Consider the following 57,671-nt stretch of genomic DNA (forward strand, 5'->3'; position numbering starts at 1 on the left):
CCGAAAGACCTCATGAGGCACTAAATAATATGACGCCGATTGAGTATAAAACACTAAAACAAGTAGCATGATTTTCTACGTCTGTTTTGTACTAACTATGGGGTATTTACAATCTGGTTGTTCGCGTCCAGTTCGCTGTTGCCAAACGCATCGCTATTGATTTTCCAGCTCTGTTCTCCCTGGCTGTTTAGCGCCAGTTGCGGGGTGCCCAGATGGTCGTTTATTAGGTAGTGATAGCTGGCATTTTTCAGGGTCTGACCTTCGCTCAGGTTGGCCTGCCATAAGGGGCTGGTACCCCAGTCGCTGTCTGGCTTCCAGCCATACGCTACGCGCATTTTGCCATTCTGATCCAGTTCGGCTAGCAGACCTTCGCTGCTGTAGATATAGTAGGTGGTCTCGCCGTTTACGGTTTTGCTGATACGCCGCCCAAACGGGTCGTATTGGTAGCTGGCTATTTCTCTTGTGTCGTTGCTGACTTTACTCAAGCGTTCGACTGCATTTTAGCTTTTATTCAAAATAAATTAATTTTTGAAATTATCAATTATTTCAATTTGTTTCCAAAGAATAATTAATTCAATAAAATATAAATATAATATATATTTATATTAATTTTAATAGAATTTTTAACAAAAATCCCAACTTAAAAGCTGGGATTTCGTATTGACTAAAATTTTTTAATATCTATAGCATTTTTTAAATAACAATAAGATTATATTTAATTAATATATATCTGTATCTGTATCTATTTCTATAGTTAATTTAGCATCTAAAAGAGATATAAAATCTAAAGTATTTCTTTTTAGGTAAATATCTGATTCAATATCATTATAGATATAAGCAACTATAATAAACATATAATATAAATTATATTCTTTCTTTAATTTGAGTAATATTTCAGTTTTATCTTTAAGTTCATTAATTATTTGACATAATTGCTGATCTAAATCATTTATTGAATTTTCATAATTACGCAGACACCAAGTTGTTTCTATAGCTGGATGGTATTGTGCGTCTGTCATACTTCCTTTAATTCTAGTTTTTGTGGGCAAAATTCCTAGCAATTTTGTTACCTCATCAGGATTAAATTCTTCTCCGCACATAGCGAATTCTACCATTACTGTCGTTTGTTCCATTTCAAACTCCTATAAATAATAACCAGTTGGAATACCTTTTCCAGCGCCACCCTTCCTAAATATCCATAACTCTTTAGTATCTTTATTAATATATATCCCACTTAGACAGATCCTTTTTACCTACATTGTCTGCCTTAAATTCATGTGGATCATGCCTTTTTTCTTCAAATAGCTATTCTTTACTTTTTGTAAATTTCTAGGTTTATCTTTCCCATTATCTTGATCATCAGTATCAGGCGGATTTGGTGCTCCTCCTATATTTACATCATCTATTTCAACATAGTAGCAATCAATTGTCCCACTTTTTTTTAAAAAGTGGGACAATTGATTTACTAATTTGTGAAATGCATATTTTTATCAGTATATATTAAAATCTATATCAGCATTGATACTTGCTATGAATTTCAATACATCTGGTTTTAACCGCATTACAGGATATTCATCATTTTCTAAACGAATAACTACATCAAAAAGCATATCTATATTTAGCTCAGACCTTATTCGATTTAGAATATCTTCTTTACCTTGTATTAAACCAATTATTTTTTTTAATTGAATATTAATATCGTCTGATTTTTCATAGCCAGTGTCTATACGCCATTTTGTCTCTACTGCCGGCCAATTTTTTCCTTCAGGAACAATCCCCTTGATTATTGTACTATTTGGAAGAACATTTAAAAGATCAGTTATAGCACTCGGTTGAAAATGTTCACCATAAATGTCAAAAGCAACTTCCACGGATGTCGTTTCCATATTTAAATACCTTTATAAAATATAACCTGTAGGGATGCCACTTTCTTTACTTCCTTTATTTCCTTTTTTTCTCAAAATCCACATCTTCCCAGATTTTTTATCGACATATATATCATAGCGTTTAACCTCTGCTCTGTCTCCTAAAAATTCATGTTTTATCTTATGAGCATCATGACCTCTTTGCTTCAGATACCTGTCATCAACTTTTTTTAAGTCTTTAGGTTTATCCTCTCCATCATCATCATCAGGATCATCAGGATCATCATCATCAGGGAAATTTGGTGCCCCTCCTATATTTGCATCACTTATTTCAACATCTTTAGTCTTACATTTCCCACCATCCGGTATTTTATTGTCACTAAGCGTAGGTACTGTTGGTAAAGTTGTAAGCCAACCTATAATACCCAATTTTATTGCTTCTGTTGCCAGTTTGTTGCAAGTAGGATTTAAAGCACAGAATCGTATGCCAGCTATTCCAACCCTCACTGCTGCAGCAAGTGCTGGAACGAGCACTGGAGCAATCTCCCCAGTCGGATCACTATATACCAGTGGATTTCCACCTACATAACCATAGGTGTTTATTCCTCCCGCCAACCCTATCGGATCACTCTGGATATACCGCCCAGTCTTGGCATCGTAATCACGGAAGTAGTTATATGACAGTCCGGTCTCTGCATCGTAGTACTGTCCCGGAAACCGCAGGTTCATGGTGATCTGGTTGTTCGCCTCCAGTTCACTGTTGCCAAATGCATCGCTATTGATTTTCCAGCTCTGTTCTCCGGCGCTGTTTATGGCCAGTTGCGGGGTGCCCAGATGGTCGCTTATCAGGTAATGATAGCTGGCATTTTTCAGGGTCTGACCTTCGTTTAGGTTGGCCTGCCATAAGGGGCTGGTACCCCAGTCGCTGTCTGGCTTCCAACCATACGCTACGCGCATTTTGCCATTTTGATCCAGTTCGGCTAGCAGGCCTGCGCTGCTGTAGATATAGTAGGTGGTCTCGCCGTTTACGGTTTTGCTGATACGCCGGCCAAACGGGTCGTATTGGTAGCTGGCTATTTCTCTTGTGTCGTTGCTGACTCTGCTCAGACGTTCGGCTGCGTTGTAGCTGTAGCTGAGTTTTTTATTGGCGCTTTCTTCTGTGGACAGTTGACCGTTGGCGGTATAGGTTAAGCTGGTCTGCTGTTTGCCTTCTCCCCATTTGATTAGCTGGTTGAGGTCGTTGTACTGCCACTCGCCTGCCTGCTGGGCGCTGCCTATGCGATTTCCGATGGCATCGTAGCTGTAGGATTCGGCACGCTGCTCTGTGGTTTCGCTATCCGGTTTGACTTGGGTTAGTCTGTCCAGTGGGTCATACTGGTAGCTGCTGCTGCCTTTTTCGGTCTGGATACGGCTGATGTTGCTTACTTTGTCGTAGCTGTAGTTGCGTTCGAGTAAGGTCTGGCCTTTGCTGCTTAGTTTTATTTGTACTGGCCGCTGTAAGGCATCATAGCTGTTGGTTTGTTCTGCCTGTGGATAGGTGATGCTGCGGGGTTGGTTCCACTGGTAGTTACGCCAGTTGATTTCTTCTCCGTTGGGCAGTACGGTTTTTTGTAGTTGGTCGTTGGCATAGCTGTAGGTTACGGTGCTGTTATCTGGATAGGTGATGCTGGCCAGATTGCCATCGGTATTGTAGCTGTATTTGAGGGTTTGCTTGAGGTTGCCATAGCTGATGGTTTCCTGCACTACTCGGCCTAATGCATCGCGCTGATAGGTGAAGTGGCTGTTGGTGCTGCCACTCTGCTGTACGTCTATCAGTTGGTTGTTGGCGTTATATTGATAGCGGACTGTCTGTTCGGCATTGTCTTGTCCAGCGGCAATGTAGTTTTGCTGGCTGATGTTGCCGGCGGCATCGTATTGATACTGTATACGATTGCCATTGGTCTGTTTCTGTTCTATGAGCTGGTTGGCTTGGTTGTAGCTGTATTCGACATTATTGCCCAGTGTTTTGGTTTCTTTGATCAGGTTGTTGTTCTGATCATAGGTGAAGTGATACTGGTTGCCATTGGGGTCGGTAAGGCCGGTGAGGTTGCTGAACAGGTCGTACTGGTACTGGGTTTTGCCTGCCAGTGCGTCTATGTTTGCGCTAAGCTGACCTAGGGCGTTGTATTCGCTCTGACCGGTACGGTTGGCGGCATCAGTCTGGCTGATGAGCTGTCCCAGCTGGTCGTAGCTGCTATGGCTGCTCAGTTGGGTGTTGTTGTCCAGCTGCTGGGTTACGCTGATGGTGTTACCCATGTTGTCGTAGGTATAGCTTTCGCTATAGGTCGGGTAGTTGATTTTGGTCAACAGGCCGGCCTGGCTGGTACCGGGGGTGCCATATTCGTATGCTAGCTGGTTGCCGTTGTGGTCTTTATATTGGGTTAATCTGCTCCTATTGTCATAGCTCTGCTCGCTTATCAGTCCGGATGGGCTGATGGTTTTGATGAGCCGGTTAAGCTGGTCATACTGGAGGGTGGTGATTTGATTCAGGGCGTTGCTGGCTTTTACTTCGCGTCCTTTGGCTGTGTCGCGATAGCTGTAGCTGGTGCTGTTGCCTTGGGCATCTGTTATGGCTACTACGCGACCCAATGCATCGGTTTGGATGCTGGTGCTATGGTTGAGCGGGTCGGTGATTTTGCTAGGGTAGCCGGCCGGGTTATAGTTCAGTTGCCATTTCTGCTGTAATGGGTTCTGTATTTCGGTTGGCTTCCCCTGGATGTTATAGCTGTAGTGGTACTGCTGCCCTTTGCCGTCGGTATAGCTGGCTATGTTGCCGTAGCGGTCGAAGCTTTGTTGCAGGCTGATGCTTTGTTTGCCGCTGGCTATGGTGGCTTTGGTCTGCTGCCCCAGACTGTCGTACTCGAAGTTGACTACGCGCTGTTCGGGTTTGCCGGCGGCATAGGTGATTTTGGTGGGCTGGTTGGCCGCGTTGTATTCAAAGGTGATGCTGTCGCCTTTGGCGTTGGTCTGTTTTATCGGTTTGTTGGCCTGGTTGTACTGATATTCTTCGGTGGCACCATTTGGATAGGTGATTTTAATCGGGTAGTCGGCCTGGTTATACTGGGTGGTGGTCACTAGGCCACGTTCGTCGGTGTATTTGACGATGTTGTTGGCACTATCGCGCTGATAGCTGGCAGTGAGGCTGCCATTAATGCTTTCGCTCAGTACGCGCCCGTTGCTGTCAAATACGGTGACGGTTTTTTGGCCTGCCGGATCGTTTACGGTGATGGTGTACTGTTTGTTTACGCGGTTATATTCGGTGTTGTAGACGGTTACAGCTCCGGTTTTGCTGGTGATTTTACCTACCCGCGCCAGTTTGTTCTCATGATCGGCTGCGCCGGTGCTGACTACGGCACTTTGCGATACAACGCCACCACTTTTGCCGCTGCCCATGGCTATTCTGCGGGTGGGTACGGAGAGGACGTAATCAATTTTGATAACGCCGCCATCGGGATCGGTGCGGCTGGTGAGCTGGCCGTTGTTGTCGTAACCATACTTCCACACGTTACCCATGACGTCGGTAACTTGGGTTAGGCGATCTCCTGACCAGTTATAGCTCACGCTACGCCCGCTGCGGTCGGTGGCTTTGATCAGGTGTTCTTGGTTATCATAATCCAGGCTGTATACCAGTTCGCCGTTGTGGTCTTTGATGGCGCTGCGCCGGCCATCTTTGTCCAGTTCAAAGCTGACTTGTATGTTGCTGGCATTGCCATAGGCTAATGGCCGCCCTTTGCTGTCGTAGTTTATCCAGTTGCCTTGCGGATCTGTCCAGCGCCAGCCGTTGTCGGTTTTTTTGATTGTGACTTGTTTGTAGGTATATAAGTCGGCGTCGCCGCTACGCTGGTACAGGGTACCGGCGCGGTCGATGGTTTTGATACTGCTATCGAGTGGATCGAGTACGAAGCGTAGTTCTGCCCATGCCGGATTAAGGTACCAGCGTCCGTTTTCCCAGGTACGGTTGAGTTTAACTTCGCCACCTAATACCTTCACTCGCATGTCTATGGTGTTTTCGGTGTACTCGGTATTCGGTAATCTGACGCTGGCATTGCTTACGCCGGATATTTTTTGGCTATTATCTGTTATGCGGGCATAAGCCATTTGTGGCAGTGCCATGACCAGCATAAGGATATAGCTGATTACCCGGAACAGCCGGTCTTTTAAGCTGTTCCTGGGTCGTATGGTATTTTTTGTTTTCATGTTATGACCCTTGTATTTAGTTGGTTTTTAGTTGTTAGTTATCTGGATCCGCTACTAAAGCTGCTGTCTCCTCCAGCCCAGTCCCAGCCAGTATTTGCAGTAAAGATACGGATATATATAATTATTTTATATGCATAAGAATAATAAATAGATTATATTAATTTTTTATTTAATATAAAAAATATTATCAATTTATTTGCTGATAAAATAATTTAGTACAATATAAAACATTGACACGGTATTTTTATTCACTATTTTTCCAAATATAGAAAATCAGTTAGAAGAATATATCTTCCTATATGTTTTTTAATATTATGTTGTAGTGGTTAAATTTGTTATGTTATATGATTTTTTAAAAGATAAACCTCTAGCAAGAATAAATTATATATATTAATGTACCCTGCTAAAGTTTTATAAAAATTTCTGGTTATAGATAGATTAATTCTAGGCATTGATCTTTATTAATAACAAATAGTGATACTCGGAATTCTATGCCGTAGTTCTTGAAGCTTGGGATATCCTCTCGTTTCATTTTTTTCTTAATTGCCTTTTCAAACATGAATTAAAAAATACATCTTCTATTTTATTCAAAATTCTTTAAACCTAAATAAATTAATTTTTGAATTCTTTTTTAGATTTAAAATGCTCTAGCTCTATATTATATTTTCCATAATAATCTTTAAATCTTTCTCTATCATAGAGTCGTTTATAAAGATATTCTCGTCCATATATGGCATTATTTATATCTTTATGAGCGAATCCCTCTTTTTCCCAGTCACGAAGTATAAATAACTGTTTCTTTTCTTCATCTGATAGCATATTGAGTTTTTTGATCAATATATTTTCCTGAGAACGAGTATCCATATTATAATGCCATATATATATACTTTTTATTTCATTATCAATTTCCTTACTATGAGTTAAATTTTCACGGAAATTATTGTCAGCCAAAACCTGTCTGGCATAGCGAGCCAAGCAAAAGCGATGGGGTCTTTTCCAGTCTTCTGGTTTCTCCAACTGAGTAATAAACTTCTCGGCCAGCTCAAACCATTGCTTACGCTCTATATCGGAGTCTAAAATTTGGAAACTGAAAGATTTATAAGACTCCCATGTATCTTTCCTTTTCACGATTACATGTAGATAAAGATTGTCTCCGGCTTTATTAAGGTAACAAACAATGGCTGCGAAATAATTATTTTGCGCCAGACACAGTCCTGTAAACTTATCTTGTTTATTGTCCATGGCATACCAACCAATTCTAAATAATATTTAATTAAAATAACTTATCTTTTCTTTTAAAATCTTCCAGTTCTTTCATATATTTCTCATAATCTTTTTTTACTATTTCTTTATTATATAAGAAATAGTAAAAACTTTCACGACCACAAACAGCATAAAACACATCCTCACAAGCGAATGCTTCTTTTTCCCAATCACGAAGTATGAATAACTGTTTTTTTTCTTCATCTGGTAACAAATTTAGTTTTTTGATTAATGCGGTTTCTTTTAACCGCGAAATGATGGTATAGCGATAGATATATTCATCATCAATATCCTTATTATAAACTAAATCTTCCCGAAAATTGTCATCTTCCAAAATCTTTCTGGCATAACGCGCCAGACAAAAACGATGCGGTCTTTGCCAATCTTCCGGTTTATCTAACTGGTTAATAAAGTTCTCGGCTTGTTCAGACCATTGTGCGCAATCCACATCCGAGATAATATCCCGCCATCTGATAAAATCCGCCTGTCCAACTAAATTTTCACAAAATCCATAAGATTCCCATGTATCTCTTCTATACACTTTTCCAGAGGTAGAAACAGCAAAATAATTATTTTTCGCCAGATACTTTGTTTGCAACTCATTTACCCTATCATTCATGGTATATCAACCAATTTTAAATATTGTTTATTTTTACCATTTTTTTTTGGAGTCTTCAACTTCTGGTGTTTATTGTGTATGTTTCTTCATCCATTATATGCGAATTATTCTTGTATTAGATTATTTATATCTTTATATTTTATTCTTTAATCATAACTATGAGTACATCCGCTTTGCTGTATATTTATTCGTTGGTTAGTGTCATTATTATGAATATAGAATGATCTATTCACACTCGTCACCTACAGAAATATAATTTTATTATTTATAAACTTTTTTCTTATATATATTACTTATAATTTGAATTAATTTAAAATAAAAATTTAATATAATAGACAATAAGAATAGCGTATAAAATACGCTATTCTTACAAAAGAAGCGGAAAGGTCTTTTTTAGCTTTCAGGCTTATCTAGCCGCATTAGATACTCTTTAGTTCTCTGATAATATTGCTTCGCTCTGTACCTGAAACCAAACCGCAGAAGCTTAACGATTATACAATAGACATTTTAGTCTTCCATACTCTAAACTCCATTAAAAAAACTCAAATTTTTAATTAATTTAACTGGATTAAAATTATTCATCTTCATCAAGTTTTCCAAAGACACTTTCTATTTTTTCCCAATATTTCTTATAATAAGTCTCATATTTTTCTTTATCATATAATCTTTTATATAGATATTCACGTCCATAAATAGCATAATGAACATCTTCTCCTATACTACCCTTGATTTCCCAATCCTTTAGGATAAATAATTGAATTTTCTCATCTATAGATAGTTGATTTAATTTTTTAATTAATACAGTTTCTTTTAATCTGGAGATAAGCATATAACGGTAGATTTCTGAATCACTTAATAAATTATATTTTAATTTTCGTATAAAATCATCATCATTCAGAACCTGACGAGCACAACGAGCTAAACAATACCTATGTGGTTTTTTCCAGTCAATCGGTACATCTAATTTACTAATAACTTTACTCGCTTCTAAAATCCAAGATTTTTTATCTGTACCATCCATACTAAAAGAAATATATTGTTCAAAAGTATCTAATCTATAGATGATAATATATACACCTGCATCATCAATATAAGCAACTATAGCTTTAAAGTAATTATTTTTAACCAAACAAGTGTTTAACATATCAATTCCTTCAAAAAAACGAAATCTAATTGTATTTTTTTGCAATATCTTTGGGAACTTTCATTTTTTCTGCTATTTCTTGTTTTGATGATTTTAATATTTTATCTGCCTGAGGGTCATATTCACAACCCCAAAGTTTAGCCTCAGCTACTAGTTTTTTCAAGGCATTTAAAATCCGATTATACCTTTTCTTATGTCCCCAGTCCCCTCCTTGATGTTCCATTAACTCGCCAGCTCTTATTCTTACTCTCATCGATAAATAAAATATTGCATTTCTTAGTTTTCGACATCGATCGTTTGGGTCAAAGGGGTCATGCCCTAACCCTTTATTATTTTCACACTTGTCAAGTAAATTATCTTCTCCTGGATGCCTTGCATTAAGATATGGTAATTCATCAACTCCTCCAAAAATTCCACTACCTATATTGGGAAATTGCACATTTGGCAATGATTTATTACATACAGGAGATACTATACATGCTGCTACAACGAATGCAGCAGCTACTGCCACAGGTATCATTACCTGAGCGGATCACTGTATACCAGCGGATTCCCACCTACATAACCATAGGTGTTTATTCCTCCCGCCAACCCTATCGGATCACTCTGGATATACCGCCCAGTCTTCGCATCGTAATCACGGAAGTAGTTATATGACAGTCCGGTCTCTGCATCGTAGTATTGTCCCGGAAACCGCAGGTTCATGGTGATCTGGTTGTTTGCCTCCAGTTCACTGTTGCCAAACGCATCGCTATTGATTTTCCAGCTCTGTTCTCCAGCGCTGTTTATGGCCAGTTGCGGGGTGCCCAGATGATCGCTTATCAGGTAGTGATAGCTGGCATTTTTCAGGGTCTGACCTTCGTTCAGGTTGGCCTGCCATAAGGGGCTGGTACCCCAGCCACTGTCTGGTTGCCAACCGTACGCTACGCGTATTTTGCCATTCTGTTCCAGTTCGGCTAGCAGGCCTTCGCTGCTATAGATGTAGTAGGTGGCCTCGCCGTTTACGGTTTTGCTGATACGGCAGCCAAACGGGTCGTACTGGTAACAGGCTATTTCTCCGCTGGCGTTTTCTTTTGTCGCCAGCTGACTATTGGTGGTGTAAATCAGGCTGGTCTAGTCTGTTCTTTTCCTCCCCCCATTTCATCAGTTGATTCTGCTGATTATATTGCCATTTTCCTGCCTATCAGGCACTGCCAGTTTGGTTGCCAATGGCATCATAGCTTTAAGATTTGGCACGCTGCTCCAGGGTTTCCTGTTCTGGCTTTACCAGAGTTAAGCGATCCAGTTGGTCAACCTGCTAAACTTTTTTAACATCAGCTTTTGTCTAGAGATAAATGATTTCTTGACAAAAATCTTTATCGATTATAAACACCTCTATTCTGAAACCTTTAGGATAATCTTTAAAGCCTAAAACATTTTCTCGTTTCTTTTTTTCCTCAAGTGCTCTTTCTAAAGTGGAAAAAGTTCCAATTTCGAATTCTGTTAAACCATTCTGTTTTGTTTCCTTAGCATGAACTAAAGTATATACTTTGTTTTCAGTCATATTTAACACCATTTAAAATTTCTATTACCAGATTATATAGTGACAAATCCACCACGCCACCAATCCTCATCTAAAACAGTTTCATAAATTTCTAGTCTTTTCAAATTACTTAGATAATAACTTTTTGAAAAATTTTTTTTCCTTTCCAAAGCTATATCATAAGTACTATAAACCCCTAATACTTGGCCTATTTCAGCATCAAAATCTTCTGAATCAGGAGATTCTAATGCTATATCCTTATTACCATGATAAGAGTAGGTTACATAACATAACTGAAATACTATTGTCATTATAAATATCCTTATTAAATTGATTTATATCTATCATAATACTTTTAATGTCTGAATTATATAACTCTTTTCAAGATTAAGTCTATTTGTAACCTCTCCATAATTTTTTAATCCGACTAAACTCTGATCCTGAACCTTTTTATATCAAAAGCATTTTTTTAATAAATCAAAAAGCATAACAATTTATGAAAAAAGCTTTAACAAAAAATCATTGTTAAAGCTCCTAATCGAATTTCGATAGATATATTTGCAAACAAAGCTAAGTTTTATTCTTCAATAAGTATATTTTTGTATTTATCTACAATATCTATAACAACATCCAAACAAATAATTGTACCATTAATTGAACCACTTTCTAGACTAATTTCATAACCACTTACTTGCTCTGGATTATAATATATATTATTTTTAAAAGGCTCTTCCATTAAAATGTTATCCAGATTTTTAATTAATATAGATGAAATGTAGCAACTTTCAAATCCTTCACCTTTCTCAAGATCATCATTGTAGATGGAAAAAATCTTAACATCTTCACATATTATTTTTCCCATAAATTCGCCTTGATTATATACACTGAGTAATTCTAAAGAAAAATCACAACCATATTCGATAAACTCAGCCGCACGTAGACCAATATCATTAATTTTTTTCATATTTCTTAGAGCCTATATTTAACTTATAAAATGCTCTGTGGAATACATCACTACTTGGTTTTATCCCGGCTTTTGCATTACATATTATTTTATATGGAGATAAGATCCTGCTTTACTAGATTTAATACATCAAGAAATTCCTCTAAAGGAAATTTAAATATAGTTTCTTCTTCTAGCAACCGGGAATCATAAAAGAACTCTATTTCAATATTATCAACTCCTTTATCTTTATTTAATTGACATAGAAGTTGTCCTTTGAAAGAAATTTCAATAGTTAAATACTCGTATTTACTATCACTGAAATAATCAATTTGAAAATTTGATTTCATAGAATATTACTCCCATTTTGGATCTAATACACCAGAAAATGAACCATCTTTATTATAGCGAACTCCTTTAATCGCGCCACATAGATACCTGAAGCCGGCATTACACAACAGTTTAAACATTGCTCAAACCTTATTTATAATCTGTTCAAAAGGTATCAAAAAATGCGCAATTTTTGCCTAAAATGGTACAAAAGCTAAATTCCAAATTTTCGCCCCTTTCCCCTCCCAGAATCCCCGTGTTTCCTATATCTCAGCCTTTTGTGTGTGTGTTGCAGAAAGGTGCAAAAGAAAGCACTACCACACATTTGACTAATACTTTTTTTAAAAATAATCCCAGCCTTTAGACTGGGATTTCATATTACTTTTTATTATTTGAATTTATAATAAAATATATTTACTTTAATTACCATTCACCACTTAAAAAATCATCTACAGCATCTTCTAACGATGGAAACCATTTTAAAAAAGGATTTTTAATTTCTTCTTCAACTTGTTCAAAATAAATGTTTACTTGTTGATGATGAATATTTTCCTTAGGATGAATTTCTTTTTCTAAATCATATTTATATAACGTATCTAATGAAATTACAGCAAACAAATTTCTACCCATCTTTTCTATGCAGTTTATACGACATAATTTTTCATTATATTCAACTAAAATATTATGTGCTTTAAACATTTTCAATCTTCCCATTTTCTAACCCACTTTCCTGTTCGTATTCTCATATTCGTATTAGCACGAGTGTTTGTCCATTGTGTTACATGCTCTCCTTTAGATGTTTCAATTACTACCCGATTTCCTGATATATAAACATTATTTCCTGTTTTACTATCACGATATAATTTTCCTTCCCTTTTAATTCTATTTATATCCCCAACTTGTCTGTGTTTATCAGTACGAGCTTGCTCTTTTCTCATTTTACCATGCTTTGTATATTTATTTGAATTTTTTGACTTATTATTTTTATCAGGATCATCTGGTGGTGGTGGAACTGCTCCTGTGCCACTAGAATTATTTGGATTATTTACTTCAACAGTACTATCTTCACACTTCTCTCCGTTACTAATATCTTCACTTAGTGAAGGAAACTGAAGTTCTGGTACATTAAATCTGCTATTTATGTTTGGATATAAGCCAAATTGCGCATTTGGCAATGATTTATTACATACAGGAGTCAGTATACATACTGCTACAACGAATGCAGCAGCTACTGCCACAGGTACCATTACCTGAGCAAATTCCCCAGTCGGATCACTGTATACCAGCGGATTCCCACCTACATAACCATAGGTGTTTATTCCTCCCGCCAACCCTATCGGATCACTCTGGATATACCGCCCAGTCTTCGCATCGTAATCACGGAAGTAGTTATATGACAGTCCGGTCTCTGCATCGTAGTATTGTCCCGGAAACCGCAGGTTCATGGTGATCTGGTTGTTTGCCTCCAGTTCACTGTTGCCAAACGCATCGCTATTGATTTTCCAGCTCTGTTCTCCAGCGCTGTTTATGGCCAGTTGCGGGGTGCCCAGATGATCGCTTATCAGGTAGTGATAGCTGGCATTTTTCAGGGTCTGACCTTCGTTCAGGTTGGCCTGCCATAAGGGGCTGGTACCCCAGTCGCTGTCTGGTTGCCAACCGTACGCTACGCGCATTTTGCCATTCTGATCCAGTTCGGCTAACAGGCCTGCGCTGCTGTAGATATAGTAGGTGGTTTCGCCGTTTACGGTTTTGCTGATACGCCGGCCAAACGGGTCGTATTGGTAGCTGGCTATTTCTCTTGTGTCGTTGCTGACTTTGCTCAGACGTTCGGCTGCGTTGTAGCTGTAGCTGAGTTTTTTATTGCCACTTTCTTCTGTGGACAGTTGGCCGTTGGCGGTATAGGTTAAGCTGGTCTGCTGTTTGCCTTCTCCCCATTTGATTAGTTGGTTGAGGTTGTTGTACTGCCACTCGCCTGCCTGCTGGGCGCTGCCTATGCGGTTTCCGATGGCATCGTAGCTGTAGGATTCGGCACGCTGCTCTGTGGTTTCGCTATCCGGTTTGACTTGGGTTAGTCTGTCCAGTGGGTCATACTGGTAGCTGCTGCTGCCTTTTTCGGTCTGGATACGGCTGATATTGCTTACTTTGTCGTAGCTGTAGTTACGTTCCAGTAAGGTCTGGCCTTTGCTGCTTAGTTTTATTTGTACTGGCCGCTGTAAGGCATCGTAGCTGTTGGTTTGTTCTGCCTGTGGATAGGTGATGCTGCGAGGCTGGTTTCACTGGTAGTTACGCCAGTTGATTTCTTCTCCGTTAGGCAGTACGGTTTTTTGGCCTGCCGGATCGTTTACGGTGATGGTGTACTGTTTGTTTACGCGGTTGTATTCGGTGTTGTAGACGGTTACAGCTCCGGTTTTGCTGGTGATTTTGCCTACCCGCGCCAGTTTGTTCTCATGATCGGCTGCTCCGGTGCTGACTACGGCACTTTGCGAGACAACGCCACCACTTTTGCCACTGCCCATGGCTATTCTGCGGGTGGTACGGAGAGGACGTAATCAATTTTGATAACGCCGCCATCGGGATCGGTGCGGCTGGTGAGCTGGCCGTTGTTGTCGTAACCATACTTCCACACGTTACCCATGACGTCGGTAACTTGGGTTAGGCGATCTCCTGACCAGTTATAGCTAATTTAAATCCTCTGTTGGTTAATAAGAGAATTTTCTACTTTTATACAGTACTATTTTAGGGGATAGGGCTAATATATAAGTTACAAATCATTTATTATTCAAACTAAAATCCCAGTACTTAAGTACTGGGATTTTAAAACTACTAATTTTTATGTTTCTTTTATATAACGATCAAGATCACAAGATCCTGGAGATTCTTCAATATATAATCTTTCACAAGATGGACATTTATAGACTTCAAAACTCTTACTGTTAAAAGCACTTAAAAAATCTTCTGATGTAAATTTCTCATTCTCAGACCATGTATCAATTATATTCCATAAATCATTATCAGAAATTAAATCATAAACGAAATCTTCCTCCAACGTATGAATACGCATAATAAATCCACATCTACACTGAACTTTTGGCATATACTAATCCTCATCCTTTAAGACTCATATCAATTTATAAACTAGGCCATTATTGTTCATTAGAGTTTTTCATGATAAAATCTCATATAAAGTTCTGTGACAATAATTTTAAATAGCTTATATCATATTAATCCCAGTTTTAAACTGGGATATGCATAAAACATGTATTAAGATTTAATTTATTAATAACTCTGATTTCATTCTATTTGTGATATAGTAAGTGCTCCTGGTTGAATTGTTGCTGGCAGTTTATGTATTATATGTCTCACATCCATTGGCAATTCTAACAATGTTAATGGAGTAATCGGTTTCGCTACTAAAAAATAAGTATTTGTTTCAAAATCAATATCATAGCTAAATAAACCTTTCGATGCAGCTTCAACATACGAATGCAAACAAGCTTTTTTTCTTTCTTCTATATTTTTAAGTAAAAATGCACCAGGTTCAGTAAAATCAGGTAAATGACTTTCTATAATATCAACTTTACAATGATTATCTAAATTATCGAAATAATCGAATAATTTATCATAATTAATTTTAGATTTTCTTATTTTTTTAGGAACTGCACATGTACCTCCTGAAGTAAAATGGGCTAAATAGTTGTTATTAAATACAGCATACCAATCTAAATCCCATATATCCCATCCATCCCATCCATCAACAGAATTTTCTATAATTTTCATATTCATAACTCAGGCCCAAACATAGCTCCACAATTATCACAACGTTTTACATGCTTCCGACCCCTAGGGCGCAAAGCCCCAGAAATATCAATGTCCTTTGCTTTAAGCCGAGGGTTTTTTAGCATTAAATCATTAGCAGCACGAAATTCGGCGCAACGCCCTACTATGTTACCACATTTAGTTTTTGTTCCCAATCCTCCCAATTTACCCGCCATGTCTTTTAATTCGGGAGCTACTTTTTCTGGGATATTGCCATTTGTATTCAAAGCATATTTTCCTGTATTTTTATCCACGGCTACAACTACTGCTGCAGGCTTTTCTTTAGTATTCTTTACATGTAAATACCCCAAAGTTAGTACGAGATTCAAGTAGAAAATCATGCTGCCTGTTTTAGTGTTTTATACTCAATTGGCGTCATATTATTTAGTGCTTCATGAGGTCTTTCGCTGTTATAAATGGTTAGCCATTCTTCAGTTACCTTGCTTGCTCTAGATTATTAAAAAGATATAAATCCAGTACCTCAGTACGATACCAACGATTAAATTGTTTAATATAGCCATTTTGATATGAGCTGCCTGGTTGAATATAATCTATGGTTATACCATGTGACTTTGCCCAGTTAGTAAACGTATTTCCAGTGAATTCCGTTCCATTATCTACTCGTATTTTTAGTGGATAACCATGATATTCGGCCAGTTTATCCAGATAACGGGTAATCCTGCCAGCCGGCAAGCTGACTGCAATATCAATGCCTAGTGCCTCACGATTAAAGTCATCTATCACATTGAAAGTTCTAAAGCGCCGTTGATTGCGACTGCTGTCACTCATGAAATCCATTGACCAGCATTCACCTTGTTTATTGGGGACTGATAGCCTTTCCGGGCTTCGTGGAGGAATGCGGTGTTTACGCTTTACCCTAAGATTAAGCTTTAATTCACAATACACCCGGTAAACACGTTTATGATTCCATTTATAGCCAAGCTTTCTGATGCGATGAAAACACTTGGGAAAGCCCCAGCGTAAATGCTTATCGGTAATAGCATTTAGTACAGACATAATCACTGAATCATCCGGTAACTTGGGTTGATAATAGTAAGCGCAGCGGCTTAAGCCAATAATTGCGCAGCTCATGGCAATAGTGACAAGAATGACGTTCTTGCAATTGCACAGCCCAAGCTTTACGTGCCTTGATAGGCACTATAGCTTTTTTATGATTTCTTCCTGAAGCTGGGATTTTAAACTGAGCTCGGCAAACATTTGCTTAAGCTTGCGGTTTTCAGCTTCCAGTTCCTTTAAGCGTTTGATATCTGAGGTTTCCATACCACCGTATTTATCACACCATTTATAGAAAGTTGAATTACCCATACCATATTTACGACAAAGCTCTTTGACAGGAATACCGGCTTCAGCTTCTTTTAAAATAGATACGATTTGATGTTCAGTCATTTTTTCATGTTTGAATCCTCTGTGGGTTAATGGAGAGAATTTTCTACTTCAAGGCTGTTCTATTTTAGGGGGTAGTTACAATTCAATAATATATATTTTAGATATATAATAATTTTAGTTTGCTATAACAAAAAAGCCCAGTATTAAACTGGGCTTTTGGTTTAACTATACATTCTAGGAAAATACTCGCTGATTTTATCATTATCGAATAATCTATCTTTTGTAAAATCAACTGTATCAGATACAGCAATTGCTGGCCGCAATTCTTTTATAAAATCTTCGATAGAGGCATAGACTGTGGGGATTAAAAACCTGAAATAATCCCCCATTTTGGTTTTTCCCTTATAGCCGACTACAAAATCCTCACCAGGCGTGCAACCTTCTACTGCGTAATAGACAAACAAACCTTTTTGAGCAGGTAAACCCTCATCAGAAATAACATTCTCACGTTTAGACTCTTCAAATAATTGTTTCTCAATCTATTTTCTATTCTTATATTCCCTATACTTAAGACCTGAATATAAATCCAATATAGTTTCGCCATGTTTCTTATATGAATACTGACTATATATGTCCAAACCTTCGAATATATGTTCCATAAAAGGATCTAATAATGATATTGAATGAGGATTAGATAGTAGAGCCTTAGGCAAATCTCCCCAGCAGTTATTCACCATTACTGCAATTTTTCCAAATTTATCCATTGCTGGCCAGAGAAATATTGTTCCAAATTCTGGTTTCCAATTTGCATTTAAATCTTCATAACTCATTTAAAATTTTCCTCTGGCCATGTTGCTTTACAGTTATTACAAGTATCAGCTTATGCTTCTTTATCGTATTTTTTATTATATATATTTCTTGTATTCAATGTTTAAGTAAATTTAATCATTAATATTGTAAATAACTTATGAGGAACTAAATAATATGACGCCAATTGAATATAAAACCCTAGAACAAGTAGCATAATTTTCTACATCAGTTTTGTACTAACTATGAGGTATTTACAAATCTTTTTCATTTAATTTGACTCTGTTTATGTAAAAAGCCCCGAATCATGATTCGAGGCTTTTAAGTTAACTCACTATATTTTGGTCAATATCTCCTGTCAGATAAAACTCATTAAAAGCTTTTCTGACTAGAGTAAAATTTTCGCTTATAGTTCTATTATCCCATAAGTCACCTTGTAAACTTATCAATCCAGGGGAGCGTGTATCATCCCAAAAGGTTCTTACTTCTACACCATCATCAACTTCCGGATTTGATTTTCCAAACATAACCAGATATTTTTGTTTTTCTGCATAAAGCGTTAGCCTAAAAGGAATATTACCTTCCTCTTCATTTTGTTCTAAATAAAGAACACCACTATTTGATACAAATAAATCCAGAGAATTATTTATATCTTCTATTGTCGGATTAAGGTTAACAATACCTGTGTCATTATCATATACCTCACCGTAAAGGCGTCCATTGAATTTAAATCTATTTACCATTTTGGAGTCTCCGTTATCTTAAATCTTGCCATACCAGCTTCCCATTCATATGTTTTATAGGCTGTTTTTGTCTCTGCAAATATTTTTAATGAGTTAAGTTTTGATGCTTTTGCCATTGTAACTACATCCGTTCGACAATAATCACAAAGATCCTTTCCTGTCACTTTCATAACTGCATCAGCACCTTTAGTTAATCCCTTATCCGCTGCCTGTTGTAATGCACCTATTTCTGCATGTGCGTTACCCATATGACTATTTGGAAATGGTCTTCCATCTTTTGATTTCTTATCGCCTATTTTATCTCGTATCAAAGTTGGTTTGTTAGGATCAGCCTTTCTTTTTGATCGAGCAGCCCGAGCTCTTGGATTAGAACTTCATTCTATTTATGTAAAAAAGCCTCGAATCATGATTCGAGGCTTTTAAGTTAACTCACTATATTTTGGTCAATATCTCCTGTCAGATAAAACTCATTAAAAGCTTTTCTGACCAAGGAAAAATCTTCAGTGATTATTGAATTATCCCATAAATCCCCCAAGAGATATAATTCTCCTGGCGTACGCGTATTATCATAAAAAGTTCTTACTTCTACACCATCATCAACTTCCGGATTTGATTTTCCAAACATAACCAGATATTTTTGTTTTTCTGCATAAAGCGTTAACCTAAAAGGAATATTACCTTCCTCTTTATTTTGTTCTAAATCTAGAACGCCAGTATTTGATACAAATAAATCCAGAGAATTATTTATATCTTCTATTGTCGGATTAAGGTTAACAATACTTTTATCATAATCATATATCCTACCATAAAACGTTCCATTAAATTTAAATCTATTTACCATTTTGGAGTCTCCGTTATCTTAAATCTTGCCATACCAGCTTCCCATTCATACAATTTATAAGACTTGTCAGTCTCTGCATATATTTTCAATGAGTTAAGTTTTGATGCTTTTGCCATTGCAACTATATCCGTTTGACAATAACCACAAACATCTTTTCCTGTCACTTTCATAACTGCATCAGCACCTTCAGTTAAGCCTTTATTCGCAGCCTGTTGTAATGCACCTACTTCTGCATGTGCGTTACCCATATGACTATTTGGAAATGGTCTTCCATCTTTTGATTTCTTATCGCCTATTTTATCTCGTATCAAAGTTGGTTTATTAGGATCAGCCTTTCTTTTTGATCGAGCAGCCCGAGCTCCTGGATTATAATCTTTAAATGTTCTACCACCAATTTTTAATTCAGCTGTAACAATAGGTTTTCTTGCAGCCTTAGCAGCTTTGTATGCAGTTACGTATGGAGAAAGCTTTTTAACAACATACCCAGCGCCTTTAGTAATGCCTTTTTCAACAAATTTAAAGCCTACCATTACACCGGCAACCTGACCTACATTATACCAACCTGAACAGTCATCAACACTACCTATATCATATTCTTTTCTAATCCATTTGGTTGCTCCTAATGATACTACGTCGCCAAATCCCGCAGAGAAGTTACTTGCATCATCAATAAAATGAGGCCATGAATACAACCCATACGGATCCATGTATATTAATGGATTGGCATTAGCATAGCCATACAGATTCAGTCCACCTATCACCCCTAGTGGATCAGCTTCTATATAGCGACCTGTTTGCGGGTTATAGTGTCTGGCTAGGTTGTAATATAAGCCGCTTTCCTGATCATAATACTGTCCTGGCTGGCGCAAATTCAGGGTAATCTGGTTATCTGGATCCAGTTGGGTATTACCAAAGGCATCGGCAATGCCTTTCCATGTCTGCTGCCCTCTTGAATTTACTGCCAGCTGCGGAGTACCCAGATAATCGGTTATCAGGTAGTGATAGTCTGCGTTTTTTAAGGTTTGGTTATTGTCCAGACTGGCCTGCCACAATGGGCTGCTTCCCCATACGGTATCCGGCATCCAGCCATACGCTACCTGCATTGTGCCATTCTGATCCAGCTCGCCTATCAGGCCTTCATCGCTATACAGGTAATAGGTAGTTTCGCCATTTACTGTTTTGCTGATGCGGCGGCCAAACGGGTCGTACTGGTAGTGTGCTTTTTCTGTATCATCGTCCTGAATGCTGATCAATTGATTGATACTATCGTACTGATAGCTGCGCTGTTTACCATTTAGCTGTTCGCTAATTAAGTTGCCGGTGGCATCATAGCTCAGTGCTGTCTGCTGCTTACCCGCGCCCCATTGGACTAGCTGACCATTGCTGTTGTATTGCCATTCTCCTGTTTGATGAGCGCTACCGGTACGATTACCGGTGGCATCATAGCTATAGGATTCTACCGGCAAGCCTTTTCGTTGCAGGCTTTGATCTGGGTTGACTTGTGTTAAGCGATCCAATGCATCGTAGCGATAATCGATAATACCTTGTTCAGTATTACTCTGAATAATATTGCCAGATTTGTCGTACTGATAATCACGCTGGAGCAGAACTTTGTTATCTGCATTGGTAACCCGTATACTCAGTGGCTGCTGTAATGCGGTATAGGTCATGCTGGTTTTGCTGCCCGGAGCGGTAATGCTTTCAGGCTGATTCCAGCGATAACTATCCCAGGTTATTTGTTCGCCATTGGGTAGCTGTACTTGTTGCAGTTGTCCTTGTGCATAATGATATTGAACTACGCTGTTATCTGGATAGGTAATGCTGGCCAGATTGCCATCAGCATCATAGCTATACTGCAATTCTTTGCTTATTTTTTGGTTATTGCTCTGATAGGTAATGGTTTCTTTGATTCTGCGACCAAGTTTGTCCAGTACGTAGTTAAAGCTGCTTTGGGTATCGCCAACCTGGTTCACACCGGTAAGCTGGCCGGCATCGTTGTAACTATAGGTGATGCGCTGTTCAGCAGTAGTCTGGCCTTTGGCAAAATAGCTTTCTTCAATCAGGTTGCCTGTTTGATCATATTGATAATGTATTTCGTTACCATTGGCATCTTTCTGAGCAATAAGCTGATCAACAGTGTTGTAAATATATTCTGTCTGATTACCTGATGCTCCTGTTTCTTTAATCAGGTTACCATTGTTGTCATAGCTGAATGTGTAGCTACGGCCGCCTGGATCAGTAATACTCTCCAGATTGCCCATTTCATCCCAGCTATTGCTGATTTCTCCACCCAGTGCATCTATGGTTTTGATGATATTGCCATAGGCGTCATAACGAGCCATGAAAGTACTGCCATCGGGATTGGTAATACTAGCTGGCAGTCCTTGCTCGTTATAACTGATGCTGGTCATCAAACTGATATTGTTATCCAGTACCTGACTGACACTGGTGGGTAGGCCTATGGTATTGTAGTTATATGTTTCGGTGTAGGTTGGATACAGGGTTTTAACAATCAGGCCGTCCAGACCACTGCCTTTGTTGCCATACTCTACGGATGTGATGTTTCCGGCACTATCTTGTTGGCTTTTGGGTCTGCCCTGTTTATCGTAGCTTTGTTTAATTTCCAAACCAGACGGCGATATAACACTAACTGGATTTCCGGCCAGATCATAGTTATAGGTGTAGGTCTGATTCAGTGCATCAGTAGCCTTGACCTGCCAGCCCTGACTATTGTACTGATAGCTGTAATTGGTGGTATTACCCATTGAATCTGTTATCTGAGTAATCCGCCCTAGGGCATCACTAGTATATTTTGTTATCCGTCCCTGTGGGTCGATAGCTTGCTCGGGAATACCAGCTGCATTGTAGTTTAGTTGCCAAATATTATTTGCTGGTGTTTTAACACTGGTTACTTGTCCCTGAACATTGTGGGTAAATTGATAGGTATTACCGTTAGCATCGGTGTAACTGCTAATATTTCCATATTTATCCAAGGTTTGTTGCAAATTTATTATCTGCTTTTTACCAGATTTTATGCCATTAGCTTGACCATACTGATCATACTCCCACGATATGATGCGCTGTTCTGGTTTTCCTTTCGCCTGAATAATTTGAGTTACTTTATTTTGATCGTTATATTGCAATTCAGTTACATTACCACCAGCATCGATATGCTTAGTTAACATACCTTTAGTGTTGTACTGGTAATTTTCTGTGCTGCCATCTGCTGCAATAATTTTGATTGGACGTTCTTCACTATCTTTTTGAACAATAGTTGCAATACCACGTTCATTAAAAATTTTTACCTGATTGGTAGCAGTATCCTGTTCATAGCGCAGCTTAAGTTCGTTATTAACAGTTTTCGATAACTGGCGACCTTGTGAATCAAATACATTTACTGTTTTAATACCGAGTGGATCAGTAACGGTAATGGTGTACTGTTTGTTAACACGGTTATATTCGGTGTTATATACAGTTACTGCACCAGTTTTCGCTGTAATTTTGCCTACCCGCGCCAGTTTGTTTTCATGATCAGCCGCACTGGTGTTGACTACGGTGCTTTGGGATATTTTGCCTCCATTTCTGCCACTATCCATAAACATATGAAGTGACGGGACTGATAAAACATAATCAATTTTGGTGATGCCGCCATCGGGTTCGGTTTTGCTATTGAGTTGGCCGTTTTTATCGTAACCATACTTCCACACATTACCCATGACATCAGTAACTTTGGTCAGCTGGTCACCAGACCAGCTATAGCTAACGCTACGCCCACTGCGGTCGGTGGCTTTGATCAGGTGTTCCTTATTATCATAGTCAAGACTATAAACCAGCTCACCGTTGTGGTCTTTAATGGCTTTGCGCCGGCCATCTTTATCCAGCTCAAAGCTGACTTTAACATTACTGGCATTGCCATAGTCCAGTGGCCGCCCTTTGCTGTCATAGTTAATCCAGTTTCCCAGCATATCTGTCCAGCGCCAGCCACTATCAGTTTTTCTGATTGATACCTGATGGAAGGTATATAGATCAGCCGTCCCACTGCGCTGGTATAGCGTACCGGCACGGTCGATGGTTTTGACGCTATTATCGAGAGGATCGAGCACAAAGCGCAGTTCTGCCCACGCCGGATTCAGATACCAGCGTCCATTTTCCCAGGTACGCTTTAACTTTACCTCACCACCAAGTACTTTAACCCGCATATCCACGGTATTTTCAGTGTATTCAGTATTTGGTAATCTGACACTGGCATAGGCTATTTGTGACAGTGTTATAAGCAGCATAATAATGAAACTGCCGGTAATACTAAGCAGCTTATCGACCGCCCTGATTCGGTGGCGTTTTGTATTTTTTATTTTCATATTATGTCCTTTGGTTTAAATAATTAAATTTGGTTTTATTTGCAGTTATTAACATCCGCCATTACTGGCTCCATCGCTAGCGCAAGGTGCATCAGGTGTACAGCCTGGAGTAATAGGCATTGCTGATGGTGAACCGGCCCCACTGCTACCAAAGCTGCCGCCACCACCGCCTAGTGAACCACCGCCAGCCCAACCCCAGCTGGTATTTTTGGTAGAACATTTTTTACCGGTGTACTGATAAAAACGTCCGCTGCTGCTGCCTTTGGAAATGTCACCAGTGGGGCACTCACTTTGGTGTGTTTCTTGATAGCTGGCTTCGTAAGAAGTACAGTCATCGTTATCATCCGCTGGTGCTGAGCGTAATAAACTTGCCTTTGGGCTGGTTCTGGTTTGTGCAGATGCCGACTGTTTGGGATCCAGAGCGGTTACTTTATAGGAAATAACTACTTTTTCTTTTGGCTTGAGTACGCTGGGCACTTCCCCAAAAAATTCATACTTAAATCTGGAATCTGTTTTAGGCAGATTTAAAACAACATTATCGGCCTGTACTAATCCATAGTTACTTACTGTAATCTGGCCAGTTTTTTCTTCGCCAACCTGCATACCACCAAGGTTGATGGATAGTGGCTCCAGCAGGATTACCGGTGCTGGTACCTGTGTATTAAAGGAGGCGTTCACATTAATGTCATAGACATCTTTTATGGTGGTTTCGGTTACATTAAACTCGACATTTATTGTTTGATATTCCAGAAAAACGTGCTGGTTAGTGGTGCTGTCGGGCTGAATAACTATACGGCCGCTGGCATCCATATGATTGGGTGCACTAACGCGGTAGCGGTAGATACCTGCTGGCAATTTACTTAATGAAGCAATACCATCTTTATCGGTATTGAGGGTATACTGTTCAGTTAGTACGCTATCATTCTGCAATTTGATGGTTGCCCCTTTAACGCCTTTAATCAGCTGGCCTTGTGCATCCAGTGTAGCGGTATAAATATCAGCCACATCAAACTGGACAATGCCCTGTCCACTCTGGGTAACAGAGATGCTTACCGGAATGGTGCCGGAAAGTTTGCCGCCTGTAGACACTCTGATGATAAAGTTGTAGATGCCATCTGCAATGCTGTTATCTGGTTGTGCCATGATTTGCACGGGTACTTTTTCATCTACCGCAATGGCATCAATATTTTTATCACTGGCAATAAATACCCAGCTCGGTGCAGGATTACCCTGTTTATCTACCAGCTCTATCTGAACATTTTCAGCTTTCGCCAAACCTTTATTGCCTACGCTGACATTGGCTGTGGTACTTGTATTCTGCTGTAAGCCAGTCTGGATATAGCTTGGAGATGCATACAGATCGGGCATGGGCTGGCCAAGCTGATAATTAATCTGTAATTTACCCCGTACCAGATCACCTGAATCTTCGGCGAAAGCAACCAGATACAAGCTACCTTTTTCGGCAGCATTGTTATCCGCAGTAAATTTAATCGTTGTAGTGCGGCTTTGGCCGGGCGCAATATCTACTGCTTCAGACTGGATATTAATGCCCTGTGGCAATACACCATCTGGCTGATTTTCAGGTGCAAGCACCCAGCGCAATTTTTTCGCACCGGTACTGGCTGTAGCATTAATCTGTATCGGTGTGGTAATGGTACGCGGAGCTTTGAGCTGATAGCCCTGAATATTAAAGGCAACCCGGTTAATGGCAAAGCTGCCCTGATGGGTAACAGTTTTTTCGTCAGGATGAATAATGCCTACCTGATAAGTTCCCGTATCAGACTCTTGAGGAGTAAAGGTATAGGAAAAATGGCCAGTTTCATCTGTGGCAACTGCAATTTTTCGCTCAAAGCCTTTTACATTCAATACCAGCTTCAGTGGAACACTGGCTGCAGCCGTATTATCAGCACGATACAGTGCCTGACCAGCAATGGTAACTGGCTGCGGACCATAGCTAACAGCCGGGCTGATTGTAGTAATTTTACCGGTATAAGGTGTAGGTGGTGGTGCCGGCGGTTCTATTTTGACCTTGACGGTGCGTGTACTGGTAACTATTTTGCCGCTGGTATTGGTGACTTTTGCCGTTAGTTTATGGCTACCGTTGTCCTGCATGGTAAGTGGCCAGTGTGCCTGATAGGGGCGTTCTGTCAGTGTGGCAAAGCGTTTGTCATCAACCAGCAGCTCAACTTTTTCGATACCCAGTTCGTCTGCTGCATCTACCTGAATATCTACCGGAGCGGCAAGGGTTTGATTATCGCCGGGTGTGGTAATCATGCCTGTGGGTATTGGCAAGGCAAAATCAAATGTTACTGCTGCACTGGGCTCACTGCGGCCATAATTATTTTGCCCGATAGCATGCAAGCGGTAACTGCCCTCTTTGCTTAACTGGATATCCTGATTAAAATAGCCTTGGGTATTCACAGCTACAGGCTGGCCAACCGGTTGGTCATTCAGATATAACTGCACTTTACTACCCGATTCGGCTGTACCCTGAACCTTTAATTGGGCGGTTTTAACCTTTGTCTGGGTAACCGGACTGATCAGTACTGGCGGTGTAACCACAATAGCCGCTGCCTGAGTGTAGTCAGAGATGTTACCGGCTTTATCAACTGCATTCAGGCGGGCATATAACGAACCAGTAGATGGCATATTATCAATCTGCACACTATTGGCTTGAACATTAATATCCTGATCCACCAATGGCTGATTAAAATCAGGATTATTTGCTATCTGTAGGTGTACTGAAGCAATCCCACTCAGGTTATCGCTGCTGTTGTAACCAATTCGCACCGCATTCTCATTGACGCGATTAAATTTATTCAGTTCAACAACTGGCTTGGTAGTATCAATCGTTGTGGTGCCAGATCGTGCAGACCATGGCTCCCATGTATCGCCGTTATTAATACTTCCTCTTACTCGGGCACGATAAGATTTGCCATTCTGTAAACCATCATTGAAAGTAAACTGATTGATATTATTCAGTAGTTCTTTATGAACGGAATTACCGGAAGCATCCTGAATTTCTATTTCCCAAGTATTAAGTGTATCAATGTTCTTCCATGACCAGGCTGGTGGCTGATTGCTATATCGGGCAGCCGGTTTTGGCGCAGGTGGCGTTAAACCCGAAATATCAATAAATTCGTATTCGGCATTTTCATCTTTACTGTAATCCGTTAAATCACTATTAGGCGTAAATAAAATTGCCTGTTCTGGCTTGATTGTATCAGCCTTATTACAGCCTATCTGCACATTGCTTGGCCGCACCCCCTGTATACCAATGGTAGCTTCTTTGCCTTTACTGCGACCATCATTTAATGAGCGATATTGATATTTAATCTGGTTTGAGCCTTCATAAAGAATAGCCTGAAATGTGCCCATAGGCAGATTGGAGCCATAAAAATACTGATTTGTCCATTGAACAATTAGTTTTCTTTCGGGTGCTTCACCCTGCATTTCGTATTTAATGGTTCCTTTAGTTTTCCCGGCAACGTTCGTTCTTAAATCATCCCAGAATACATACAATGTATTATTAATTGCTGGCAGGCAATAATTGCTATAACTGGTAGTTGGATTTTCAAATTGCAATAATCCATTAGTACTGACATAAAATTTATTATAATTTTTGCCATAATAATTAAAATCAAAGCCTATCGGTAATGCGCCACTGACTATATCGTCACCATTCAGACGTGTGTCGGTACCTGCATAGCTTGATGCATAGGCAATGGTGCATAACGCACAGAAAATCATTACGTATGTTTTTTTCTGCTTATTTTTATGCTCTTGTTGTTTATTCCGACTTAAACCGGGAAACCGGTTTTTCCAGTATTGATAAATATTCATTGTGTGCCCCTCATTGGTCAGAAAGCTCCTTAAATAAGTTATATGGTTAACCGGCAAGGTCTAGATAGGCTTTGTCCGGCATGTTTGATTAATTTTGTTTGTTGTTGTACATAGTGCTGATAAGCTGCTATTCCCCCTCGCAACCAAATAACATTGGCCGAATCGGCAAAACTGATTTGCTGTTGCAACCTTTTTAAAGTCTGCTCATCCGGGCTAATTAGTACGTAGCGGATAAAATCATCACTGCTTTTAGCGTTATTGCGGATAAACTGCTTCAGCGCTGATGCTGTTATTTGTGTCAGTGCAAATTGTTTAACCGGCTGTTCAGGTAATGTAGCTAATTGTTCAGCATTTAGGCCTAGCGTAATAATCTGCCAGTGAATGGTTTTGCCTCCGGATAAAAATTCTTCCGCAGAAATTTCCTGCTGGCGCGACTGTGCGGGCTGGTGTAATTTTTGCCACTCATAAATGCCACCATTTAAAGCAAAAGTATGCTTAAAGCCTTTTTTTCTTAAACGGTTAATGGTCTGATTAACTGATAGCTGATCAAACCCGCTTCCAAGCAGAATAACGGGTTTATCAAACAAAAATTGGGCACCAGACAACTGGTGAAGCGGAATAGCCAGCATATCCAGCCCGGATTCTTTGTTCTTGATGCCAGACCTCACATCCACCCAGACAGCATGCTGCAACTGTTGCTGACTCAACTGCTGTATGGTTAGCCAATTTTTTTTATCTAGCGGCTGTTTATTGCGGTTATCAGGCCAGCTTATAGCTACAGGCAATATTGTCGGATCAGGCTCATTATTCTGGCAGGCAGTAAAATCCTGCGCGAATATCTGGGCGCTAATAAAAAATAATAATCCGAAAAATACAATAATCTGTTTTAATTTCAGCATATCTATATCTTTTTATTATTGATTTATAATTACCAATTAATATCCAGCCAAATACATAGTGCCTTTTTATAAGTAGGTATATCGAAATATATTCATTATATTTCAGCATTTTATATCCTATTTATACATATCAGATATTAATTAGCATACAATCATTCTGCTTAACTGTAACGCCAGAATCTTGCTTAAACTGGGATTATTACCACTTTAGGCACAGTAAACAGTCTGATTATTCTGCTTTATCCTTGCTGGCACAGGTGCATTTGTTGTGCTAAAAGCGTGCATAATCGTTACTTTGTTGCCAGCCCTCGAACACGCTGTTAACAGAAAACCAGCCTGATATCTCTATCAAAATTAAGCCAGATAATTATTTATCAAACATAATCTCTTCATTAACAATATTATCTAAACAGGTTCAGCATCATAAAATTCACACCAAATTTATGCTAAATACATAAATTTATCTGTCAGCATTGGTTTAAATAAAACAATAAATTTTCAGTTTTTGAAAATACTATTTGATTGCTAGATTAACTTTATTTCACTGTATTCAAAATTTAAATAGTAATTAAATTGTCAGAATTTTCATTCTATAGCCTTAATAAATAAAAGTATTTACATAGCCTGTATAGGCAGATAGGCGAATTTGGTTTTATTTCATTATTCACATCAATCCACCCTGCTTACCATTGCAGGGTGATGTGTCTGTAATTTTGAATAATGTAATTAAACGCTTCTGCCAGCTATCAGCACAACCAACACTTATCTAACAAATGTTGTACCGAAAATTAAATTTAATCGAATTCAGCATCAGAATATCTCAGAGCTTTGTATTTTGCGCTCAATTTTCTTTTTATGTCTGAATCCAAAATGGATAAAGCCGTAGCCAAGCAATATATTGCTACAGCACCAATATCATTTTTACTAAATAACAGTAATTCAATCTAAGTTGTTTGCGAATATTATCACACCTTATTCTTTATAAGCAAATTATTTGCACTAACCCATTTGATAAAACTAAAGCCCAGAAACCATTCAAACACACCATGCTTATTACATAAAAAAATAGTACATTGCTGTACGCTTTGATTTAAGTTTTGAACGATTAAAAAGGTTAATAGCATGTTTATATAACCAAATTTATTGGCCATTTTTTACTTATCGCCCTACTCATACAGGAAATACAAGCGAATTATTGCTTTTATCCACATCAGCGAGCTGGTTCCGTATCCGCGCAATAAAATCGCTCTTTGCACTAGTGCCAATTACCGTTGTTGTTAAGAATAAATGCGCCATATCTGATAACAATACATAATCCCAGTGTACGGTTTTAATATTTAGGCAAATATCTCTGCTTTATCGATTGAAAAAAAATTGCTCAGTTTTTTGCGTTGCAAACAGATTATCTTCTGGCACAATATGCTTAATATTACTGGCTACGGCATTAACCTGTGCAGATAAAAGCCTTATATGTTTTAGTATATGTACCAAGCCAGAAAGTAAGGCCACGGAAATTTATTTCCGTGGCCTGTTTTAACTCTCTAATTCTGTTTATATTACCTGACAATATAATGCTGATTATGCACACTGATATCGGGAATCCGCCGCTGTGACTGAAAAATATCATAAGCTGGTTTCAACTCCTGCCAAAAAGCATCATGTGTAGAACCTTGATATTTTTTCATATTGGCCGTATTCATTTTGAACGGAAAAATATGTATTGGGACTTCTGTCTGACCACTATTTAATGCCTGACTAACCAATGCATAGATTTCTTCTATACCATTATCTGTCATGGCATAGCAGCCAATAGAAACACATTTGCCATGAATCATTATATAACTGCCTGTATAGCCTTTTGACCTGTCATAGGCATTCGGGTAGCCAATATTAAACGCCAGATGATAATTGCTGTTTGGATTGAGCAGACTCTTCCGCGTAGCATAAAATCCTTCCGGACTTTTGCCATCTCCTTCTGCCTTTTTAGGCCCTAAGCCACCGGAGAAGGTACATATTTTCCAGATTTTAGATAACTGGTACTGCTGATTTTTATGTTTATACCATATTTCCAGTATACCTTCCTGCTTGAACAGTCTCAAATAAATTTTATCCCCGGGAGCAGGAAAATTAATGCTGGTAGCTTGTGCCTGATTCATTACAGGATGGGTATTGTGAAAGCTATTTGATATATTATTAATAGCAGGTATTGTGTCAATGTACGCTGACTGATTTTTCCATACAAAGAAAATGCCTACAATTAAAGTAAGCAGGCAACAGATAATATTGCAGATGAAAACTTTTTTATATCTTGATTTAATACCAGTATTTTTATTTCTAAATAGATTAGAAGCCAGTAACCCAATAAAAGCAGCAAGCAAAAATATCAGACTGGATAAGCAAAGCAAATTTCCAATTAGTTTCGACATATCTTCTCTTCTCTCGCCTTCTATACAAGGTTAATTGTAATTACGGCCAATCATTTTCAATCAAAAAATTCGATCAACAATATTACGTATTTACTTTAAAAGTAAATAAATATAAATTTTCTAATATTACTATAGTATGTAAGCTTAAACCAATTTAATTGGGATTTAAATTTTTGAATCTGGTTCTGGCGCTTTCTTCATTAATTTATATGACATCTTTAATATGCTTAAACAATTAGTTAGCCAAAAGCAATAAGAAAGTTTGAATGATAGGGATATATTATTTGTTGAACGGGCATAACCGATGTCATGATTTCCTGATTATTTTCTTTATGCAATACCGTTTGTTGATAAATTTTTGCAATTTAATCAGATATCAGATATATGCCATTTAAATGAACAACTTAATCCGGCCGGTCGCTACTGCGCAAGATAAGGTACTTTTGCATAAATACACCCAATTAAATAATAAACTGGCTGCTTTTTGAGCAGCCAGTTTACTTTGCTTGGTTACTTCTGTATCCACGCCACTGAATTCATATAAATGCACCACATCTCCATCAAGTGCCAGAAAATTAGCGGTTTTATCTCTGTTTTTACTTCATGGATTAAAATGCCTGTATCCGTGGCTTTCAACAGCCTAGTAACCAATTCACTAATAGCCTGCTTGGCTGATGGCTTAATTGGCTACTTTTCACATCTCGTGTACTGACACAGGAAGTGTAACCGAATTATTACTTGTATCCGGATCAGCGAGCTGGCTCTGCACCCGAGCAATAAAATCACCCTTACCATCGGCTCCAGTTACCTTTACTGTTAGCAATACAATAGCCGCTTCACCTAATGGCAGCTCATTAACCCGCTTTTCTGCCTTATTGTAATTGCCCATCAGTACTTTCTGGCTGGTTATTTGCAGATTAGAGCCTAAAACAGGTTGCAGATAAATATTGCGTGCATCCATTGGCCCTTTATTGCTGATGGTTACTAACACTTGCACACTATCATCAGCTAGTGTAGGTATCCGCCGCAGTTTTTCAACCTCCAGCGCAATATCGGCCACACCAGGCTGTACAGCAACGCTAACCTGATTATTATTTAAATCAGCATCCTCAGTCTCACTATCTACGCGTGCAGTGAACTGGCCAACTTTTTCAGTGCCTTTTATTTTTACTGTTAGCAATAGCTTCGTACTTTCACCGGCTGCAAGCTTATCAATCCGCTCATCCTGAGTATTGTAATTTCCCGCCACAACTTTCTGGCCGGTAATTTCAAGATTATCAGATAAATTAGTCTGCATATAAATATTACGTGCGCTTGCTGTGCCCTGATTTGCGATAGTCAGCAATAACTGCGTTGTATCCTGTGCTAATACAGAATCCCATTGTACGAGTTCAATATTCAGTGATACATCTGCTTTACCAGGTACAGAAGGCTGAGCAGCTTTTTGCTTCGCAAACAGATTATTTTCTGCATGCATATTATCTGTTAACACAATATGCTCAATCTTGCCTGCTACAGCATTACCTCCGGCACTGCCCGCAATAGCTGGCCCGTCAATCATACCCGCTACATCGGTAACCCAGATGGAATAGTCGCCAGCCAGTAACTTATCGAAAATAAACTTACCTGAATCATCAGTATAAGCAACCTGCTCAACCCTATTGCCAGCGTTATCCTGACCAGACAAGACAACTTTAACATGATTCAGCCCGGGTTCTCCATTATTCAGCAGACCATTTGCATCCAGATCATTGTACACCTTACCAGCAATCATGCCCTTAGCCTGAACATTTTCATGCTTAAATAAATTATATTTTCCGGTTGAATCATGATCAAAGACATTCACATAATAAGACCAAGACAAATCTTTATTACGTGATTTGGATAACCAGACATTATCATTTAATAAGCGTTTACCATCCGAACGTACAACATCATGTGGCTGTTTGCTACCTTTAAAAGGATCAGCTACTTTGGTATAGACAAACCCACTGGTGGCCGGAAAAGTTAGCTGATAGCCATCACTGGCTGTTTTTAAAGCAGCCTGATTACTTTGCTCGCTTACTTCTGTATCCACACCATTGGATTGATACAGGCGCACCACATCACCATCAAGTGCCAGAAAATCGGCAATATTATCACTATCAGGCAAATCAACTGTCACATCATGGATTAAAGTGTGTGTATTCGTGGCCTTTAACAGACTGGTAACAGCACCACCCAAAGTATCAGCATGAGTAAATGTCGCATTGAAATCAGTAAACGTACCCGACAGACTGGCACTCATATTCCAACGGCCGACAGTAGCCGCACCCGCGTCTATATCACCAAAATTCAGCAACAAACTTTTGCCGGCCGGCTGATTTCCGATATAGCTACCCAGAATACTGAAGTCAACCAGTAAATTCTTTTTGTTTTCGACAATTTTAGGCTGGGCTGAATCAATCATGGTTTTATAGGAAATACCTTTACCGTCATTTTTGATGCGTACGCCCAAAGTAAATGGAACAGGCGGTTCTTCCTCTGCAGTAAAAGGATCATCCCCGTAAACCTCACCCGGCAAGAAATAATCCAATGTCAGCAATGGCTGCGGTTTCACCACCACGTAATCAGGCGCAACATCAACCGTGGTTTCCTGACCATTGAGCTCATAGGTAAGTCTGGCACCAATGTTGTAAAGCGTGTCTTTATCTTTAGCAGCTCCATATGCCGGTATAATCAGCCAGTGAATATTCGCGTTGGATTTTGCTGTTATCTGCCCTGTTCCGCTGATATCATTAACCCCGGAGAGGGAATTAATACGATAGAAAAACTTGGCTTTACTCTCCTCAGTGCTCTGAGTTACCTCAACCGGCTGATTATCCTTATCAGTAAAAATCAGCTCAACCCGGATATTTTTCAGCCTGTCGTCCAGACCGTTTTTAATTAACATTCGTGCATCAAAAGCCTGTCGCTCAAAAGACAGTTTCTGCTCAATCACGATTTTAACTTCTGCACACTCTACATCTTGCGCAAATACTGATCTGGCTGGCATTATGCTACAGAAAAAAAATGCCAGAAGAGTCAGCATATGGCAAAATCCTTTGCAATATTTGAATAGGGTACCCTTCATTATTTAACCTTTATGTATCATTATTCATCTTATCGAATTTACAAATAATGCAGCCAATACCTTAATATCATTTGTGCATTTATCTGTTTACGCTCCTTTTATGTATTATTCGAATCTGCTTTCAATTTATATTTAAATTTCTTTTATTCTCCATCTGCTATATCCATATATTGTATTGTTTAAATGAAATTTATCTATTATTTGTATTTTAATTTTCAGCTAAATAATCTCGCACCTATTCATAAGGAATATTGCCATAGCGAAATTTTCAAATCTGGCCATATTGTCATCAAGCGTTAGCAGATTCATTTCCAATATGAAAAAGGATATTACAGTTATCATAAACTGCATAATGACAGCAGCCAGTTAGTCGAAAATCGTTTACAGACCACGATAGCCAGCGCAATTACAATGCTGCTGGCAAAACAAAATTTACCTGAAAAATTTATATACAAGATTACAACCAAAGCTTGATTAAGGCGCGTTAGCTGTTTAAATTATGTGCATTAATGCGGTTAATAAAAATAATACTGTCTGCATGTTTATGCAGCGCCAAGAGCAATGTAGTGTTTAATTCACTTTTAATCAGAATAAAAATACATTTTTCAGTTTCAGCTCAAGAACAATACCGCATATTATTTTTAACTATCTATAAGCGCAAAAAAGCTGTTTATTTAACCTGAGTTTGCATCTAACTATTTAGCAAGCTTTATAATGATATAGAATATAATAATTTACTTACTTAATTTTCAGCAATATTCAAATAGTCGGTAAATGGCCTGCAATCATTTTGCCATAACAATAATTTTATCTGTAAATAGAAATAAGCTGCTTATAAACAATCTCTGCCACTTTTTAGCATCCAATATAGAAAATAATAACCATATCAATAAATCAGCATATTTATTTAAAGTATAAAATATCGCAGGTTAAACGATTAGCGTTAATTAAAACAGCTAGCACTTACCAGATTCCTGCTCAATACTATCTTTATCAATTATGTATATTAAACTCCATTTCTCATTCCTTTCCTTTTTCATATGATACTTAATCAAAACCAACCTTATACGGAAAAATTAAAATTACTCGATTAAATTTTAAAATATTTTTTTAACTATACTCTCTTTTAAGCATAATTTGCAAGTTTTAAGCAAACTAAACTGTTTCAGACAGCGTTAAAATCTTGTGCTACCAAAGCCTGCAATTATCAGCAAAAGCACTATTTATATCGCTAAATAGTTTTATAATAACTTTCCTGCTTGCACCGTAATGTATCAATGCTGTTTATTATATAATTATTTAGCATTTACTAGTTGATAATATCCATCCCAATATGATTGCATGCTTATCAACTCATTTTACTAGCAACATATATATATAATTGACATTATCATATCTATCCTGACTACAAAGATTGCATAAGTCCGAACCTGCAATTGCGGCGTATAGCATAGATTTATGCAGATTAAACAAAAGCATCACCAACTATAGAAGTGCCTTTGGATGATGAAACAAAAATACAATTTTAAACCAGCGCAGTAAGCACAAATCCACTGTGTTTATCCACAAAGCCAACCCACAGACTAAGCGTTAGCAATTATCGGATAGGGTTTAAATATAAATCGATATTAGCATCGTCTTCATTGAAGCGGTAAAAAAACGCGATATCCGTACTTACAAAGTATCAAGTTATAAATAATTGGTTTGTTAATTCCAAATATATCCTAGTTCCTTGTGATAAATACTTGCAGTTAACTAACCAATCTCAAATTTATCTTTCCGACGGCGTGCCTAGTGCAGTGGTAGATTTATTGTGCGATAAATAATACTCATCAGATCAGGTATAGCATAAATACTGGCAACTTACACAAGAAGTATGTGCCAAAAAATTAGGCATAATCCAACTAGCTTATTCGCAACTGGAATCATCAAAACAACTACGTAAAGCCACAACAATTAAATTGGCTAGCGCATTGAATATTCATGAAAGCCAACCAGACTTACTTACATAATAAAAAAACCCGCCAAGAATCAGGCGGGTAAAAATAGTAAAGTATATCAACTAAAAAGGAGAAATATGTTAAGAGCTCTCGTTTGGGCGCATAAAAAGTCCCACACCAGCATAAAAACAGGAAAAGAGATTAACGGTTAGTAATATACTAAATATTCAAGTCATACGCAATGGTAAATTTTAAAATATTTACTTTTTTACACATACGACCCAGACAGCACTAACGTCCTCACTACCCGTTCAATCCACGTTTCCCAACTCATCATAGCATAATGACGTGCTATGATTGCACGGTACTTAAAGCAGGCGCTTTTCTGCCCGTATTCGAGACTAAGCATATTGAACGCTTGCAATTGCTTTGAGTTCATAACAACGCACTTTTTACCAGTGCCAATACCTCAGACTGGCAGTGCATGGAAAAACACACGCCACCGGGCAGCAAAAACTGATGAATGTCGGATAGTAGTGCGAGCTAACAAAGGGCTTAAAATATGTGCATAATAAAAACACACTATCGGGCACAGACTTAAAACTGCGGGCATGCATGCAGAAGATAGAAAGGATTTATTAGCGCACAAATCAGGCAAGAATGCTACTCCCGATTATCCAGTTACAGTGCTTACGCGCTTGCTTGAATTTGCAGATAGCGCGCAGGAAACTGCCCCTAGACAGAAAAAAGCATGCACAATCATAAGCAGGAAAGTAGCATCAATTGCACGAAACCAGCACACATAGATGCTATAGAAAAAATAGACACTTTCTGTATCCGTTTCTAATATTGTCAACAGCTCAATTGGTAGCGGTAAGCGAGATCGAACCACTGACCTCTTGCCTGCCACACAAAGGCTTTTAATGTTATTTTTATTAATCAAAGCATTAGCCTATTACAACCATTAACACTACTATTTTAAACCATTGTATATACGTGCATTACCAGACTGTATCGGCACCATATTGACACCAGACTGATACCCGTAATTTTGCGGGTAGAATGAGCCAAATTGAATGCCTTTAACCGCAAAACAGCTAAGAGTAACTATCCTCCAAGCAAAGATTGCTACGATTGAGTTGTTGTAATCTCCACAACAACTGAATTTACATCCCTTTCACGTAAGCCCGAAAACGGGCGCACGTAAGCTACCCAGATAATACATTTCAACCGTTGTGATTCCCACTACGGTTGTCTCGAAAACAATCTAGTTATGCTTATTTCTACCATAACTCATTACATCTACCCTTGTTGTCGGTAAAACCAAAATGCTTTAGCTAAAGTTTCAGGTATTTGACAATAAATATCGTTAAGCATTTTTTAACAACCGCGGTGATTTCCACCACGGTTGATTTTTTACTTACACGAATTACTGAATAGCATTTACCAGCGCACTATGTCGCCTTGCACAATCGTTATACTTCCCTACTATCCCAACTGCCCACGGCAAGATATCTGTGCCTGTAGTCCCGTTTAACGGACTTAATGCAGGGCATGGCTCAGTAAGATTAGCTGGAATGCTAGCGACTGCTGATGGCTTCGTTGATGATGCGCACCCCTGAAGCATCCAGACACACATTAGTGTACACAGGAACTTTAACAATCTTTGTAACTTGCGCTTGTCGTTCATCTTGTTTTACCTCATTCTTCGCTTTCTGTTTCTCATATTCTTGGCTGGCTTTGTTAGCCGCCGCCTGCTGTTTGGCCAAAGCTTCCTGATATTGGTGCCGAACTTCTTCCGTGCCCTTGCTATAGCCTTTCTGGTACTGCTTGCTGCCGTAGCTAAGCACAGCAAATAGCACCATCAAGGCAAGCAAAGCCCAAGCACCCACTACCGGATAATTAATGTTTTTCATTGCACCACCTCAAAGTGTTGTAAATCTTTGATTTTCTGCCAGTTACTGCCCAAATTGATTGTTACACCCAATTCTGCCGCTGTCTGTTTCATGGCTGCCGTGATGGCTTTGAATTTTTTAAGGTCAGAATCTTTCATATTTATTGGATAAGGGTAAATATCAACAGTGCGGCCGGTTGCATGTTTACTGGCCAATATCTGGCTAACCCATGTAACTTGTCTTTCGTTAGGTCGAGCATATTCAGGGTCGATGTCTTTTTGGGTGCACTCACTGGCCATGCGGCCTTTGCCATAATTGATTGAACACTGTTCTTTACTGTGTTTACCTTCTACAACAGTAAAATCCTGCGTAGTACTCTGCATAGCTCGCTCAACCACCTTAACCCGATTAGGATTAACACCCTGTAGATTGTTTAAAGAACGTTTGCCTAATTTGTACATATCAAAACCTTTCATGCATAAAAAAAGCAGCCGAAATGACCGCCTCGTCGTTGTCAAAAATCACCACTATTTAACCGTGCTGATCATTTCAGGCAGTCGCCATGCCAAAATGAGCAATAGCAAAATCAGCACTGCCGTCCACAAGGTTTTACGCAACTCTTTTGGTGTAAAATGAATAGTTTCCATAAAAATTCCTAGAAAATTAAACGTAAATCGTTTATGATTGGCCATGTTGTCCAAAGCCTCATTTGAATAACAAAAGCCCCCAAGGAGTGCGAATCCCTGAGGGCATTTTTTTGTGTTAAAAAAAGCCAGCATTTAGCTGGGTTAAATCTGTTACAGATTCAAATTATTTAGATTCGGATTTAATAGCTTTCCCTGTTATGAATATAGTTACGATAGCAACTAGAGAGGCTCCCATTATGGAAGCACCTAATGCTGGCGAGCCAGTCCATATAAGCAGAAAAGATAATATGAAAAACAATAAAACCGCAACGAAAGCAATCCACTGTCCTCTTTGTTGCAGTTGAAGAGATTTATTTATGTAATTGATATCGCATTCTGTCTTATGCCGGTCTAATTCAATTCTTGCCAACTGCTCCTTTTCGACACTTTGCATTATCCGATCCGCACCATTAGGTATAAGCTGATTATACATAGCTAAATCTTCAGGACTAGGAAGTGGCCCTGAATGAAATCTAGCAATTATCTTACTTACAAGTTGAGGATTTTCTTCCAGTTTATCAAGTATGTCTAATTCCTCTAGTTGACATATCTCTTTCTCAGTATTTTGAGATTGGGGGCATGAGGCCTTTGTTTCTTCGCTATCACGGCGTTGATTATCGCTCATTATCTTTAATTTTTCTTATAGCCTGCTGAAAATCACCATCAATTTTTTTCATATCCCCCCGAAGGGACAAAATATCCTGAATCTGGCCATTTTCAATCGATACCTGAAAAGGTAATTTACTTATTGTGCTCCGAGGAAATAAATCAAAGGCGGAACTCATTCCGACAATAAAAGATTTACTTAATATCTTCACACCCGTCTCCATACTAGTTACATGAATTTTATTATTTTCTTCAATTTAAATAATAAGCACCGAGCTTACTTACTGCGATTTCGGCAATATTATTTAGTTACACCCATTCAGCTATGCTATTCATTACCATCCCATCCATCATGATAAATACGTTTCATGAGCGCCTTTTAAATTAGTTGGTTTAACATGATTACTAATAGTTAGCTTTAATTATGGCATACAATATTAAGAAATCAAGTTTTTTATTCAAAAACCCCAACAAAATAGTACTTTACAACAAGCTGGCCATTAGCTGGCTTGAATCTGATACATAATCCAATAACAAATTTGTAGCTTTTAATCGCCCCATAGGCCACAGGCTACTGCGAGCGTCTATTTATCGCTGTAATGTCCTTTGCATTGGATAATCTAACAACGATTATCGACTATTCTGTAGACAAGCCTGTTCACACTATATATAGCATATTCCATCCAGCTTTGCGGTGTGAAGTCAAAATTTATTTTGCAGTTCGTCCAGTGTTTTACTAACCACCTCGACTGCGTTTAGTTACGCAATAGAAGCTTTTAAGGCTTCCTGATTTTTGGGGCTATAAAACGGGGCTAAGGCAGGTCGGAATGGCAAACCCGCTTAGCACTCAATTATTCGTGTGCCGGTACCAAATAACCAATCTTGAGATTTGTCCGGTAAAAAGCATCAATCAAGCAACCAGTGTAACCATTTAAATGCTTTAAGCATGATGTGTTTACTCCAATAAAAAAGCCACCTGAAAGCAGCTTGTGTAAACCAAAATAATTACTTATTCCATTTAATATCAGGTTTGCGTTTATTTGCAGCACAATCCTTTAAAAATAAATTGATCAGCGATTGATAAGGCAAGCCCGTTTCTTCAGCCAGTTCTTTAAAGTAGCTGATACTTTCTTCATCTATCCGAATGGTAATCGTCTTCTTCAATCGACTGGCATAATGATTTGGCTTCGCATTCCCAAAATCGTATTCTTTCTTCATAGATATTCCTCATACTGTTTACGCTCGTGTTTAGTAGCAGTCCTTGCAGCAATAAGGCGAATACTATCACCATGTTCACAATGAATCACCACAAGAACACATAGGTTTTCGCTCATTCCTAGCAATACAAAGCAGTCTTCACTTTCAGAGTGTTCAGGGGCGAAAATAATTAAACCATGCTCATCTCAAAACACGGTAATAGCTTCTTCAAAAAAAACGCCATGTTTTTCAGATTAAGCATGAAGAACAATTAGATTACTAAAATACAAAAGCCAGCGGTTAAGCTGGCTTATTACTTAGTACTAACGGTTAATATACGGAGCCCCCAATAAAAAAAACCCGCCAAGGGGATGGCGGGTGTAGTAGTAGTAAAGTATATCAACTAAAAAGGAGAAAAATGTTAATGCCTTTCTTTTGGTTGCAGCAAAGCTGCCACCGGCATTAAAAAAGGAAAAAAACAGATTGGTGATTAGAAATATACTAAACATTCAAATCATGTGCAAGGGCGAATTGCAAAAATATTTATCAAAATTTTCACAATGTTGCATATATGCCCAAAACAGCACTAATGCTCTTTCTACCCGTTCAGCCCATGCATTCCTCTTAACCATAGCACGTGGCGTGCAATCATTGAACGGCGTTTAAAACAGTGGTTCTTATGCCCATATTCGATACTAAGCACATTAAACGCCTCGCAATTGTTTTGTGCCAATAACAACAACGCACATTTTACCAATGCAAACACCTCAGGTTTGTAGTGCGCACCATCAAAAGCATATTCCCTGATAACGTTCTTTTTCCCGTAGCACCGTACAGCACTTAGACAATGCCCCTGCCTCTTCCGATCAGCCCTAGCTCACTCATACGCAGCAGTGTCTATTTCAATTTTACTCATCACCAAACATACCCTTTAAATCTTCGCTCTTCCCTAAACTTCACATCATCATCGCGCATAGGTTTTTTAAATCTTTCGGTTTTTTGTACTTGGCACTGACTATTGCGTCCACTACAGCAGCTTCACCAGCCTTACATAGGCACTCATTAGCATCTTTAAAATCGCCCCAATCAACCAACTTGCACCGGTGTTCACCAAGCCGTTGCAAAACCCCCATCGTGGCCAACTGTCCCAGGTCATCATTATCCAAGGCCAGATAAATCACCCTAAACTGCTGCAACCGCTCCCAGTCGTATTCAATCCACTCCAGATTTTTAGCACCACTAGGCATAGACAGTGCCTTTACCCCAGACTGGAAAACGCTCAAAGCATCAATTTCACCCTCAGTAATCACAACCTTATCGTCATCAGGCGTGATTACCTGTCATATTTAATCACCGCTAATGATATAAACCCATCGAAGTTAACCAATTTCGCCGTGCCAGCTCAAGGCAGCGAAATATAACAGCCCGAGGCAAGTTAAGGAGCTCACAGGCAAATCGTTAAGTCTTAGCGGGCAGCCAGAACAAAATCAGTAGGCCGGTAATACTTACAGACAGACAAATTTAAAGAACTTTATGAAAGGAAAACGCTTTCAAATACCAATTTTGACAAGCTATATCTGAATGCACAAATACATAGATATATTAATAAGCTAAAGAAAAATTAGTTTCAACAAGCTGGCTTTATTAGTTATTTTAATCAATTTTTAATAAAATTGACAATAATTAACATTTATAGATTACTGTGCTAATATATTCCTTATCCAACAAAGGGAAAAAAAATAATGGCATTTAAAAATTTATATCAATTATTAAGCCTGAAGCCTACTGCCTCGCATTCGGATATCATTAATGCAATGAAAAAAGCGGCACAGCAACAGACTATTTCTTTAGAGAACTTAAAGCTATGTAAACAGGTTCTGCTTAATGAAGAGTTACGTAAGAAATACAACTCGCGTTTGTTTATTGCGTATCCAGAACTTTTAGAAATTCCGCCCAAGCCAAAAGAACCTGAGAAAGTTAAGCCATTACCACCTAAAAAAACAGGCCGCAATAAAAAAAAGCTTTATCTAATTCTTGCCATCATTGTGGCAATGATAATTTCCGGTACTATTGCTTACTCTAAATATAACTCTCTTGCCTCAGAAGCAAAAGAAGCAGTAAGAAAAATATTACTCCGACCTGAATCAGCGACATTCTATGATATTAGAATACATTTCAATACCAATAACAAAAAGATATATGTTTGCGGAAAAGTAGTTGCAAAAGTACTTGACGGTTACTATAGCGGAAAAGAAACGTTTGTGTATGCTCCGCATATTAAACAAGCTGTTGTAGTTCATAAAAAGAAGCCTTGGTTTTTACAAGATGAACTTAAGTCCAGCATAGCATATAAAATAGGCTGCTTAAATGATGACCCTGCTAAATTAGGGAAGCAACTATCCCTATTTATGGATCATGCACATGAATATGGCGCTCTGAAATGGCTAGAATTTTCAGCCTCCAATAAAGTCGAGCAAGCTAAATTAGATAAGAGGTTAGTTGAACTGAAAACAATAGTAGAAGCGGAACTACAAGCGATCTCGATTTATGAACAGAGTGATAAAGAATGATTTAATTATTGCAACACAAGGAAGAAAGCAGCATGACCCGCACAAAACCCGCACAATAGATTTGGCAAATAAAAAATTAGACGCCTCTAAGCGTCTAGTTATCGTTACTAATCAATATTTTATTTGGTGGAGGTAAGCGGGATCGAACCGCTGACCTCTTGCATGCCATGCAAGCGCTCTACCAACTGAGCTATACCCCCAACTACTTTCAGCCAGTTACTGCTGAATAGGTTGCGCATTTTACCTGAACTACTGAATTTTGCAAGCCCCGATTTAATTTTTCACACTGAAAGCAGCAAATATAGCAGCCACCCGGCAAAAATTTTCTGCCGAACGTCCATCTAATCTCTTTATAACCGTGGGTTAATAACAAGAGTAGTCTCACCTGAGAATTAAATTTATACTTGCAGGCTGGTTCAGATTATTCATGCTAAAACAGGAACGCCTCTATGCAGCGCAAACAACAACAGACTGTACTTCTGGTATTAATGGGCTTACTGATAATTGCGCTGGTGTGGACAATACTCTTATTCTTACCTAAAAGTAATGCAGGCTATCGTTTAAAAGTGCCGGCTGGCTATGGTATTAGTGGAGTAAGCCGTACTCTGACAGCTAACGATGTAATTTATAGCCGCTGGGTATTTGTCGGTACCGCACATTTGCTGGGTATGGGAGATAAAATCCATCGCGGCAACTATCGCTTACCGCACTCCGTTTCCAGCTGGCAGATTCTGCAAAGACTGCGCACCGGCAAGCCAGACAGTATTACAGTGCAAATCATTGAAGGTAACACATTTGCACAGATGCGCAGAATTATTGATAACACACCTGATATTGAGCACACTACGCGGGGCTGGTCAGACAGCAAACTATTACAGCAACTGGGAGCTGATCACAGTTATACACATGCAGAAGGCCTGTTTTTTCCAGCCACTTATGATATCAGCTCTGACAGCAGCGATTTATCCCTTTATCAACAAGCTTATAACACCATGCAAAAGCATTTACAGGCTACATGGGAAGAGCGGCGCAGTGATCTACCTTACCAGACTGCCTACGAATTACTGATTATGGCCAGCCTGATTGAAAAAGAAACCGGCCATGTTGAAGACAGAAGCAATGTAGCAGCAGTATTTGTTAACCGCCTCAATCAACATATGCGTTTACAAACTGACCCTAGCGTGATTTATGGCATGGGCAGCCGTTATAAAGGTAAAATTGGCAAGGCCGATTTACGCCGTGATACACCGTACAATACTTACACTCGTGCCGGTTTGCCGCCAAGTCCTATTGCACTGCCGGGCAAAGCAGCATTGGAAGCGGCTGCTCATCCAGCCACTAACGATTATCTGTACTTTGTGGCGCGTAACGATGGTACTGGCCGCAGCCAGTTCAGTCACAGTCTGAATGAACATAATGCTGCGGTTCGCCAATATATCCTAAAAAAACGCTAACCGGATTTGTATAATAGATGAAAGCAAAATTTATTACGCTGGATGGAATTGATGGTGCCGGCAAATCGACTAATCTCGATACCATACGCAACTGGTTTGAAAAGAACCAATTACCGGTACTTTTTACCCGTGAACCAGGTGGCACCGCCATTGGCGAAGCACTACGCAAGCTGTTGCTTGATCCGGCTACCCACGCCAATGCCCGTACAGAAACCTTGATGATATTCGCTGCACGCCAGCAGCATCTGGATGAAGTAATTAAACCGGCACTGGCACAAGGCATACATGTAGTAAGTGACCGTTTTACCGATGCCACATTTGCCTATCAGGGTGGAGGCCGTGGCCTGCCACTGGCGGATATTGCCATTCTGGAAAACTGGGTACAGCAAGGCTTGCAGCCCGATTTGACCCTACTGCTGGATGTGCCATTGACAGTCGCCCAACAACGACTGAGCCAAAACAGTAACCCTGACCGCTTTGAACAACTGGATACAGCCTTTTTTGAGCACACGCGCACAGTCTACTTGGATCGTGCCGCATCTGCACCGCAACGCTACGCCATTATTGACAGCAGTTTAAATCTGAATGAAGTAGCGCAGCAGATTAATCAGGCACTAGCACAACTGTTTGGATTAAATTCATGATTTATCCATGGCTCGAACCTGTCTGGCAACAGATTGCCCGATACTGGCAGCAACAACCGCACGCCTGGCTGCTTTACGGCCATTCGGGAATTGGTAAACGTGAATTTGCCGAATATCTGGCACAGGCACTCTTATGCGAATCGCAGCGTACCAACCATCAGCCTTGTGGTGAGTGTACATCCTGCCATTTATACAGCCAGCACAGCCATCCCGATTTCCTGCTGGTAACACCAGAAGAAATCGACAGCGAAGGCGGTGAACGCAAGCAGGCACTGATTAAAGTAGAAACCATACGCAACGTATTGGATTTTGCTCATCTGAGTGCTCATCGTGGTGGCAAACGCGTTGCTCTAATTTATCCGGCAGAAAGCATGAATCCTCAGGCAGCCAATGCTCTGCTAAAAATTCTGGAAGAACCACCGGCAGGCATGGTTTTTATTCTGGTGAGCCATCAGAAAGACCGCCTGCTGCCAACGATTAAAAGCCGTTGCCGTCAGGTGGTTTTAACCATGCCTGCACACGCGCAGGCGCTAGCCTATGTGCAACAACAGCATGGTGATAATGCAGCAGACCTGCTAGCCTTTCACGGCGGTGCCCCATTATTTGCAGATAACGACAGCCACAACCAACTGCGCAACGAACTTATTCCTCTGCTGATTAAACCACGCCTGATCGCGCTGCTGGATTACGCCGCTGCATTTGACAAACAAAAACTAGCACTATCCACCTTTCTCGACTGGCTGGCCAAATGGTTACTGGATATGTCACTGGCACAGCAACATATGCACGCCATGTATTATCCAGCATGGCAAAATGCGTTAAACGAGATTACCGGACAAATCGACCCATTGTCTCTGTTTGCTTTAATCGACAGAGTGAATGCACTTACCCCTTACGGTAAACATACCCTCAATGTTAAAATGCAGCTGGAAGATTTATTAATAAACTATCTTAATGTGTGGCAGCATAAAAACACAAAACCGTGAAAGAAATTTATGGCTGAAGCTCCTACCAATTTACCGGGCAAAATGCTCAACCTAACCATCCCCGATAAACCTGAACTGTACCGCAGTTACATGGCTTTTCTAGAGTATGGCGGCCTGTTTGCGCCCACAACCGACAATTTCCAGATGGGTGAAGAAGTGTTACTGGCCGCTACCCTGCCGGCATTCAACGAAGTCAAATATTTGCGCACCAAAGTAGTATGGATTAACACCGCCGCCACCTCTACCGGACAGCCTCAAGGAATCGGGCTGGCATTTAGCAAAGATGAAGACAGCTTTGCAGTCAAACAGACTATTGAAGACATTCTGCCCGGATTGCTGCTGAGCGAACGCACTACCTATACCCTGTAAACATGCTTATCGATTCTCACTGCCATTTAAACATGCCTGAGCTGGCGGCCAGACTGCCACAAATACTGGTAAACATGGCTCAGGCAGACATACGGCAGGCTATTGCTATCAGCGTAGACAAAACCAGCGCCATCGAAGTACTGGCACTGGCTGAGCAGTATAGCAACCTGTTTGCCAGTGTCGGCGTACATCCTGAAGACCAGAACTCAGCAGAAATGAGCCTGGACGAGCTGATTGCCGCTGCCCAGCATCCCAAAGTAGTAGGTATCGGCGAAACCGGCCTCGACTATCACTGGTGCAGCGGCGATCTGGCCTGGCAGCATGCGCGCTTCAGTACCCATATTCAGGCTTCCAACCATACTGGCTTGCCACTGATTATCCATACACGCGATGCCGGTGCCGACACCTTGCGCCTATTACGTGAAAACCATGCTCAGCAAGGCGTCATTCATTGCTTCACCGAAGATACGGCCTTTGCCAAAGCAGTACTGGATTTAGGCTTTTACATCTCCTTTTCTGGCATTGTAACCTTTAAAAATGCCCAGCAGATACAGGAAGCATGTCGTTATGTGCCACTAGACCGGATACTGGTGGAAACCGATGCACCCTATCTGGCACCAGTACCCAAACGTGGCAAAACCAACGAACCGGCTTACGTACGCTACACTGCCGAATTTGTAGCACAGCTACGTGGCGATAGCATCGCTACGATTGAAGAGGCCACGACCGCCAATACCTATCGTCTCTTCAACAAACTCCCGCCGCTTAACAATTAATCATGACCCAGCTCACCCTTACTGTACTTGGCTGTGGCAGCTCTTCTGGCACACCAGTTATCGGGTGTGATTGCCCCACCTGTACCAGCAACGACCCGAAAAATCGGCGCACTCGTTGCAGTGCCCATATACAGATTGGTGAGCAACACTGGCAAATTGACACCGGCACCGATTTTTATCATCAGACATTACAGCACAAACTGCCACGCATTGACGGCATACTCTATACCCATCCCCACGCCGACCACCTTAATGGCATCGATGACTTGCGCACATTCTGCTATAAACAACAAGCAGCCATTCCCATTTACGGCCATCATGATACGCTGGCCAATATTTGCAGCCGTTTCGATTATGCCTTTCTGGAACAGAACAATTACTGGAACCGGCCAGTACTTCGTGCACATGAACTGCCACTGAATCAGGGGCAAAATAGCGTTCTCAACATTGACGGCGTACCTATATGGCAATTCGGCGTACCACACGGTAGCTGGACAACCAGCGCCTTTCGCATCGGCAATATCGCCTGGTTTACCGACCTTAATCACATCGAAGAATCCATATTCCCGCATTTACATGGATTAGATTACCTGTTTCTGGATTGCCTGATGGACACCACCTACCCCAGCCACCTCAGCACCGAACAGGCCTTTGCCTACGCGAAGCGCATCAATGCTAGACAAACCTACTTTATCCATATGACCCATGCGCAGGAATACTCCAGTCTGAAACAGCGCTGTCCCAAAAACTGTGCTCCTGCCTATGATGGATTAATCGTACATAGCAGTTATTAGCAATATTTAGTAAAAATCACCACAATCCTAATAAAAACAGCATAAAAATTAAATATTAAAAATATGTAGTTAAAGCCTACAATCTTAAAATGACAAGATTTAGTTACATCACCAATTCAGCATTGCACCTGCTGACAGCACTACAAGGCATCCTGTACATTTATGTCTGCCAGCATAAATTACATTAGTAATAACTATCTGGTAACATTCATTAAAATAAATCAGCTTAACTGGCTTTCAACAATCCAAAACATCAGCTCATCCAGACAAATTCTGAATAAAATATTATCTGCATTGTCAAAAAGACTTTTTTGCTGTGAAATTAATAAATTCAGTCAAATAAAAGATGTGATAAGTATTAAATTTGTTAAATATATACAACAAATTTTCAAATATTATAATTATTTATATATTAAATACAATTAATTAAATATTTAGCTTTATTTAATTGATATCTAAAATATATTTATCTTAAAATTTAAAATATTATGTTATATGTCTATTATTTAGATAATATTTGTAAGATTGTATCCGTTATTCTATTTGGGAGATGAAAATTGTTTGGTACAAATTTTTCTTTTGAAGGTTTAATGATTGAACGCATTATTGCTCATCGCGTATACGCAAAAAATGCAGATAAAACTATTAATCAACCGAAAATAAGCACTAAGCTTATTGAGTTAGATGCAAAAGCACAAAATTCTTTGGAAAGTCGTTTGACAAAAGCATTAGGGAACAAATCACATGGTATAGAAATGTCAATTACACAAACTAATGAAGGCAGTTTTTTCTATACGGCAACACAAATCATGTTCGATTCTGATAGTGAATTTATTACTAAGACAGCTACATTTGCTAATAGTTTAACAAAAGCACAATCCACTACCAATGCTCCAGGCGGAGTTTTGATTGTTGCGCAAGGGCGAGTAGGGAGTGATTCTAAACGTTTTCTAGCAGTTATAAAAGCTGAACCCCAAGATGGCTTCGAAACATCAGAGAATAATGATTTTATATCAATGAATTATATTGATGAATTATTAATGACAGATGCTAACCGATTATACAAAATTGGTTTTTTGGTAGAAGAAATCAATCGACCAAAAACAGAAATTAATGTTGCTAATTTTCGTGCCTTTTTATTCGATCACTTAATGACAAGTTTAGAAGCAAGAAAAGCAGCAAGCTATTTTTATCAAAATTTTCTGGATATGAGTATTGCAGAATCTTCAAAAAAACTAACACAAGATTTTTTTTATTTAACACGGAATTTTATCGATTCTTCTGGAATGACAGATGAAGAAAAATTAGATGCCCATGAAGCACTACGTGTGACTTTAAAAAATAAGGATGCAACATTAAGCGTTAATGATTTTGCACAAAAACATTTATCAATGCAATTTCAAAATCAATATGAAATTTTTATGGAAAAAAAGGACTTTCCATTAAACTCAATAACTAAAGATATTGAATATATTGAAAAGAAACTAAAAACCCGTCGTAAATATTGCTTCAACAATGATGTAATCATTTTAACACCATCTAATAAAACTGAAGAATACTTATCCTTTAATTTTTCTGAAGATAAGATGTATACTTTAGTAACCATTAAAGGTTTGTTGCAAAGACAGGAATGAATGAATTTCAGGAATTCAAAAATTATCTTCAACAAAACGAAAATATTTTTCGTGCTTGGGGAGAATTTGTAGCAGAAAAAATTCAGAAAGAATTACATCTGCAAATATCTCCTTTAAAAATTCATGAATTTTTAAAGATTGAAGCTAAGCCAAGAGTTAAAGATATTAATTCTGCACTTGTCAAAATAGGCAGAAAAAATTATACGAATCCGTCAAAAGAGATGACAGACTTAGTGGGTGTTCGTTTTGTCGTATTAATTGCAGAACAAATTAATATGATAAGTAATATTATTGAAAATGAAACTGAATGGGATGCATTACTTTCCAAAGATTTTGAAAAAGATAAATTAGAGAATCCTAATGTATTTGATTATCAATCTAAACACTATGAAGTTCGCCCTAAGAACCCTATCACAGTCAAGTTCGAGGGAGAAAAAATCATTATCCCTCAGGAGATATGCTGTGAAGTACAAGTACGTTCATTACTGCAACATGCATATGCAGAATTGGTTCATGATAATCTCTATAAATCAAAAGGAAGTGTACCTAATAAAGCCAAAAGAGAAGTTGCTAAAAGCATGGCTTTAATGGAAACTACGGATGATTTATTTAATCAAACATTAAAAATTTTACATCAGCATAATGAACCAATAGAATGTTTATATGAAAAGTTATCAAAATTTTATATAGATAACATTAGTGGTGAATCTAATTTTGATAGAAAAACTAACTTAATTATTTTAGCAGATTTTTCAGATTTAATCGAAAGTGATACTGATACTATAGAAAAAATTAGAGATTTATTTAATACAAAAACATATATAAAAAACAAAATTACATCACGAGTTAAAGATTATTATTTGTTTCAACAGCCGATCATTTTATTTATTTATTGGGTAGTTTCAACTAATCATGCTAGAATAACGATCAACAATTGGCCTTTACCAGCTTACCAAAGAGAATTGAATTATATATTCACAGATTTAGATAAAGGATCAATTCTTTAATATTAATTATTAAAAATTTAATTGAACGATAATTTAAATGGAATTTACAATAATTTTATACTGAAACTATCAAATATATATTATCGCTAGAATTTTAATTTAAAATGATTTTGTTATTTGTTGCATGAAATTCTGCAACACTTCTGCACTCATCCCCAGCGCGCGTACACATAAGACACAATCAGCAGCCTGTGTAATGCCCCATAGATACTGATTATTTTCCAGCGGCCAGTCGGGCAATAATGCGGCATATATCTGATCAATCAGTTGCTGTATCTGTGCTTTGCTGGCTGCGGTGTTGATGTAGTAAAGACAGGCCTGATGAGTATACTGTTCCATCTGTCCCAATACATTAAGGGGCTGTTGCTGTGGCTGCCAGTAGATATTGTCGCTAAGCAGCGGTTGTTGCTGATAATCGATATTAATCCGTGATGACAGATAGCAAAAATCCCAGCATTCCTGATTGAGCACACGGCCACAGGCAATGATTTCGCCCAAAATTAGTTGACAGTTATCAGCCAGACTAATCTGCATGCTTTGGGTTAAGGCAGCGTTGCGGTGCAACACCAGTGGATGAGGCAGATAACACAGCCGGCTGTGTTCATGCAGCACAATACGCGTATGCTGCTGCGCTTCATTTTCGGCAGGCATGGATTGTACTCGGGTGAATGCCTGCGTAAATAAATACAACTGGGTTTGTTGTGCCAGCTCAATTTCGATATCTATCCGGTCGCCAGCTAATAAACCCGGTGATGAACTCATCTGGATGGCCGGTAGTGCCTGCGGCCATACCGGTGCAGCCATCTGCACTAAAGGGAGGATTTTTAGTGGCGGTGTGTAATAGCAGCTGGCAAATGTGGTCTGCCCGCGCTGGTTTAACTGAGTGGTAAGATGTAAACGGCTGTGCATTAGCGTATCAAACCAGCGGGCTCGGCTACATTTTCCAGTAAGGCGTATTTTTTTATCCAGTCTATTATTGTGACGATACCATCTTCTGCCATCAGATTGGTAAACACAAACGGCTGCCCTTTGCGCATACGCTGTGCATCATGTTGCATCACAGCAAGACTGGCGCCAACATAGGGAGCTAAATCAGTTTTATTAATTACCAGTAAATCCGAACGGGTAATCCCCGGGCCACCTTTACGCGGAATTTTTTCGCCCTGCGCAACATCTATCACAAATAAAGTGACATCGGCCAGATCAGGGCTAAAGGTAGCAGAAAGGTTATCACCACCACTTTCGATAAACACAATCTGGATATCTGGAAAACGTGCCACCATTTCGTCTACTGCCTCCAGATTCATACTGGCATCTTCGCGAATGGCCGTATGCGGGCAGCCGCCAGTTTCCACGCCCATAATCCGTTCTGGTGGCAGCAAGCTGTTTTTGGTTAAAAACTCGGCATCTTCCTGTGTGTAAATGTCGTTGGTAATCACCCCAATACTGTATTGCTCAGCCATTTGGCGGGTAAGTTTTTCAATCAGGGCGGTTTTACCTGAACCTACTGGGCCGGCAACGCCGATTTTAATGTATTGACGCATGGTGTTTGTTTCCTCTGCTATTAGTCCATCTTCCAGTTTAATAATGATTGTTCAGCTCACTTAAGGCATTCCTTTTACTGTAAAAACAATAATTTGTTCAGACTAATGCAGATTTTCATTATTTTGTGTTGCTAGCAGCTTGAGCAGACTATTAGCCAATTACTGACAAACATACAGATAAAAAGCCATTCTAGTCTGCACTGATTTTATCAAGCTGATGTTTTCAGACAGCAAACAGCATACTTAAACCAACCAGACCAATCAGGCTGCCGGTAAGGCGTAATAGCCACTGATGCTTGCCCATGGCTGCACCAAGTGCAAAACCGGCAATATGCAAAGCTACGGTAGCGATAACAAATCCACAGGCATAGCTGAATACACCATGAGAGCCCATTTCTGCACCATGAGCTACACCATGAAACAGGGCAAAAAGACCGACAAAAAACATGGCGGCGCCAGCCGGTACTTTTTTTAACCAAGCTGCGGCTAATCCCAGCACCAGTACAGAAGCGGCAATCCCCTGCTCCAGCATCGGTATCTGTATGCCTTGTGCACCCAGTACAAAACCGCCAATCATCACGCTGACAAAGGTAGTGGGAATCAGCCAGCGCGCTTTACCCTGAAAAGTGGCCGCCCATAAGCCCACTGCAATCATGGCCAACAAATGATCCCAGCCACTGAACGGATGCTGTACACCAGCCAGCCAGCCTTCGCTAAGATGGCCGGGATGGGCAAATGCCAGCACGGGGCTTAACAGGAACAAAGCAAATATTTTTTTCATGATTTCCTCCATTATTGATAAATCTAACTCATATACAAGCGGGTATATAAACGTTCATGCTGCATTGCCCGAATATCAGTGGCCAGTGTGGTAGCGCCCAATTGCTGCAACTGTGGCTGCATACTGGCTTGTACTGTATGAGCAATCGCAGCATGCAGTTCGATTAACATTTCCTGCCCGGCCATCTGGCTTAGCGGTATGAGCTTAACGCCGTTGGTAATCAAACCGACAGCAGCATTGTAATAAAATGCCTGTAGCGTAGCAGCTTTATCCAGTTGCATGGCAGCTGCGAGCAGCCCAAACACCAGTGGATAAAATCCGCGCACCTGCTGTGCAGCCAGTGCAGCCTGATAAGAAGCCACGATTGCTACCTTGGTATGCTGAGCAAAAATTTTCAGCAGGCGTACGCCTAGTTTATAACTGCTTTCTCGCAACTCACGCGCTACTTTTGCCGCACCTATCTGTTTGTCCAGCCATAACAGTTCATCGAGATTTTGTTCGGTACTGGCATTAAAAGCCAGTGACACATAAGCGCCATCATTATGCAGCCAGTTTTGCTGCAACTGGGTGTATACAAATGTTTTCAGTGTAGCCGCATCATGTACAACACCCTGCTGGACAAAGGTTTCCAGCCCGCCGGAATGATTAAAGCCACCAATCGGCAGCGTCGGATCAGCCAGTTGCAGCAATAATCCTGCACGCGTTAAAGCGTCAATATCAATGTGTCTGTCTGAACCGGACATATATTTAACTTATCAATGGTGATGATGGTCAACTAAATCATGTGTATGACGGTGGCCACCGCCAACACCCGGCGCTGAATTGGCACGCAATTGTTCACTTAAGCGCCGTTGCTGGCGTACTGGTGCAAAACCAGCCACCTGCAACCATTCAAATAAGGGTTTATCAAAAGGTAGCAGCAATTCATTTCCGTCCAGAAATAGTGGTGTGTGCTTGTTACCAATTTCATAACAGGCACGCGCCATTTCCGGCAAGGTTTGCGGCGTCAGCACCATCACTTCACTTGGTTCAATCTGCACCACAACTACCAACTGCTTATCCAGATAAACTACATCATCATGGTGCAGGCGCTGCCCCTCTTTCAACAGACGAAAAGCAATCTCACGCCCGTCTGTTGTCGTCGTACGGATAATGCGCCGGTCTGCTTCAAACCATTGCAGACTAACAGTATCCAGCTTCTGAGTGGTAATCTGCTGCTTTTCTTTAAGCGTTTGCAGATTGCCGAGGATGGTTTGGATGATTAGATTCATTTTTGGTTTTAGCAACTTGAATAAAATATTTTAAAAGGCAAACACAGATAATAAATAACCAACCAAATTCACCTAGTATAAAAAACATCCCTTTAAATACTTCCAATTTAAAATCTTCATGGGATGGATTAATTAATAGCCAGAGAATCATATCTATGATTAGGGATGTACCTAGAGCGAAATATCCAAATACAATAGCTACTGTACGTTGTGTAATGCGACTATCAACATAAAAATACCAGTCAGCAAAATTTCTTTTACTGCGTAACCGCAGATAACATACCGAAATAATAAACCAGATGAATGCTGATATAATAATGTACTTAAATGAATTTATACCTTGGCTAGCAATATGCCATCTTTCGAAAAACAAATCCGAATCACTAAAAAAATGTACGCCATCTTTGGTTTGCTCAAATGAATTTGAAACAAAAAATCCCGTTGTTAAAATACTTGACAGCAGTAACATACTTTTTAATTCATCAATGACTAGAAAAATAAAATCTTTGATACATTTGATATATTTCATATATATATATGCAAGCATGAATTGTTTTAATCAAAACAGAAAATACCGCTGTGCCAGCGCCACTTTTTCAGCCGGTTCACAAGTAATATGCTCACCATTCACCCGTACTTCATAGGTTTCAGGATTGACACTGATTTCCGGCATAGCATCGTTATGAATCAGGTCTTTTTTGCCAATTGAACGACAATTGTGCACAGGTAAAGTTTGTTTACATAAGCCATATTGGCTGCGGATATCATTATCCACACCAGCCTGCGAAACAAATAATACTGCGGTATCCTGCACAGCACGGCCAAGTGCGCCAAACATGGGGCGATAGATAACAGGCTGGGGGGTGGGGATAGAGGCATTCGGATCGCCCATGCGCGCATAGCTGATGGTACCGCCCTTGATGATGATTTCTGGTTTTACACCGAAAAAGGCTGGTTTCCACAATACCAAATCGGCAATTTTGCCTGCTTCAATTGAACCCACATATTCGCTGATGCCCTGAGCAATGGCCGGATTGATGGTGTATTTAGCTAGATAACGCTTAATGCGGAAATTATCGTTGGCACCGGTTTCTTCAGCCAAGCGACCACGCTGCTGTTTCATTTTGTCAGCGGTTTGCCATGTGCGCACAATTACTTCAGCTACTCTGCCCATAGCCTGTGAGTCGGAACTCATAATCGAGAATACGCCCATATCATGCAGTATATCTTCAGCGGCAATGGTTTCCGGGCGGATACGCGAATCGGCAAAGGCCACATCTTCAGCCACGTTTTTATCCAGATGATGACACACCATTAACATATCCAGATGTTCGTCTATGGTATTCACGGTAAACGGGCGGGTAGGATTGGTAGAAGCCGGCAGTACATTCGGATACATCGCGGCTTTGATGATATCCGGTGCATGGCCACCACCGGCACCTTCGGTATGAAAGGTATGGATTACCCGGCCATCAATAGCCTGCATGGTATCCTCAAGAAAGCCACCCTCATTCAGGGTATCGGTATGAATCGCTACCTGCACATCCATTTCATCTGCAATCTGTAATGAAGCATGGATTACCGCGGCGGTTGCACCCCAGTCTTCGTGGATTTTCAGCCCCAGTGCACCGGCAGCTACCTGCTCGCGTAATGGTTCCAGACTGGCACAGTTGCCTTTGCCAAAGAAACCCAGATTAACCGGCGCCTGTTCGGCAGCCTGCAACATTTTTTGAATATGCCATGCACCCGGAGTCACTGTAGTGGCATTAGTACCATCGGCAGGCCCGGTACCTCCTCCGATCATGGTGGTAATGCCGGATTCAATGGCATGGGTAATCTGCTGAGGAGAGATAAAGTGGATATGGGTATCAATTCCGCCGGCAGTGGCAATCAGATTGGCGCCGTTATGCACTTCGGTAGCAGCACCGATAATCATGTTCGGGTGTACGCCATCCATGGTGTCGGGGTTTCCTGCCTGACCGACAGCCACTATTTTGCCATCACGAATACCAATATCGGCTTTTACTATTCCCCAGTAATCTAGTATCAGTACATTAGTGATAACCATATCAAGCACATTCTGATTGCTGCGTGGTGCTGTAGCTGATTGTGCCATACCATCGCGAATGGATTTACCGCCGCCAAATTTGCCCTCATCACCATAGGTGAGTAAATCGCGTTCAACTTCAGCAAATAGCTCGGTATCACCCAAACGTACTTTATCACCCACGGTTAGCCCATAGGTGGCGACATACTGCTGGCGGGAAATTTTCAGGCTCATGGCAGGATTCTCTATTTAAGTAATCTGTAGCAATTATCTGTTATTTGATTATTGGATATTTATCCGGAGTTTTGTATCAAAACTGTATATTGGTTAAGCAGGTAAATCATTTATTACTTACGCTGCCATTAACAGCATTATGAAAACCAAATACTTTTTTATGGCCACCATATTCGGTTAGCTCCACCGTTTTGGCTTCACCGGGCTCAAACCGCACAGCATTACCTGATGGGATATTCAAACGCATACCCCGTGTATGCACACGCTCAAACTCAAGTGCAGCATTGGTTTCATAAAAATGATAGTGCGAACCCACCTGTATCGGGCGGTCGCCACGGTTAACCACGGTAATGGTGAGGGTACGGCGGTTCTGATTGGCAATGATATCATCTGCGGCCAGTATATATTCTCCCGGAATCATACCGTTTCTCCTGAATATGTATGGTGCGAATATTATTTGCTGTTAAATAATTATTTCGCCCATAGCGAATGTTTACAGTAACTGAATCATGCTTTAGCGGATAGGCTGGTGTACGGTAACCAGTTTAGTGCCGTCGGGAAAAGTTGCCTCAATTTGCACTTCATGCACCATTTCAGCTACACCTTCCATGACATCAGCAGTGGTTAATAATGTGGCGCCATACTGCATTAATTCGGCCACACTCATACCATCCCGCGCCGCTTCCTGTAGCTGGCTGCTGATATAAGCTATGGCTTCTGGATAGTTCAGTTTCACTCCCCGAGCACGCCGTCTGGCAGCCAGTTCTCCCGCCACAAACAGCATTAGTTTTTCCTGCTCACGACTGGTTAAATGCATAACTTTCTCTATAAATAGTCAATTAATGAATTACATTACTGCGCCTGACAATCTAAACTACTTTATACAAAGGTATTTAAAAAACTATTTTTCTTTAAAATATTTATAAATTCTGTGAATAATAAGTAATACAAAAATAATTGTGAAAATCTTGCCAATCATTCTGCCTTGCTGGTAAGCAGTACTGTTTTTATCTACTACAGCAAAAGCATTAGTCATGGTAAGAGCAAATACAGATAGTACCCACAAAAACTGTTTAATATATTTCATGGCTTCAAACTAATCGTATAAAGGGAAATTCAATT

At 39.7% G+C, this 57,671-nt stretch carries 54 protein-coding genes, 1 tRNA gene and 2 pseudogenes; 9 read left to right on the forward strand and 48 right to left on the reverse strand.

What is annotated here, in order from left to right; genetic code table 11:
* Positions 1-95: 95 nt before the first annotated feature.
* The 38 genes and pseudogenes from MJ764_RS05325 to MJ764_RS05505 form a co-directional block, all read right to left on the reverse strand.
* Positions 96-485 (reverse strand): hypothetical protein, encoded by a 390-nt coding sequence (locus tag MJ764_RS05325; RefSeq protein WP_239325293.1) that lies wholly within the window; start codon positions 483-485, stop codon positions 96-98.
* A 234-nt stretch (positions 486-719) separates the two neighbouring features.
* Complete coding sequence (locus MJ764_RS05330) at positions 720-1,133, reverse strand: DUF4279 domain-containing protein (RefSeq protein WP_239325294.1); 414 nt, start codon at positions 1,131-1,133, stop codon at positions 720-722.
* Between the two features lie 357 nt (positions 1,134-1,490).
* Positions 1,491-1,886: a DUF4279 domain-containing protein gene (locus MJ764_RS05335; protein ID WP_239325296.1), complete on the reverse strand. Its 396-nt coding sequence runs from the start codon at positions 1,884-1,886 to the stop codon at positions 1,491-1,493.
* 12 nt (positions 1,887-1,898) lie between these two features.
* Positions 1,899-6,101, reverse strand: coding sequence for an RHS repeat-associated core domain-containing protein (locus MJ764_RS05340; protein WP_239325298.1), 4,203 nt, complete (start codon positions 6,099-6,101; stop codon positions 1,899-1,901).
* A 612-nt stretch (positions 6,102-6,713) separates the two neighbouring features.
* A complete protein-coding gene (locus MJ764_RS05345; protein WP_239325300.1) occupies positions 6,714-7,343 on the reverse strand; it encodes a hypothetical protein in 630 nt (209 codons plus the stop codon).
* Between the two features lie 31 nt (positions 7,344-7,374).
* Positions 7,375-7,983 carry a hypothetical protein gene (locus tag MJ764_RS05350; RefSeq protein ID WP_239325302.1) on the reverse strand — a complete coding sequence of 203 codons (609 nt, stop codon included), beginning with the start codon at positions 7,981-7,983 and terminating at the stop codon, positions 7,375-7,377.
* A 574-nt stretch (positions 7,984-8,557) separates the two neighbouring features.
* The gene (locus MJ764_RS05355) at positions 8,558-9,127 is read right to left on the reverse strand and encodes a hypothetical protein (RefSeq protein WP_239325304.1); all 570 of its coding nucleotides are present in this window, start codon (positions 9,125-9,127) and stop codon (positions 8,558-8,560) included.
* Between the two features lie 25 nt (positions 9,128-9,152).
* Positions 9,153-9,638 carry a hypothetical protein gene (locus MJ764_RS05360; RefSeq protein ID WP_239325306.1) on the reverse strand — a complete coding sequence of 162 codons (486 nt, stop codon included), beginning with the start codon at positions 9,636-9,638 and terminating at the stop codon, positions 9,153-9,155.
* An 8-nt stretch (positions 9,639-9,646) separates the two neighbouring features.
* Positions 9,647-10,234, reverse strand: a complete 588-nt coding sequence (locus tag MJ764_RS11520; RefSeq protein ID WP_338053827.1) for an RHS repeat domain-containing protein — start codon at positions 10,232-10,234, stop codon at positions 9,647-9,649.
* A gap of 217 nt (positions 10,235-10,451) precedes the next feature.
* Positions 10,452-10,670, reverse strand: a complete 219-nt coding sequence (locus MJ764_RS05370) for a hypothetical protein (protein WP_239325310.1) — start codon at positions 10,668-10,670, stop codon at positions 10,452-10,454.
* Between the two features lie 32 nt (positions 10,671-10,702).
* The gene (locus tag MJ764_RS05375; protein WP_239325312.1) at positions 10,703-10,960 is read right to left on the reverse strand and encodes a hypothetical protein; all 258 of its coding nucleotides are present in this window, start codon (positions 10,958-10,960) and stop codon (positions 10,703-10,705) included.
* Between the two features lie 266 nt (positions 10,961-11,226).
* Positions 11,227-11,613, reverse strand: coding sequence for a hypothetical protein (locus MJ764_RS05380; protein WP_239325314.1), 387 nt, complete (start codon positions 11,611-11,613; stop codon positions 11,227-11,229).
* 89 nt (positions 11,614-11,702) lie between these two features.
* On the reverse strand, positions 11,703-11,942 hold the full coding sequence (locus MJ764_RS05385) for a hypothetical protein (protein WP_239325316.1): 240 nt from the start codon (positions 11,940-11,942) through the stop codon (positions 11,703-11,705).
* Positions 11,943-12,345: 403 nt separating this feature from the next.
* Entirely contained in the window at positions 12,346-12,621 is a 276-nt protein-coding gene (locus tag MJ764_RS05390) for a hypothetical protein (RefSeq protein ID WP_239325318.1), read from the reverse strand.
* Positions 12,622-12,623: 2 nt separating this feature from the next.
* The gene (locus MJ764_RS11705) at positions 12,624-14,180 is read right to left on the reverse strand and encodes an RHS repeat domain-containing protein (protein WP_476749657.1); all 1,557 of its coding nucleotides are present in this window, start codon (positions 14,178-14,180) and stop codon (positions 12,624-12,626) included.
* 15 nt (positions 14,181-14,195) lie between these two features.
* Positions 14,196-14,438, reverse strand: a complete 243-nt coding sequence (locus tag MJ764_RS05400) for a hypothetical protein (RefSeq protein ID WP_239325322.1) — start codon at positions 14,436-14,438, stop codon at positions 14,196-14,198.
* 314 nt (positions 14,439-14,752) lie between these two features.
* The gene (locus tag MJ764_RS05405) at positions 14,753-15,016 is read right to left on the reverse strand and encodes a hypothetical protein (RefSeq protein ID WP_239325324.1); all 264 of its coding nucleotides are present in this window, start codon (positions 15,014-15,016) and stop codon (positions 14,753-14,755) included.
* A 197-nt stretch (positions 15,017-15,213) separates the two neighbouring features.
* Positions 15,214-15,699: a hypothetical protein gene (locus MJ764_RS05410; protein ID WP_239325326.1), complete on the reverse strand. Its 486-nt coding sequence runs from the start codon at positions 15,697-15,699 to the stop codon at positions 15,214-15,216.
* A gap of 2 nt (positions 15,700-15,701) precedes the next feature.
* Positions 15,702-16,079 carry a hypothetical protein gene (locus MJ764_RS05415; RefSeq protein ID WP_239325327.1) on the reverse strand — a complete coding sequence of 126 codons (378 nt, stop codon included), beginning with the start codon at positions 16,077-16,079 and terminating at the stop codon, positions 15,702-15,704.
* Positions 16,076-16,830: pseudogene (locus tag MJ764_RS05420) on the reverse strand (IS3 family transposase). Before MJ764_RS05420 ends, MJ764_RS05415 begins: the two are co-directional and overlap by 4 nt.
* A 66-nt stretch (positions 16,831-16,896) precedes the next feature.
* Positions 16,897-17,145, reverse strand: a complete 249-nt coding sequence (locus tag MJ764_RS05425) for a transposase (RefSeq protein ID WP_239325331.1) — start codon at positions 17,143-17,145, stop codon at positions 16,897-16,899.
* Positions 17,146-17,624: 479 nt separating this feature from the next.
* Positions 17,625-17,915 carry a hypothetical protein gene (locus MJ764_RS05430; RefSeq protein WP_239325333.1) on the reverse strand — a complete coding sequence of 97 codons (291 nt, stop codon included), beginning with the start codon at positions 17,913-17,915 and terminating at the stop codon, positions 17,625-17,627.
* 303 nt (positions 17,916-18,218) lie between these two features.
* Entirely contained in the window at positions 18,219-18,635 is a 417-nt protein-coding gene (locus tag MJ764_RS05435; RefSeq protein WP_239325334.1) for a DUF6911 family protein, read from the reverse strand.
* Positions 18,629-18,967, reverse strand: a pseudogene (locus tag MJ764_RS05440) (cytidine deaminase-like fold-containing protein); the annotation flags it as partial. The pseudogene MJ764_RS05440 and the gene MJ764_RS05435, both read right to left, overlap by 7 nt.
* 92 nt (positions 18,968-19,059) lie before the next feature.
* A complete protein-coding gene (locus MJ764_RS05445) occupies positions 19,060-19,476 on the reverse strand; it encodes a DUF6911 family protein (protein WP_239325336.1) in 417 nt (138 codons plus the stop codon).
* Positions 19,470-23,834, reverse strand: a complete 4,365-nt coding sequence (locus tag MJ764_RS05450) for a cytidine deaminase-like fold-containing protein (RefSeq protein WP_239325337.1) — start codon at positions 23,832-23,834, stop codon at positions 19,470-19,472. Before MJ764_RS05450 ends, MJ764_RS05445 begins: the two co-directional genes overlap by 7 nt.
* A gap of 48 nt (positions 23,835-23,882) precedes the next feature.
* Entirely contained in the window at positions 23,883-27,677 is a 3,795-nt protein-coding gene (locus MJ764_RS05455; RefSeq protein WP_239325338.1) for an Ig-like domain-containing protein, read from the reverse strand.
* A 38-nt stretch (positions 27,678-27,715) separates the two neighbouring features.
* Positions 27,716-28,576: a rhodanese-like domain-containing protein gene (locus tag MJ764_RS05460; protein ID WP_239325339.1), complete on the reverse strand. Its 861-nt coding sequence runs from the start codon at positions 28,574-28,576 to the stop codon at positions 27,716-27,718.
* A 1,556-nt stretch (positions 28,577-30,132) separates the two neighbouring features.
* Positions 30,133-30,732 (reverse strand): L,D-transpeptidase family protein, encoded by a 600-nt coding sequence (locus MJ764_RS05465; protein WP_239325341.1) that lies wholly within the window; start codon positions 30,730-30,732, stop codon positions 30,133-30,135.
* Positions 30,733-31,696: 964 nt separating this feature from the next.
* The gene (locus tag MJ764_RS05470; RefSeq protein ID WP_239325343.1) at positions 31,697-34,036 is read right to left on the reverse strand and encodes an SdrD B-like domain-containing protein; all 2,340 of its coding nucleotides are present in this window, start codon (positions 34,034-34,036) and stop codon (positions 31,697-31,699) included.
* Positions 34,037-37,483: 3,447 nt separating this feature from the next.
* The gene (gene lysC / locus MJ764_RS11710) at positions 37,484-37,744 is read right to left on the reverse strand and encodes an Rz1-like lysis system protein LysC (RefSeq protein WP_476749656.1); all 261 of its coding nucleotides are present in this window, start codon (positions 37,742-37,744) and stop codon (positions 37,484-37,486) included.
* Positions 37,635-37,970: a hypothetical protein gene (locus MJ764_RS05475; protein ID WP_239325345.1), complete on the reverse strand. Its 336-nt coding sequence runs from the start codon at positions 37,968-37,970 to the stop codon at positions 37,635-37,637. Before MJ764_RS05475 ends, lysC begins: the two co-directional genes overlap by 110 nt.
* A complete protein-coding gene (locus MJ764_RS05480) occupies positions 37,967-38,410 on the reverse strand; it encodes a M15 family metallopeptidase (RefSeq protein ID WP_239325347.1) in 444 nt (147 codons plus the stop codon). Before MJ764_RS05480 ends, MJ764_RS05475 begins: the two co-directional genes overlap by 4 nt.
* A 349-nt stretch (positions 38,411-38,759) precedes the next feature.
* Positions 38,760-39,260 (reverse strand): DUF2335 domain-containing protein, encoded by a 501-nt coding sequence (locus MJ764_RS05485; RefSeq protein ID WP_239325349.1) that lies wholly within the window; start codon positions 39,258-39,260, stop codon positions 38,760-38,762.
* Positions 39,250-39,465 carry a hypothetical protein gene (locus MJ764_RS05490; RefSeq protein WP_239325351.1) on the reverse strand — a complete coding sequence of 72 codons (216 nt, stop codon included), beginning with the start codon at positions 39,463-39,465 and terminating at the stop codon, positions 39,250-39,252. Before MJ764_RS05490 ends, MJ764_RS05485 begins: the two co-directional genes overlap by 11 nt.
* Positions 39,466-40,246: 781 nt before the next feature.
* Positions 40,247-40,459 carry a CopG family antitoxin gene (locus MJ764_RS05495; RefSeq protein ID WP_239325353.1) on the reverse strand — a complete coding sequence of 71 codons (213 nt, stop codon included), beginning with the start codon at positions 40,457-40,459 and terminating at the stop codon, positions 40,247-40,249.
* On the reverse strand, positions 40,456-40,629 hold the full coding sequence (locus MJ764_RS05500; RefSeq protein WP_338053828.1) for a BrnT family toxin: 174 nt from the start codon (positions 40,627-40,629) through the stop codon (positions 40,456-40,458). Before MJ764_RS05500 ends, MJ764_RS05495 begins: the two co-directional genes overlap by 4 nt.
* A gap of 765 nt (positions 40,630-41,394) precedes the next feature.
* Positions 41,395-41,748 (reverse strand): toprim domain-containing protein, encoded by a 354-nt coding sequence (locus MJ764_RS05505; protein ID WP_239325356.1) that lies wholly within the window; start codon positions 41,746-41,748, stop codon positions 41,395-41,397.
* A 432-nt stretch (positions 41,749-42,180) separates the two neighbouring features.
* Here MJ764_RS05505 and MJ764_RS05510 point away from each other — a divergent pair, with 432 nt between their 5' ends.
* Positions 42,181-43,008, forward strand: coding sequence for a hypothetical protein (locus MJ764_RS05510; RefSeq protein ID WP_239325358.1), 828 nt, complete (start codon positions 42,181-42,183; stop codon positions 43,006-43,008).
* A gap of 124 nt (positions 43,009-43,132) precedes the next feature.
* Here MJ764_RS05510 and MJ764_RS05515 read toward each other — a convergent pair.
* Positions 43,133-43,208, reverse strand: a tRNA-Ala gene (locus MJ764_RS05515).
* Between the two features lie 249 nt (positions 43,209-43,457).
* Here MJ764_RS05515 and mltG point away from each other — a divergent pair.
* The 8 genes from mltG to MJ764_RS05555 all read left to right on the forward strand — a co-directional run bounded on the left by mltG (position 43,458) and on the right by MJ764_RS05555 (position 50,672).
* Positions 43,458-44,462, forward strand: a complete 1,005-nt coding sequence (mltG, locus tag MJ764_RS05520; protein ID WP_239325360.1) for an endolytic transglycosylase MltG — start codon at positions 43,458-43,460, stop codon at positions 44,460-44,462.
* A 17-nt stretch (positions 44,463-44,479) separates the two neighbouring features.
* A complete protein-coding gene (gene tmk, locus MJ764_RS05525; RefSeq protein WP_239325362.1) occupies positions 44,480-45,106 on the forward strand; it encodes a dTMP kinase in 627 nt (208 codons plus the stop codon).
* The gene (holB, locus tag MJ764_RS05530) at positions 45,103-46,092 is read left to right on the forward strand and encodes a DNA polymerase III subunit delta' (protein WP_239325364.1); all 990 of its coding nucleotides are present in this window, start codon (positions 45,103-45,105) and stop codon (positions 46,090-46,092) included. The genes tmk and holB overlap by 4 nt, the downstream gene beginning before the upstream one ends.
* A gap of 9 nt (positions 46,093-46,101) precedes the next feature.
* Positions 46,102-46,461: a PilZ domain-containing protein gene (locus tag MJ764_RS05535; RefSeq protein WP_239325376.1), complete on the forward strand. Its 360-nt coding sequence runs from the start codon at positions 46,102-46,104 to the stop codon at positions 46,459-46,461.
* A gap of 2 nt (positions 46,462-46,463) precedes the next feature.
* Positions 46,464-47,237: a TatD family hydrolase gene (locus MJ764_RS05540; RefSeq protein WP_275415257.1), complete on the forward strand. Its 774-nt coding sequence runs from the start codon at positions 46,464-46,466 to the stop codon at positions 47,235-47,237.
* Between the two features lie 2 nt (positions 47,238-47,239).
* Complete coding sequence (locus tag MJ764_RS05545) at positions 47,240-48,031, forward strand: MBL fold metallo-hydrolase (RefSeq protein WP_239325380.1); 792 nt, start codon at positions 47,240-47,242, stop codon at positions 48,029-48,031.
* Between the two features lie 590 nt (positions 48,032-48,621).
* Positions 48,622-49,665 (forward strand): nucleoid-associated protein, encoded by a 1,044-nt coding sequence (locus MJ764_RS05550; RefSeq protein ID WP_239325382.1) that lies wholly within the window; start codon positions 48,622-48,624, stop codon positions 49,663-49,665.
* Positions 49,662-50,672 carry a GTP pyrophosphokinase gene (locus tag MJ764_RS05555; protein WP_239325384.1) on the forward strand — a complete coding sequence of 337 codons (1,011 nt, stop codon included), beginning with the start codon at positions 49,662-49,664 and terminating at the stop codon, positions 50,670-50,672. The genes MJ764_RS05550 and MJ764_RS05555 overlap by 4 nt, the downstream gene beginning before the upstream one ends.
* Positions 50,673-50,771: 99 nt before the next feature.
* Here MJ764_RS05555 and MJ764_RS05560 read toward each other — a convergent pair whose 3' ends face one another.
* From MJ764_RS05560 to ureA, 9 genes are all read right to left on the reverse strand, one after another.
* Positions 50,772-51,581: an urease accessory protein UreD gene (locus tag MJ764_RS05560; protein ID WP_239325386.1), complete on the reverse strand. Its 810-nt coding sequence runs from the start codon at positions 51,579-51,581 to the stop codon at positions 50,772-50,774.
* Complete coding sequence (gene ureG, locus MJ764_RS05565; protein WP_239325387.1) at positions 51,581-52,216, reverse strand: urease accessory protein UreG; 636 nt, start codon at positions 52,214-52,216, stop codon at positions 51,581-51,583. Before ureG ends, MJ764_RS05560 begins: the two co-directional genes overlap by 1 nt.
* Before the next feature lie 223 nt (positions 52,217-52,439).
* Positions 52,440-52,997: a HupE/UreJ family protein gene (locus tag MJ764_RS05570; protein WP_239325388.1), complete on the reverse strand. Its 558-nt coding sequence runs from the start codon at positions 52,995-52,997 to the stop codon at positions 52,440-52,442.
* A gap of 23 nt (positions 52,998-53,020) precedes the next feature.
* Positions 53,021-53,740, reverse strand: coding sequence for an urease accessory protein UreF (locus tag MJ764_RS05575; protein ID WP_239325389.1), 720 nt, complete (start codon positions 53,738-53,740; stop codon positions 53,021-53,023).
* Positions 53,741-53,752: 12 nt separating this feature from the next.
* On the reverse strand, positions 53,753-54,268 hold the full coding sequence (gene ureE, locus MJ764_RS05580; RefSeq protein WP_239325390.1) for an urease accessory protein UreE: 516 nt from the start codon (positions 54,266-54,268) through the stop codon (positions 53,753-53,755).
* The gene (locus MJ764_RS05585) at positions 54,222-54,797 is read right to left on the reverse strand and encodes a hypothetical protein (protein WP_239325391.1); all 576 of its coding nucleotides are present in this window, start codon (positions 54,795-54,797) and stop codon (positions 54,222-54,224) included. The genes ureE and MJ764_RS05585 overlap by 47 nt, the downstream gene beginning before the upstream one ends.
* Before the next feature lie 30 nt (positions 54,798-54,827).
* Positions 54,828-56,549 carry an urease subunit alpha gene (gene ureC, locus MJ764_RS05590; protein ID WP_239325392.1) on the reverse strand — a complete coding sequence of 574 codons (1,722 nt, stop codon included), beginning with the start codon at positions 56,547-56,549 and terminating at the stop codon, positions 54,828-54,830.
* Between the two features lie 106 nt (positions 56,550-56,655).
* Positions 56,656-56,970, reverse strand: a complete 315-nt coding sequence (locus MJ764_RS05595; RefSeq protein WP_239325393.1) for an urease subunit beta — start codon at positions 56,968-56,970, stop codon at positions 56,656-56,658.
* 93 nt (positions 56,971-57,063) lie between these two features.
* Positions 57,064-57,366 carry an urease subunit gamma gene (ureA, locus tag MJ764_RS05600; RefSeq protein WP_037408376.1) on the reverse strand — a complete coding sequence of 101 codons (303 nt, stop codon included), beginning with the start codon at positions 57,364-57,366 and terminating at the stop codon, positions 57,064-57,066.
* Positions 57,367-57,671: the final 305 nt, after the last annotated feature.

This window comes from Snodgrassella gandavensis, from assembly GCF_914768025.1.
In the GTDB taxonomy this organism is placed as follows: Bacteria; Pseudomonadota; Gammaproteobacteria; order Burkholderiales; family Neisseriaceae; genus Snodgrassella; species Snodgrassella gandavensis.

Excerpts from the sequence above, each read along its gene's own strand:
- MJ764_RS05330 (WP_239325294.1), bottom strand. The coding sequence starts at position 1,133 with ATGGAACAAACGACAGTAATGGTAGAATTCGCTATGTGCGGAGAAGAA.
- MJ764_RS05335 (WP_239325296.1), bottom strand. The coding sequence starts at position 1,886 with ATGGAAACGACATCCGTGGAAGTTGCTTTTGACATTTATGGTGAACAT.
- MJ764_RS05340 (WP_239325298.1), bottom strand. The coding sequence starts at position 6,101 with ATGAAAACAAAAAATACCATACGACCCAGGAACAGCTTAAAAGACCGG.
- MJ764_RS05345 (WP_239325300.1), bottom strand. The coding sequence starts at position 7,343 with ATGGACAATAAACAAGATAAGTTTACAGGACTGTGTCTGGCGCAAAAT.
- MJ764_RS05350 (WP_239325302.1), bottom strand. The coding sequence starts at position 7,983 with ATGAATGATAGGGTAAATGAGTTGCAAACAAAGTATCTGGCGAAAAAT.
- MJ764_RS05355 (WP_239325304.1), bottom strand. The coding sequence starts at position 9,127 with ATGTTAAACACTTGTTTGGTTAAAAATAATTACTTTAAAGCTATAGTT.
- MJ764_RS05370 (WP_239325310.1), bottom strand. The coding sequence starts at position 10,670 with ATGACTGAAAACAAAGTATATACTTTAGTTCATGCTAAGGAAACAAAA.
- MJ764_RS05375 (WP_239325312.1), bottom strand. The coding sequence starts at position 10,960 with ATGACAATAGTATTTCAGTTATGTTATGTAACCTACTCTTATCATGGT.
- MJ764_RS05380 (WP_239325314.1), bottom strand. The coding sequence starts at position 11,613 with ATGAAAAAAATTAATGATATTGGTCTACGTGCGGCTGAGTTTATCGAA.
- MJ764_RS05385 (WP_239325316.1), bottom strand. The coding sequence starts at position 11,942 with ATGAAATCAAATTTTCAAATTGATTATTTCAGTGATAGTAAATACGAG.
- MJ764_RS05390 (WP_239325318.1), bottom strand. The coding sequence starts at position 12,621 with ATGTTTAAAGCACATAATATTTTAGTTGAATATAATGAAAAATTATGT.
- MJ764_RS05400 (WP_239325322.1), bottom strand. The coding sequence starts at position 14,438 with ATGGGCAGTGGCAAAAGTGGTGGCGTTGTCTCGCAAAGTGCCGTAGTC.
- MJ764_RS05405 (WP_239325324.1), bottom strand. The coding sequence starts at position 15,016 with ATGCCAAAAGTTCAGTGTAGATGTGGATTTATTATGCGTATTCATACG.
- MJ764_RS05410 (WP_239325326.1), bottom strand. The coding sequence starts at position 15,699 with ATGAAAATTATAGAAAATTCTGTTGATGGATGGGATGGATGGGATATA.
- MJ764_RS05415 (WP_239325327.1), bottom strand. The coding sequence starts at position 16,079 with ATGATTTTCTACTTGAATCTCGTACTAACTTTGGGGTATTTACATGTA.
- MJ764_RS05425 (WP_239325331.1), bottom strand. The coding sequence starts at position 17,145 with ATGACTGAACATCAAATCGTATCTATTTTAAAAGAAGCTGAAGCCGGT.
- MJ764_RS05430 (WP_239325333.1), bottom strand. The coding sequence starts at position 17,915 with ATGAGTTATGAAGATTTAAATGCAAATTGGAAACCAGAATTTGGAACA.
- MJ764_RS05435 (WP_239325334.1), bottom strand. The coding sequence starts at position 18,635 with ATGGTAAATAGATTTAAATTCAATGGACGCCTTTACGGTGAGGTATAT.
- MJ764_RS05445 (WP_239325336.1), bottom strand. The coding sequence starts at position 19,476 with ATGGTAAATAGATTTAAATTTAATGGAACGTTTTATGGTAGGATATAT.
- MJ764_RS05450 (WP_239325337.1), bottom strand. The coding sequence starts at position 23,834 with ATGAAAATAAAAAATACAAAACGCCACCGAATCAGGGCGGTCGATAAG.
- MJ764_RS05455 (WP_239325338.1), bottom strand. The coding sequence starts at position 27,677 with ATGAATATTTATCAATACTGGAAAAACCGGTTTCCCGGTTTAAGTCGG.
- MJ764_RS05460 (WP_239325339.1), bottom strand. The coding sequence starts at position 28,576 with ATGCTGAAATTAAAACAGATTATTGTATTTTTCGGATTATTATTTTTT.
- MJ764_RS05465 (WP_239325341.1), bottom strand. The coding sequence starts at position 30,732 with ATGAATCAGGCACAAGCTACCAGCATTAATTTTCCTGCTCCCGGGGAT.
- MJ764_RS05470 (WP_239325343.1), bottom strand. The coding sequence starts at position 34,036 with ATGCCAGCCAGATCAGTATTTGCGCAAGATGTAGAGTGTGCAGAAGTT.
- lysC (WP_476749656.1), bottom strand. The coding sequence starts at position 37,744 with ATGAACGACAAGCGCAAGTTACAAAGATTGTTAAAGTTCCTGTGTACA.
- MJ764_RS05475 (WP_239325345.1), bottom strand. The coding sequence starts at position 37,970 with ATGAAAAACATTAATTATCCGGTAGTGGGTGCTTGGGCTTTGCTTGCC.
- MJ764_RS05480 (WP_239325347.1), bottom strand. The coding sequence starts at position 38,410 with ATGTACAAATTAGGCAAACGTTCTTTAAACAATCTACAGGGTGTTAAT.
- MJ764_RS05485 (WP_239325349.1), bottom strand. The coding sequence starts at position 39,260 with ATGAGCGATAATCAACGCCGTGATAGCGAAGAAACAAAGGCCTCATGC.
- MJ764_RS05490 (WP_239325351.1), bottom strand. The coding sequence starts at position 39,465 with ATGGAGACGGGTGTGAAGATATTAAGTAAATCTTTTATTGTCGGAATG.
- MJ764_RS05495 (WP_239325353.1), bottom strand. The coding sequence starts at position 40,459 with ATGAAGAAAGAATACGATTTTGGGAATGCGAAGCCAAATCATTATGCC.
- MJ764_RS05510 (WP_239325358.1), top strand. The coding sequence starts at position 42,181 with ATGGCATTTAAAAATTTATATCAATTATTAAGCCTGAAGCCTACTGCC.
- mltG (WP_239325360.1), top strand. The coding sequence starts at position 43,458 with ATGCAGCGCAAACAACAACAGACTGTACTTCTGGTATTAATGGGCTTA.
- tmk (WP_239325362.1), top strand. The coding sequence starts at position 44,480 with ATGAAAGCAAAATTTATTACGCTGGATGGAATTGATGGTGCCGGCAAA.
- holB (WP_239325364.1), top strand. The coding sequence starts at position 45,103 with ATGATTTATCCATGGCTCGAACCTGTCTGGCAACAGATTGCCCGATAC.
- MJ764_RS05535 (WP_239325376.1), top strand. The coding sequence starts at position 46,102 with ATGGCTGAAGCTCCTACCAATTTACCGGGCAAAATGCTCAACCTAACC.
- MJ764_RS05540 (WP_275415257.1), top strand. The coding sequence starts at position 46,464 with ATGCTTATCGATTCTCACTGCCATTTAAACATGCCTGAGCTGGCGGCC.
- MJ764_RS05545 (WP_239325380.1), top strand. The coding sequence starts at position 47,240 with ATGACCCAGCTCACCCTTACTGTACTTGGCTGTGGCAGCTCTTCTGGC.
- MJ764_RS05550 (WP_239325382.1), top strand. The coding sequence starts at position 48,622 with ATGATTGAACGCATTATTGCTCATCGCGTATACGCAAAAAATGCAGAT.
- MJ764_RS05555 (WP_239325384.1), top strand. The coding sequence starts at position 49,662 with ATGAATGAATTTCAGGAATTCAAAAATTATCTTCAACAAAACGAAAAT.
- MJ764_RS05560 (WP_239325386.1), bottom strand. The coding sequence starts at position 51,581 with ATGCACAGCCGTTTACATCTTACCACTCAGTTAAACCAGCGCGGGCAG.
- ureG (WP_239325387.1), bottom strand. The coding sequence starts at position 52,216 with ATGCGTCAATACATTAAAATCGGCGTTGCCGGCCCAGTAGGTTCAGGT.
- MJ764_RS05570 (WP_239325388.1), bottom strand. The coding sequence starts at position 52,997 with ATGAAAAAAATATTTGCTTTGTTCCTGTTAAGCCCCGTGCTGGCATTT.
- MJ764_RS05575 (WP_239325389.1), bottom strand. The coding sequence starts at position 53,740 with ATGTCCGGTTCAGACAGACACATTGATATTGACGCTTTAACGCGTGCA.
- ureE (WP_239325390.1), bottom strand. The coding sequence starts at position 54,268 with ATGAATCTAATCATCCAAACCATCCTCGGCAATCTGCAAACGCTTAAA.
- MJ764_RS05585 (WP_239325391.1), bottom strand. The coding sequence starts at position 54,797 with ATGAAATATATCAAATGTATCAAAGATTTTATTTTTCTAGTCATTGAT.
- ureC (WP_239325392.1), bottom strand. The coding sequence starts at position 56,549 with ATGAGCCTGAAAATTTCCCGCCAGCAGTATGTCGCCACCTATGGGCTA.
- MJ764_RS05595 (WP_239325393.1), bottom strand. The coding sequence starts at position 56,970 with ATGATTCCGGGAGAATATATACTGGCCGCAGATGATATCATTGCCAAT.
- ureA (WP_037408376.1), bottom strand. The coding sequence starts at position 57,366 with ATGCATTTAACCAGTCGTGAGCAGGAAAAACTAATGCTGTTTGTGGCG.